Source organism: Corynebacterium sp. 5QC2CO (assembly GCF_024580435.1).
Taxonomy (GTDB): domain Bacteria; phylum Actinomycetota; class Actinomycetes; order Mycobacteriales; family Mycobacteriaceae; genus Corynebacterium; species Corynebacterium jeikeium_D.
The window spans coordinates 114,148-171,060 of record NZ_JANIKI010000003.1 but is presented as its reverse complement, the minus strand read 5'-3'; the positions used below and the strand labels follow the sequence as shown (position 1 = coordinate 171,060).

General features: G+C 59.1%; 54 protein-coding genes, 2 tRNA genes and 1 pseudogene (2 of these 57 cut by a window edge). 30 read left to right on the top strand and 27 right to left on the bottom strand.

What is annotated here, in order from left to right:
* On the bottom strand, positions 1-342 hold the 5' end (the start) of the coding sequence (locus NQ014_RS04405; RefSeq protein WP_257073913.1) for a GuaB1 family IMP dehydrogenase-related protein. The gene continues 1,092 nt to the left of window position 1, outside the view; only the first 342 of its 1,434 coding nucleotides appear in the window; its start codon is at positions 340-342; its stop codon lies off the left edge, out of view.
* Positions 343-494: 152 nt separating this feature from the next.
* Here NQ014_RS04405 and NQ014_RS04400 point away from each other — a divergent pair, with 152 nt between their 5' ends.
* The 5 genes from NQ014_RS04400 to NQ014_RS04380 all read left to right on the top strand — a co-directional run bounded on the left by NQ014_RS04400 (position 495) and on the right by NQ014_RS04380 (position 5,860).
* Positions 495-1,745 (top strand): glutaminase, encoded by a 1,251-nt coding sequence (locus NQ014_RS04400; protein ID WP_257073912.1) that lies wholly within the window; start codon positions 495-497, stop codon positions 1,743-1,745.
* A 98-nt stretch (positions 1,746-1,843) separates the two neighbouring features.
* A complete protein-coding gene (locus NQ014_RS04395) occupies positions 1,844-2,716 on the top strand; it encodes a patatin family protein (RefSeq protein WP_257073911.1) in 873 nt (290 codons plus the stop codon).
* Between the two features lie 295 nt (positions 2,717-3,011).
* Entirely contained in the window at positions 3,012-3,536 is a 525-nt protein-coding gene (locus NQ014_RS04390; RefSeq protein WP_257073910.1) for a CBS domain-containing protein, read from the top strand.
* Positions 3,537-3,587: 51 nt separating this feature from the next.
* Positions 3,588-4,829: an MFS transporter gene (locus NQ014_RS04385; RefSeq protein WP_373467705.1), complete on the top strand. Its 1,242-nt coding sequence runs from the start codon at positions 3,588-3,590 to the stop codon at positions 4,827-4,829.
* A 146-nt stretch (positions 4,830-4,975) separates the two neighbouring features.
* On the top strand, positions 4,976-5,860 hold the full coding sequence (locus NQ014_RS04380; protein WP_257073908.1) for a hypothetical protein: 885 nt from the start codon (positions 4,976-4,978) through the stop codon (positions 5,858-5,860).
* Positions 5,861-5,958: 98 nt separating this feature from the next.
* Here the strand turns inward: NQ014_RS04380 and NQ014_RS04375 are convergent, their stop codons facing one another.
* The 4 genes from NQ014_RS04375 to ychF all read right to left on the bottom strand — a co-directional run bounded on the left by NQ014_RS04375 (position 5,959) and on the right by ychF (position 8,640).
* Positions 5,959-6,453, bottom strand: a complete 495-nt coding sequence (locus NQ014_RS04375; RefSeq protein ID WP_257073907.1) for a 2'-5' RNA ligase family protein — start codon at positions 6,451-6,453, stop codon at positions 5,959-5,961.
* A gap of 275 nt (positions 6,454-6,728) precedes the next feature.
* Positions 6,729-7,148 (bottom strand): VOC family protein, encoded by a 420-nt coding sequence (locus NQ014_RS04370; protein ID WP_257073906.1) that lies wholly within the window; start codon positions 7,146-7,148, stop codon positions 6,729-6,731.
* A 155-nt stretch (positions 7,149-7,303) separates the two neighbouring features.
* Positions 7,304-7,522: a putative quinol monooxygenase gene (locus NQ014_RS04365; protein ID WP_257073904.1), complete on the bottom strand. Its 219-nt coding sequence runs from the start codon at positions 7,520-7,522 to the stop codon at positions 7,304-7,306.
* A 38-nt stretch (positions 7,523-7,560) separates the two neighbouring features.
* Positions 7,561-8,640, bottom strand: coding sequence for a redox-regulated ATPase YchF (ychF, locus tag NQ014_RS04360; protein WP_038629114.1), 1,080 nt, complete (start codon positions 8,638-8,640; stop codon positions 7,561-7,563).
* Positions 8,641-8,734: 94 nt separating this feature from the next.
* On the opposite strand from ychF, the gene NQ014_RS04355 reads away from it, so the two are divergent.
* The 4 genes from NQ014_RS04355 (at position 8,735) to NQ014_RS04340 (ending at position 13,215) form a co-directional block, all read left to right on the top strand.
* A complete protein-coding gene (locus tag NQ014_RS04355; RefSeq protein ID WP_257073902.1) occupies positions 8,735-10,285 on the top strand; it encodes an AI-2E family transporter in 1,551 nt (516 codons plus the stop codon).
* A 146-nt stretch (positions 10,286-10,431) separates the two neighbouring features.
* Complete coding sequence (locus NQ014_RS04350) at positions 10,432-11,520, top strand: DUF6542 domain-containing protein (protein WP_257073983.1); 1,089 nt, start codon at positions 10,432-10,434, stop codon at positions 11,518-11,520.
* A 107-nt stretch (positions 11,521-11,627) separates the two neighbouring features.
* Positions 11,628-12,863 (top strand): exodeoxyribonuclease VII large subunit, encoded by a 1,236-nt coding sequence (xseA, locus tag NQ014_RS04345; protein WP_257073901.1) that lies wholly within the window; start codon positions 11,628-11,630, stop codon positions 12,861-12,863.
* Positions 12,864-12,924: 61 nt separating this feature from the next.
* On the top strand, positions 12,925-13,215 hold the full coding sequence (locus tag NQ014_RS04340) for an exodeoxyribonuclease VII small subunit (protein WP_005510689.1): 291 nt from the start codon (positions 12,925-12,927) through the stop codon (positions 13,213-13,215).
* 118 nt (positions 13,216-13,333) lie between these two features.
* Here the strand turns inward: NQ014_RS04340 and NQ014_RS04335 are convergent, their stop codons facing one another.
* Positions 13,334-13,963: a DUF4245 domain-containing protein gene (locus NQ014_RS04335; RefSeq protein ID WP_257073900.1), complete on the bottom strand. Its 630-nt coding sequence runs from the start codon at positions 13,961-13,963 to the stop codon at positions 13,334-13,336.
* Positions 13,964-14,333: 370 nt separating this feature from the next.
* Here NQ014_RS04335 and glpX point away from each other — a divergent pair, with 370 nt between their 5' ends.
* The 5 genes from glpX to NQ014_RS04310 all read left to right on the top strand — a co-directional run bounded on the left by glpX (position 14,334) and on the right by NQ014_RS04310 (position 20,211).
* Positions 14,334-15,359: a class II fructose-bisphosphatase gene (glpX, locus tag NQ014_RS04330; RefSeq protein WP_005510610.1), complete on the top strand. Its 1,026-nt coding sequence runs from the start codon at positions 14,334-14,336 to the stop codon at positions 15,357-15,359.
* A 161-nt stretch (positions 15,360-15,520) separates the two neighbouring features.
* Positions 15,521-16,921 (top strand): class II fumarate hydratase, encoded by a 1,401-nt coding sequence (locus NQ014_RS04325; protein WP_257073899.1) that lies wholly within the window; start codon positions 15,521-15,523, stop codon positions 16,919-16,921.
* A gap of 140 nt (positions 16,922-17,061) precedes the next feature.
* The gene (locus tag NQ014_RS04320; protein WP_257073898.1) at positions 17,062-17,835 is read left to right on the top strand and encodes a hypothetical protein; all 774 of its coding nucleotides are present in this window, start codon (positions 17,062-17,064) and stop codon (positions 17,833-17,835) included.
* A gap of 188 nt (positions 17,836-18,023) precedes the next feature.
* A complete protein-coding gene (locus tag NQ014_RS04315; RefSeq protein WP_257073897.1) occupies positions 18,024-18,623 on the top strand; it encodes a TetR/AcrR family transcriptional regulator in 600 nt (199 codons plus the stop codon).
* Positions 18,613-20,211 carry an MDR family MFS transporter gene (locus NQ014_RS04310; RefSeq protein WP_257073896.1) on the top strand — a complete coding sequence of 533 codons (1,599 nt, stop codon included), beginning with the start codon at positions 18,613-18,615 and terminating at the stop codon, positions 20,209-20,211. Before NQ014_RS04315 ends, NQ014_RS04310 begins: the two co-directional genes overlap by 11 nt.
* 18 nt (positions 20,212-20,229) lie before the next feature.
* On the opposite strand, the gene NQ014_RS04305 is transcribed toward NQ014_RS04310, so the two are convergent.
* Together NQ014_RS04305 and NQ014_RS04300 are read right to left on the bottom strand one after the other, a co-directional pair.
* Positions 20,230-20,862, bottom strand: coding sequence for a GNAT family N-acetyltransferase (locus NQ014_RS04305; protein WP_257073895.1), 633 nt, complete (start codon positions 20,860-20,862; stop codon positions 20,230-20,232).
* 63 nt (positions 20,863-20,925) lie between these two features.
* A complete protein-coding gene (locus NQ014_RS04300) occupies positions 20,926-21,687 on the bottom strand; it encodes a substrate-binding domain-containing protein (protein WP_257073894.1) in 762 nt (253 codons plus the stop codon).
* A 40-nt stretch (positions 21,688-21,727) separates the two neighbouring features.
* Between NQ014_RS04300 and NQ014_RS04295 the strand changes: the two genes are divergently transcribed.
* The 5 genes from NQ014_RS04295 (at position 21,728) to metS (ending at position 26,810) form a co-directional block, all read left to right on the top strand.
* A complete protein-coding gene (locus NQ014_RS04295; RefSeq protein ID WP_049189392.1) occupies positions 21,728-22,120 on the top strand; it encodes a DUF5997 family protein in 393 nt (130 codons plus the stop codon).
* Positions 22,121-22,163: 43 nt separating this feature from the next.
* Positions 22,164-22,937, top strand: a complete 774-nt coding sequence (locus NQ014_RS04290) for an alpha/beta hydrolase (protein WP_257073893.1) — start codon at positions 22,164-22,166, stop codon at positions 22,935-22,937.
* Between the two features lie 621 nt (positions 22,938-23,558).
* Positions 23,559-24,731 (top strand): acyl-CoA dehydrogenase family protein, encoded by a 1,173-nt coding sequence (locus NQ014_RS04285; protein ID WP_048759734.1) that lies wholly within the window; start codon positions 23,559-23,561, stop codon positions 24,729-24,731.
* A 295-nt stretch (positions 24,732-25,026) separates the two neighbouring features.
* Entirely contained in the window at positions 25,027-26,637 is a 1,611-nt protein-coding gene (locus NQ014_RS04280; protein WP_257073892.1) for a sodium-dependent transporter, read from the top strand.
* A 5-nt stretch (positions 26,638-26,642) separates the two neighbouring features.
* Positions 26,643-26,810: a methionine/alanine import NSS transporter subunit MetS gene (gene metS, locus NQ014_RS04275; protein WP_048733989.1), complete on the top strand. Its 168-nt coding sequence runs from the start codon at positions 26,643-26,645 to the stop codon at positions 26,808-26,810.
* A 42-nt stretch (positions 26,811-26,852) separates the two neighbouring features.
* Here the strand turns inward: metS and NQ014_RS04270 are convergent, their stop codons facing one another.
* Positions 26,853-27,611 (bottom strand): enoyl-CoA hydratase-related protein, encoded by a 759-nt coding sequence (locus NQ014_RS04270; RefSeq protein ID WP_257073890.1) that lies wholly within the window; start codon positions 27,609-27,611, stop codon positions 26,853-26,855.
* A gap of 80 nt (positions 27,612-27,691) precedes the next feature.
* On the opposite strand from NQ014_RS04270, the gene NQ014_RS04265 reads away from it, so the two are divergent.
* Complete coding sequence (locus tag NQ014_RS04265) at positions 27,692-28,216, top strand: GNAT family N-acetyltransferase (RefSeq protein WP_257073889.1); 525 nt, start codon at positions 27,692-27,694, stop codon at positions 28,214-28,216.
* Here the strand turns inward: NQ014_RS04265 and NQ014_RS04260 are convergent, their stop codons facing one another.
* Positions 28,217-28,954: an anaerobic ribonucleoside-triphosphate reductase activating protein gene (locus NQ014_RS04260; protein ID WP_257073888.1), complete on the bottom strand. Its 738-nt coding sequence runs from the start codon at positions 28,952-28,954 to the stop codon at positions 28,217-28,219.
* Positions 28,947-30,730 (bottom strand): annotated as a pseudogene (locus tag NQ014_RS04255) (ribonucleoside triphosphate reductase). Before NQ014_RS04255 ends, NQ014_RS04260 begins: the two are co-directional and overlap by 8 nt.
* A 245-nt stretch (positions 30,731-30,975) precedes the next feature.
* On the opposite strand from NQ014_RS04255, the gene NQ014_RS04250 reads away from it, so the two are divergent.
* Positions 30,976-32,193 carry an HNH endonuclease signature motif containing protein gene (locus tag NQ014_RS04250; protein WP_257073887.1) on the top strand — a complete coding sequence of 406 codons (1,218 nt, stop codon included), beginning with the start codon at positions 30,976-30,978 and terminating at the stop codon, positions 32,191-32,193.
* A gap of 71 nt (positions 32,194-32,264) precedes the next feature.
* Here NQ014_RS04250 and glyA read toward each other — a convergent pair whose 3' ends face one another.
* A complete protein-coding gene (gene glyA / locus NQ014_RS04245) occupies positions 32,265-33,566 on the bottom strand; it encodes a serine hydroxymethyltransferase (protein ID WP_257073885.1) in 1,302 nt (433 codons plus the stop codon).
* A 149-nt stretch (positions 33,567-33,715) separates the two neighbouring features.
* Here glyA and coaA point away from each other — a divergent pair, with 149 nt between their 5' ends.
* Complete coding sequence (gene coaA, locus NQ014_RS04240) at positions 33,716-34,651, top strand: type I pantothenate kinase (protein ID WP_042388837.1); 936 nt, start codon at positions 33,716-33,718, stop codon at positions 34,649-34,651.
* Positions 34,652-34,681: 30 nt separating this feature from the next.
* Here the strand turns inward: coaA and NQ014_RS04235 are convergent, their stop codons facing one another.
* The 4 genes from NQ014_RS04235 to mca all read right to left on the bottom strand — a co-directional run bounded on the left by NQ014_RS04235 (position 34,682) and on the right by mca (position 38,078).
* Positions 34,682-35,467 carry an isoprenyl transferase gene (locus NQ014_RS04235; RefSeq protein WP_016423188.1) on the bottom strand — a complete coding sequence of 262 codons (786 nt, stop codon included), beginning with the start codon at positions 35,465-35,467 and terminating at the stop codon, positions 34,682-34,684.
* Between the two features lie 38 nt (positions 35,468-35,505).
* Complete coding sequence (locus NQ014_RS04230) at positions 35,506-36,597, bottom strand: 3-deoxy-7-phosphoheptulonate synthase (protein ID WP_257073883.1); 1,092 nt, start codon at positions 36,595-36,597, stop codon at positions 35,506-35,508.
* 314 nt (positions 36,598-36,911) lie between these two features.
* Complete coding sequence (locus NQ014_RS04225) at positions 36,912-37,196, bottom strand: hypothetical protein (RefSeq protein ID WP_048733974.1); 285 nt, start codon at positions 37,194-37,196, stop codon at positions 36,912-36,914.
* Positions 37,197-37,223: 27 nt separating this feature from the next.
* A complete protein-coding gene (gene mca / locus NQ014_RS04220) occupies positions 37,224-38,078 on the bottom strand; it encodes a mycothiol conjugate amidase Mca (RefSeq protein ID WP_049190700.1) in 855 nt (284 codons plus the stop codon).
* Positions 38,079-38,338: 260 nt separating this feature from the next.
* Here mca and NQ014_RS04215 point away from each other — a divergent pair, with 260 nt between their 5' ends.
* Positions 38,339-38,806 (top strand): DUF4307 domain-containing protein, encoded by a 468-nt coding sequence (locus NQ014_RS04215; protein ID WP_070767188.1) that lies wholly within the window; start codon positions 38,339-38,341, stop codon positions 38,804-38,806.
* A gap of 174 nt (positions 38,807-38,980) precedes the next feature.
* Positions 38,981-39,493, top strand: coding sequence for a transcription elongation factor GreA (gene greA / locus NQ014_RS04210; RefSeq protein WP_016423193.1), 513 nt, complete (start codon positions 38,981-38,983; stop codon positions 39,491-39,493).
* Positions 39,494-39,518: 25 nt separating this feature from the next.
* Here greA and NQ014_RS04205 read toward each other — a convergent pair whose 3' ends face one another.
* A complete protein-coding gene (locus tag NQ014_RS04205; RefSeq protein ID WP_257073880.1) occupies positions 39,519-40,403 on the bottom strand; it encodes an alpha/beta fold hydrolase in 885 nt (294 codons plus the stop codon).
* Positions 40,404-40,534: 131 nt separating this feature from the next.
* The gene (locus NQ014_RS04200; RefSeq protein WP_048733966.1) at positions 40,535-41,362 is read right to left on the bottom strand and encodes a Bax inhibitor-1/YccA family protein; all 828 of its coding nucleotides are present in this window, start codon (positions 41,360-41,362) and stop codon (positions 40,535-40,537) included.
* Between the two features lie 235 nt (positions 41,363-41,597).
* Between NQ014_RS04200 and NQ014_RS04195 the strand changes: the two genes are divergently transcribed.
* Entirely contained in the window at positions 41,598-41,930 is a 333-nt protein-coding gene (locus NQ014_RS04195; RefSeq protein WP_070600926.1) for a hypothetical protein, read from the top strand.
* A gap of 71 nt (positions 41,931-42,001) precedes the next feature.
* Positions 42,002-43,585: a succinic semialdehyde dehydrogenase gene (locus NQ014_RS04190; protein ID WP_257073879.1), complete on the top strand. Its 1,584-nt coding sequence runs from the start codon at positions 42,002-42,004 to the stop codon at positions 43,583-43,585.
* 62 nt (positions 43,586-43,647) lie between these two features.
* On the opposite strand, the gene NQ014_RS04185 is transcribed toward NQ014_RS04190, so the two are convergent.
* From NQ014_RS04185 to NQ014_RS04145, 9 genes are all read right to left on the bottom strand, one after another.
* Positions 43,648-43,724 (bottom strand) — tRNA-Leu (locus NQ014_RS04185).
* Positions 43,725-43,736: 12 nt separating this feature from the next.
* Positions 43,737-44,726, bottom strand: coding sequence for a Ppx/GppA phosphatase family protein (locus tag NQ014_RS04180; RefSeq protein ID WP_257073878.1), 990 nt, complete (start codon positions 44,724-44,726; stop codon positions 43,737-43,739).
* The gene (locus NQ014_RS04175) at positions 44,727-45,263 is read right to left on the bottom strand and encodes a DUF501 domain-containing protein (RefSeq protein WP_049182367.1); all 537 of its coding nucleotides are present in this window, start codon (positions 45,261-45,263) and stop codon (positions 44,727-44,729) included.
* A gap of 139 nt (positions 45,264-45,402) precedes the next feature.
* Positions 45,403-45,939, bottom strand: coding sequence for a septum formation initiator family protein (locus NQ014_RS04170; protein WP_048733957.1), 537 nt, complete (start codon positions 45,937-45,939; stop codon positions 45,403-45,405).
* Between the two features lie 112 nt (positions 45,940-46,051).
* Positions 46,052-47,326: a phosphopyruvate hydratase gene (gene eno, locus NQ014_RS04165; RefSeq protein WP_257073877.1), complete on the bottom strand. Its 1,275-nt coding sequence runs from the start codon at positions 47,324-47,326 to the stop codon at positions 46,052-46,054.
* A gap of 85 nt (positions 47,327-47,411) precedes the next feature.
* Entirely contained in the window at positions 47,412-48,272 is an 861-nt protein-coding gene (locus NQ014_RS04160) for a lytic transglycosylase domain-containing protein (protein ID WP_257073876.1), read from the bottom strand.
* 71 nt (positions 48,273-48,343) lie between these two features.
* Positions 48,344-49,384 (bottom strand): MazG nucleotide pyrophosphohydrolase domain-containing protein, encoded by a 1,041-nt coding sequence (locus NQ014_RS04155; protein WP_257073874.1) that lies wholly within the window; start codon positions 49,382-49,384, stop codon positions 48,344-48,346.
* Positions 49,385-49,391: 7 nt separating this feature from the next.
* Positions 49,392-53,018, bottom strand: a complete 3,627-nt coding sequence (mfd, locus tag NQ014_RS04150) for a transcription-repair coupling factor (RefSeq protein WP_257073872.1) — start codon at positions 53,016-53,018, stop codon at positions 49,392-49,394.
* Between the two features lie 44 nt (positions 53,019-53,062).
* Positions 53,063-53,755 carry a TetR/AcrR family transcriptional regulator gene (locus NQ014_RS04145; protein WP_101687444.1) on the bottom strand — a complete coding sequence of 231 codons (693 nt, stop codon included), beginning with the start codon at positions 53,753-53,755 and terminating at the stop codon, positions 53,063-53,065.
* A 99-nt stretch (positions 53,756-53,854) separates the two neighbouring features.
* Between NQ014_RS04145 and NQ014_RS04140 the strand changes: the two genes are divergently transcribed.
* The 4 genes from NQ014_RS04140 to NQ014_RS04125 all read left to right on the top strand — a co-directional run.
* Positions 53,855-53,925: transfer RNA gene (locus tag NQ014_RS04140), tRNA-Gln, on the top strand.
* Between the two features lie 87 nt (positions 53,926-54,012).
* Positions 54,013-55,503 (top strand): bifunctional UDP-N-acetylglucosamine diphosphorylase/glucosamine-1-phosphate N-acetyltransferase GlmU, encoded by a 1,491-nt coding sequence (glmU, locus tag NQ014_RS04135; RefSeq protein WP_049172238.1) that lies wholly within the window; start codon positions 54,013-54,015, stop codon positions 55,501-55,503.
* Between the two features lie 7 nt (positions 55,504-55,510).
* Entirely contained in the window at positions 55,511-56,488 is a 978-nt protein-coding gene (locus NQ014_RS04130; protein ID WP_016423206.1) for a ribose-phosphate diphosphokinase, read from the top strand.
* Between the two features lie 250 nt (positions 56,489-56,738).
* Positions 56,739-56,913: the 5' end (the start) of a 50S ribosomal protein L25/general stress protein Ctc gene (locus tag NQ014_RS04125; RefSeq protein ID WP_038626221.1), read on the top strand. The gene runs 467 nt beyond the window's last position; only the first 175 of its 642 coding nucleotides appear in the window; the start codon lies at positions 56,739-56,741; its stop codon lies off the right edge, out of view.

The window sequence follows — 56,913 nt, the reverse complement described above, 5'->3', positions numbered from 1 at the left end:
AAGATGGCGCGCATACCCCGCGGTGTGATGAGGCTTGACGACGATCGGAGTGTCGAAAACCAGCCCAGCGGACTTGACCTTGCGGATGGTCTCAGCGGCAATGTCAGCTGGGACGTCCTGCGGCAGGATGGCAATTCCGCCTCGGCGAGCGGTGGTTTCGGCCATCCGGCGCCCGGAGATGGCCGTCATATTGGAGACCACAATCGGAATGGTTGTGCCGGTGCCATCATTAGTGGACAAATCGACGCCCATACGAGAGCCGACGGATGACTTCGACGGCACCATGAAGACATCGCTGTAGGTCAATTCGTAGGGCGCGGACTGATTGTTGAGGAATTTCACACACCCCAGGATATGCCGATTTTTCCGGCGCGCACGGTGAGAGTGCACAGAGGTGAGTATCAGTGACCGCCCTCGCCTGGTGTAGGTTCGAACGGGACTCCACTGACTCAACCGGGATTTTTCAACCCAGAAAAGATGCTTAGCAAAATCTGATGAAAACGCCGATCAGAGATTACCTGTCCGAAATCGTCGAATCCGTCCGCCCCGATGAGTCTGGCGAGGTAGCGGACTATATTCCCACCCTTGCCCAAGCTAATCCCGACCGCCTGGCACTTGCCATGACCACCGTGTCAGGTCGCACCTACACCGCGGGCGACACCGATGCTGAATTCACCATTCAGTCGATGTCCAAGCCCTTCACTTATGCCGCAGCCCTCACCGAGCACGGCACAGACAAAATCGACAGCATCGTGGGCACTGAACCTTCCGGTGAGGCATTCAACGAGCTGTCGCTGGAGCAGGGCACGCACCGACCAAAGAATCCGATGATTAATGTCGGCGCACTGGCCATCAACCAGTTCGTATGCCAGCCAGGTGCCAACTGGAAGGCTCGCACGACGCACATGGTGGAGCTTCTATCAACTTTGGCTGGCCGCAAGCTCCGCGTTGACTACGACGCCTATGAAAGCGAAATGGACACTGCCCATCGAAACATGTCCATCGCACATATGCTGGCAGCTTACGGCTTCATCGAAACCACGCCCCACGATGCTGTCCGCGGCTACACCGCACAGTGCTCCGTGCTGGTCAACACCCGCGATGTCGCCATGATGACCGCAGTGTTGGCCAACGGCGGCGTTAACCCGGTCACCAATCAGACTGTGCTCGGCCGCGCGGTTGTTCGCAGAGTCTTGTCCGTGATGGCTATTGCCGGCATGTATGACGAGGCCGGTGAATGGTTTACCGAGGTCGGGATTCCCGCCAAGAGCGGTGTCGCCGGCGGCTTGCTGGGCGCGCTGCCTGGACAGGCGGGACTCGCAGCCTTTTCGCCGCGATTGAATGACCACGGCAATAGCGTCCGCAGCATTGCCATTTTCCGGAAGCTCTCCGAAGATTTGGGTCTTCATCTCATGGATGCCGATGCGATTGGTTCGCGTGCGCTGCGCGGTACGCGCGTCAGCAATGGCCGCTCGATCATCGAGATTCAGGGCCCCGTCAACTTCACTGCGGCAGAGATTATTCTCAACAGGCTGGCTACTTCCACACCGTCGGAAAGCGAAGTTGTCTTCGACGTCAGCCGCGTTGGCGTTGTCAACCCGGTGGGGCGCACGTTGATTCTGGAAGCGATGCGACGTCTGAGCCACGAGGGCAAGGAGATCTTGTTCTACGACCCGGAGGGCGTACTGCCGAACCCAGATATGGGCGAGGGGCTGCTGCCGGTCATCCTCCAAGATGCGCCGTAAACTACGCTAACCGAAATCCAATATGGTGACGTTCGGGTAGTCTTGAACGATCGTAACGCCCGAAAGACAGCAGCGCGAGAAGAACCGGAGGGATGTAAATGCAGGTCAGCGATGTAGCATTAGTCTTCGAGGGTGGAGGGACTCGCAATAGTTACACAGCACCTTTCGTCGAGCGGCTACTTCGCGAGGACATCGATGTCGGCTGGGTCGGTGGGGTAAGCGCCGGTGCCTCTCACGTAGTCAATTACCTTTCCCGGGATATCCAGCGCTCTATAAATAGCTTCACTGACTTCATTGCACAGCCGGCCAGCAGCGGCTGGCGCCCAATGTTGCGCGGACGCGGCTATTTCGATGCCGAGTACATCTATGAAGACGCGGGGCTTCCCGACGGCGCCATGCCCCTGGATTACGAGACTTTTAAGAACAATCCAACTCCTTATCGGATCTCTGCTGTCCGAGCGGATACGGGCGAGACCATCAACTGGGGGCCAGACGATATCCCAGATTTGCCCACGCTGATGAAATACACTCGCGCCAGCTCGACGATTCCGGGTGTCATGCGTATGCCCTATATTGATGGCGTTCCGTTCGTCGACGGTGCACTGGGATCATCAGGGGGCATCCCAATCGATGCCGCCGAAGCAGATGGCTTTAAGAAGTTCCTCATCGTTCTATCTCGCCCGAAGGGATTCCGCCGCACCGTCCCTAAGCGCCCACAGCTACTGCGCCAGATTTTCCGCAGTAATCCGATGGTGGCTGAGCTACTTATCACTAGACACGAGCGCTACAACGCTTCTCTCGATTGGGCTGCAGAGCTTGAACGAAAAGGGCAAGCATATGTTTTCTATGCCAATAACATGAGCATCACAAAGGCGGAGCGGAGGCGGTCGAAGCTGCTGCACAACTACGAGCTCGGCCGGGCGCAAGCCGATACCGAATGGCCAGCAATTCGAGAGTTCATGGGCTTATAACTTCCGCCACCTCTAGGAAGCCTTTCGTTCATTCCTCTTTACTGTGTACGTAACCTTGTGTTAACCTTTGTGTAGCGAACAACCTCGTTAGGTAAGGCTCCTATATCCACATAGGCCACTGCCCTGCACTTTATCGAGAGTTTCGAAAGACTCTCGAAGCAAGGGTCCATCTCAAGTGGCCACCTTTAGTTACGGCATTACATTGCCAACACTCTTAGGCGGGGAGCCATAATTTTTCAATCAACAGAAATTCCCTCCTAGCAAAGGAGCCGGGATACCTGGAAAAGGATCCACAATGACACAGACACAGAACACCATCGCCAACTTCTTCAAGCCGAAGTCGTCAATCAGCCCATACAGTCTCCTGCCAGACACCGTAAGCATGCACATGACGGATTCTTACATTGCGCTGCCGGAGGACATCACTGTCGGTGAGGCACTGAGCACCTACGCAGCCGAATTTGCTGGTCTCGATGACGATACCTGTGTCTTTCTCGTCGACGATGAAGGCTACCTGACCAGCGATATTACGCTGAAGGCACTCCGTGAGTACGCCGACCGCGATGCTTACATGAACACCGTCGGCACCCCGGTGAAGGTCTTCGTCAAGCCCGAGGATCCAGCTGCAATCAGGGCTCGCCAGCTTATTGACGGGCGCCTCAGCGAGCTGCCCGTCGTCCGCAGCGGCAAGCTGGTAGGTGTCCTCACCGACCGCATCTCTGAGCGCATTCTTGGCAGGACAAAGGCAGCTAAGAAGTCAAAGAAGTCCAAGGGATTCTTCTCGCCGATTACCGCGTTTTTCGGCGCCGCCAATAACTAGGGCGACTAACTTGGGTAGACGACCCGAGTAACTCAATAGGCCAGCTAGCGTTTGTTAGCTGGCCTATTGTTGTTACCACACTGTTCTATCCCCACAGATGAGAGCCCCCAGGAGGAAACCGTGATACGAGACTGGATTCGGGTAGCCCTGGGTATGTTCGCGGTTGCGTTTGGAGCCAACCTCTTTGCTCCACTCCTGCCCGCGTATCGAATAACCGATGCTCTCAACCAGTCCCAGGTCACCTTTCTCTTCGCCATCTACGTCGCAGGGCTCATCCCCGCGCTACTCATCTGCGGCCCACTTTCCGACCGGCTCGGCCGCCGCGCCATCATCCGGCCCGCACTCATAACCTCTGCCGTTGGCTCAGCCGTCCTGCTCACCGGCGTCTGGTTCCACTTCCCATCACTTTTGGTAGGACGTCTTATCGTTGGCATTTCGATGGGCATGGTGATGGCCGCCGGCGCCTCGTGGATCAAAGAGATTGCGCCCGTCGCACCTCAAATTTCCGCCCGGCGCGCAACCGTTGCGCTCTCCGCCGGATTCTCCCTCGGTCCCCTGGCTTCCGGGTTGGTCGCGGAGTTTGCTCCCCGCCCAGACGTCATCCCCTACCTCGTTCATCTCGCACTGCTGCTTTGTATCGCACCACTGACATGGAACGCTTCCGGAGGACTGCCAACCGCAGCGCACAGCGACGCCCCGCAACGGTTCTTCTCCTCCGCCACCCTTAGCCCGAGATTCCTGTGGGCAGTCGCGGCTTGGGCACCGTGGGTCTTCGGTGCCGCGTGCACGTCCTTCGTCGTCCTGCCGACAATCGCCGAATCCCGCTACCCCATCGCCTTCGCAGGACTCATCGCCTGCATCACGATGGGCACCGGTGTTCTGGTGCAACCACTGGTCACTCGCATCAGTTCCAGCAGCTTTATCCCGCCAGCTATTTTCGGACTTGGCTTAACGACGGTCGGAATGCTGCTCAGCCTTATCGTCGCACTCACCCAAAACGTGTGGAGCGTATTCCCCGCTGCCCTGGCGCTTGGTGCTGCATACGGCGTGATGATGGTCTCCGGCCTCCGAGAAGTGCAAATTATCGCACCACCTGCTGAACTGGGTGCTGCCACTGCCATCTACTATTCGCTGACCTATGTTGGCTTCTTCGCTCCTTTTGTTATTTCTTTCGCGGCACCGAAATTCGGGTTCGTGCCCGTTTTCGTCTTCGGTGCGATTATTGCGCTGGTATCCACGTATCCCGTGGCAAAGGTTGCACAGTCTGCAGTGAGGCCCGACGGAGCGTCGTAAAGCAGACGCGACTGAAATTCTTGATTGTGGGAAGCGTGCCGAGGCGAGCTCTTGTATTCTTTCTTTCACAAAAGCTTGCCTACGGCTTAGGACGTCTGGGCAGGTTGCATAGGTTGTTGAAATTCAGCTCGATGGAATGAGGAATCATGAAGCAGCACAGCTCTGGAATGTGGAAGAAAATTGCGACAACCGTCGTCGCAGGTTGTACAAGCGCCGCCCTGCTCACCGCATGCGGCTCGGGGGAAGAAAGCAGCAATGCCGGTGGCGAGGCAGACAAAGAGTCGACCAGCAAGATGACGAAGGCAGATGGGTCAGCTCCTGCTGCAGCCGAAGATCAGCTCCTGCTCACAAATGAAGTTCAAGGGGCAGACTTCTCCGGAAACAAAATCACCGGGTTCAAAGATGCCATGGAGATGTTTTCGGAAGACTCAATGAAGTTTGAACCGGCCGAATGCGCCACTTTCACCAACTCAACTGAGGAATTGGAGAATGCTGCCGGCGCTTACACAGACATTAAGGAAGAGAACGTCACTGTTAGCGTCTCAGTATTGAAGAACCCTGAGGCGTACCAGAAGTACGAAGACAGCCTCGAAAAGTGCTCCGACGTGACGGCTACGATGGATGCTTCCGACATTCTGAAAGACTCCATGGAAGGTCAGGAGATTTCTCCTGAGATGCAGGACATGTTTAATAACATGGACATGACGACCACAATGATACTGCACCGGGAAAAGTGGGAGCCGGATCTTTCCATCAAACCAGCTGAATTCACTGCACACGAGACCAGTGCGAACATCAACGCCGCTGGCACGGATACTACGGCCACCAGCTACGACATTGTCGGCATCGTCAATGGCGTAATGGTAATGGTGTCCGCCGCCCCGACTCCGGATGTACCAGCTGGCAATATGGAAAACACGACGGATCCCATGCAGATTCCAGAGGCAACTCCAGAGTCTAAGGAAGCGGCAAAGAAGCGCGCCTTGGAGGTCTTCGATGCCCAGGCAAAGAAGATTATGGACGCCGCTTAGTTTTTCTTCTTAGACTACTGTTTTCTGAAACCACAGTTTTTGCGAAATAGCGGGACGCAATCGCTGAGGCACAGCAGCACACAAGTACTGGAGTCTCCCTAAAACTCCGTTAATTCCTGCACTTTGGGACTCCAGAACGCAGCTCGTGGCGCGTTGAGAGTTTTAAAGTGCGGGTTCGTTATTTCGTCAAGTGCTCGCACGTAGTCCGGCACAATATCCCGTGGAATTCTCAGGCCCATGGTCAGGTGCGGAATCCAACGGGAGCCACGCCCGTCAGGATTGAGACGGCTGATTTCGCGGGAGGCCTCTTCCAGCTCGTCGCTGGTTTCCAGCAACCAGGCAACAGTCTGCTTACTCTTGGTGCCGAAGATAACCGTTCCCACTCTGCGAAATTCCGCCGGCATTAGCGGTGGGAGAATCTCGGCTGCTCGTTGGGCTACCTTCGGTCTCATAGTCGGCGCAAAAGTCACAGTGATGTGGGGCTTTTGATTCTGCTGCGGGAATCCACGCTCTGCCAGTTGCGCAAAGATCTCTTTTACTTGCGCCTCTTGCTCAGGCAGAAGGTACATCAGGATGTTGTCGGGTGACACCATGCGCTTTTGAGCTCCTCAACAATCTGTTAGAACTGCTAGACGTTGAACCTAAGCTCCACGACATTCCAGGGCTAGGTTCCCATGCCGACTCTCATCCGGACGCACGGTCCTCTCCATCGAGGTCAGACCGGGGCGGGTGAAAACGCGTAGCACTTAGACCGGAAACGCAATGGAAGTGGAAGTTTGGGTAGGTGGCGGCGGAAACTGTTCCGCAGTTGAAAACTCGGTAATGCTATTCGCCGTTTCCACGCTAGACGCTCGGTCTTCCCCTGAGGCTACCTTCCGTCGCCAGTTGTGATGTTCCATGCCAGCCCGAATCGATCTTCTACGACACCGAAGTGTGCGCCCCAAGGTGCCTGTGCGAACAGCATGGTGACCTTTCCGCCGTCGCGCTTGAGCTTCTCGATGAGTTGCTCTCCTTCTTCCACCGAATCCACCTCTGCGGTGAAGCCGAAGACTCCACGGTCAAGAACATCGGTCTTATTTTGCAGGTCGTCGCCTCCGCCAAACGTGAACGAGCCAGTCAGGGTGCCGTGCGCAACCGCGTCGCGCGGCGGGTTGAATGGGAACTGTGCACCGCGGTCGAGTTGCTCGCCGTAGGTGATGATGTCAAGTTCGCCGCCAAAGACCTCGTGGTAGAACTCGAGCGCCTCTCGGGCGTTGCCTGGAAAGGAAACATAGAGCGATGTCTTCATGAGCGCCAGTATAGATGGGCACAATTCCGTCGGGAAGCCTTCGGCACCTCCTTAAACTAGCCGGAGGGAGCTTGTCAGCGGTAGCCGACGATCTTTCCCTCCACTGGCCCTGTGATGATGTAGTCACGTTGAATATGCGCTGTTGCCTGACCCCACTAGCTCGCTTTAACCCGCGCTTGGTGCGAATCGAACGATGCTTGATCAGTGAACTGTTCTGACACATTCCATACGAGCGGGTCGTCAGATTGAGTGACCTCGAAGCGCAGACACCCGGGTTCATCACGAGAGAGCTTTACGTGTTTTTGGAGGAACCGTTCAACGATCGAAACATCAGTGAGGTCCTTGCAAATCAGGGTGCCATTGAGCTCAATCATGCTCATAGAACACCTTCGCCAACAGTCAGACGCGGCGCTTAAACATTAAACTTAAACTCCACCACGTCACCGTCGTGCATGATGTAGTCCTTGCCCTCCTGGCGGACCTTGCCCTTGGCCTTCGCTTCAGCGATTGAGCCGGCCTCAACCAAGTCATTGAAGGACACAATTTCAGCCTTAATGAAGCCACGCTCGAAATCAGTGTGAATCACGCCGGCAGCCTGCGGGGCCGTAGCACCCTTCGGAATGGTCCAGGCGCGAGACTCCTTCGGGCCAGCGGTCAGGTAAGTCTGCAGACCAAGAGTGCGGAAACCAGCGCGAGCAAGCGAATGCAGACCCGGCTCGGTCTGGCCAATTTCAGCCAGGAGCTCATTGCGGGATTCCTCATCCAGCTCCAGAAGGTCCGACTCAGCCTTGGCGTCGAGGAACACACAGTCCGCCGGTTCCACAGCAGCGGCCAGATCCGCGCGGCGGTCCTCGTCGGCAAGCACTTCCTCATCAGCGTTGAAGACGTAGAGGAACGGCTTTGCGGTGAGCAAGTGCAGCTCGCGCAGAGCGGAGAGCTTCACGTCATCGGAAGCTGCGAAGAGAGTGCGTCCCTCTTCCAGCACAGCGAGAGCCTGCTTGACGGCTTCAACCTCACCGACCTTTTCCTTATCCTTCTTGGCTTCCTTTTCCAGACGCGGCAGCGCCTTCTCAATAGTCTGGATATCAGCCAGAATCAGCTCGGTTTCAATCACACCGATGTCAGAGGCCGGGTCAACCTTGCCGTCGACATGCACGACATCATCATCATTGAAGACACGGACGACCTGACAGATCGCGTCAGCCTCGCGGATGTTGGCGAGGAACTTGTTACCTAGACCTTCGCCCTCCGATGCACCCTTGACGATGCCGGCGATGTCCACAAACGACACTGTAGCCGGAAGAATACGCTCAGAGCCGTAAATTTCGGCGAGCTTATTCAAACGGGGATCGGGAAGCTCCACAACGCCGACGTTCGGCTCGATGGTGGCGAACGGATAATTCGCAGCCAGCACATCGTTGCGCGTCAAGGCGTTAAACAGGGTTGACTTTCCGACATTGGGCAGACCGACGATTCCAAGTGTAAGACTCACATTGCCCATCTTACGGGCTCGGAGAGACAGATTTGAACTCGCCCTAACTTCGTGAAGTTGCCCCCTATCCCCTCCGAACCCCCATAATGAATACGTGAGCAATAAACCCAATGAAGGCGAAGAGTGGACTGCGCAGTCCGAAAAAGACGCTATCGATCACGTAATGGGATCGGAGCCTCTGCGTATAGAACAGTCTCTGTCTATCCCCTCCGATGCCCATAAGTCAGCGGCAACGCAGCCGGATTTGCCGGAAGATGCTGAAAACCTCGATGAGCTTATGAGCGAAAACGACGCCGAATCCATCGACCGCGCCGACGTCATTGGCGAGGGCGCCCGGTGGTTCGCAGGTTGGTGCCTGCGTTTCCTCATCACCGCAGCGGCGCTGTACGTCAGCGCTATGATTCTGGGAAAGATTTGGGCTGGCGTTCTGCCGATTCTGTTGGCTTTGATCGTCTCCACGGTGCTGGCTCCGCCCGCCGTGTTCCTGATGAAGCACCGCTGGCCCCGCGCACTCTCCGCACTGACGGTCATCCTAGGCGCGCTGGCAGTGTTTGGCGGTGTTGTCGCGCTACTCGCGCCAACTGTGCAGTCGCAGTTCCCCGAATTGCGTCGCCAGTTCACAGATGGCATTCAAGAAGTCCAGAACATCATTCAGGCCCCGCCATTTAACGTCAAGGATGAACAAATCCTCGACGCTCTGGACCAGGGTTCCCAATGGCTCCAGGAGCGCTCCGGCGATATCGCCAACACGGTCTTCCAGGGAATTTCAGTGGTCTCATCGGTCGCCGTGACCATGATGGCCATGCTGGTGCTGACATTCTTCTTCATCAAGGACGGCCAGGACTTCCTGCCCTGGCTCCGCCGCCTGACCGGACGTCGCCTCGGCTGGCACCTCACAGAGGTTCTCACCCGCTCCTGGAACACGCTGTCGGGTTACATCCGCACGCAAGCTATCGTTTCGCTTATCGACGCAGTCTTCATCGGTGCCGGTCTTGCGATTTTGAACGTGCCGCTGGCAATGGTTCTGGCCGTGGTGACTTTCTTCGCTGGCTTCATTCCTATTGTCGGTGCGTTCACCGCCGGCTTCATTGCGGTGGTTGTCGCACTTGTTGCCAACGGCCTGACCACAGCAATCTTTGTCTTGCTCATCATCATTGCCGTCCAGCAGATTGAGGGCAATATTCTCTCCCCGATTCTGCAGTCCAAGGCTATGGACCTGCACGCCGCAATCGTCCTGCTGGTTGTCCTACTCGGTGGCGGTATCTTCGGCATCATCGGCGCCTTCCTGGCGGTGCCGGTCACTGCAGTCGTCGCGGTCTGGTTCCGCTACCTCGGCGACCTCACGGATTTGCGTACGGGCGACAAGACCGCAAAGGACATTGAGTTCGCTACGGATGCCGGATCAATCTCCGGCATCCAGATTGAAGCTGCCGGCCGTGCGATGCGCGACCGACTGGCTTCGTTCCGCCTGGGCAGTGATGACTCCGACAGTTCCGCAGAGAGCGCTGTGAAGGCAGATGCTCGAACCGCCGGTAAGGTTTCCCCCGATGCTGGTCCGACCAAGCAGGAAGAGGGAACGATGACCAAGGCCTTCCACAAGGTCACTGAAGTCGTCTCCGGGCCTTTCTCTAAGAAAAACAAGTAGGGCGAGATTCCAAGACACGGGCAGGCTCTTATACCGGGCTTGCCCGTTTTTATCACTAATAACCGGTAGGATACGCATTCGTGTCGAACAGATCAGCAATAACCCGTAAAGGCAGTGGGAACAAACCTCTGCTTCCACGCGTGCCAATGTTTGTGCCGCCGTTGCTGATGCTTCTGGCCGGCGTTATTGGTTTGCTCTTTTCTGTTCCCAACGGTTCGCTTGGCAAGCCCTACTTCATTGCTTTTGCCGTGGCAGCCGTGGCCGGAACACTGTTGGTGGTTCCTCGCGGTCTGGTAGTTACCGTCGCTCAAATCCCCATTTTGTTCGCGCTTGTCACCTTTTTCACAGCGTGGTTTACCGGTTCTTTCGCCGATCCCGAAAATGGTGGCGCGACCGCGACGACCTCTAAACGCGCTCGCCTGGTGACCTCGGCATATCCCATCATCCAGCAGTTCCCGTGGCTGCTGATCTTGATGATCATCTGTGTCATCATCGCAGTATGGCGTTACCTCGAAATCACCCGCACCCAGGAGAAATCCCTCAACACCCAGCGCAAGGCCGCTAAACAGCGCCAGCACCGTGACGAAGCCGCTGTCGAATCCAGCTCTCAGGTGCGCCGTCGTCTCGCCGAATCTGATCGCCGCGTAGCTTCTCGCTCTCAGGAACGCCCTGCTTCACGACGTCCCGCTGCGGACATTATCCGAGATGCCGAAGCTCGCCGCCAGGCGCGCCAGCAGGCTGCACGCTCCCGGCAGGAGACTTCTCGTTCTGGTGCCCGACCGGCAGCGAGCGCCAGCTCGGCATCGCGCAACGCCGAGCAACTGCGTGAGCGACCAGTTGACCGCTCTGGGGAGCGCGCCCAGCAGCGCTCGAATTTCGCACAGCGGGCCCAGCAGCCAACATCCCGTTGGCAGTCTCGCCCGCATCCGGGACAGGCGCAGTTCACTCAGGATTCCACTTCGTCAAACTCGACCAGACAGCAGCCTCGTCGTCCGATTGAACGGCCAAACGCACCGCAGCGGCCAACGCAGGAGTTTCCCCGTCGTCAAGCGGCAGGAACGGCACGGATGTGGGGAGAACAGTCTTCGCCGGAGTCTCGGTCCGAAAAGTCTCAACAGAGCCCCGCACGCCCGGGGAGCAACCACCGCCGCACCGAGGAGTGGCCACCGCGACAGCAGCGCCCTCGCCAGGAGCGCATAACCGGGCGCGATACCAGGTCTCGTTACCGCAAGTAGCTCGGGCTTGCACTTTTACCGTCACAGTTGCCCACAGGCAGATTTAGCCTGTGGGCAACGTGCGTTTATTAGCAGGGCGATCCGCCCCATCGTGTAAGTGTTGATGTATGTCGAAATTGGAAACGTCGGCCGAGAAACCGGTTCAGGTTCGACGCCTGAACCAGTTAGTCAAGGACTACATTGAGCGCCTTGGACAGATTTGGGTAGAGGGGGAAATCGCCCAGGTCAACTCCAAGCCGAGCTGGAAGCTCTCCTACATCACTCTGCGTGACACCTCCGCGGAGTTTTCGGTGTCGGTGACTTGTTCTACGGCGGCTCTGCGCAATAATCCGTTGCGCAACGGCGACCGCGTAGTGGTTTTGGGCAAGCCTGCGTTTTATGCCGGGCGGGGGCAGTTTTCCCTGTGGGCTACGGAGTGGAGACCCGTGGGGTTGGGGCAACTATTGGCGCGGCTGGAACAGCTGCGCCAGGCGCTAGCGGCGGAAGGCCTTTTTGATCCACGGCTGAAACGCCCTCTGCCCTACCTCCCCAACAAGATCGGGTTGATTACTGGTCGCGGTTCGGCGGCTGAACGCGATGTGCTTTCGGTCGCGGGTGCCCGCTGGCCCGAGGTGGATTTCCGGGTAATCAACACAATTGTGCAGGGAGCCAAGGCTGTTCCGGAGATCATTGAGGCGCTGGCACAGCTCGACGCCGACCCGGAGGTCGATGTCATCATCGCCGCCCGTGGCGGTGGAAGTGTCGAAGATTTGCTGCCTTTTTCAGATGAGGCGCTGATTCGTGCGGTGAGTAAGGCGACGACACCGGTGGTTTCTGCAATCGGGCACGAGCCGGATACTCCGCTGTTGGATTACGTCGCTGATTTACGTGCTGCCACACCGACGGATGCAGCCAAGAAAACAGTGCCCGATGCTGCTGAGGAACGCCGCCTCATTGCACAGCTGCGTGAGCGCTCCTCGGCATCTCTGCGGCGATGGGTTGACCGTGAAGTAGCGACTCTGCGGGATTTGACGTCGCGGCCGGTACTGCGCGATCCGCTCACTCCCATCCGCGTGCGTGAAGAGTTTGTCACGGCGCAAGTGGATCGGCTGCGTTTTCTCATCCACCGCAGTCTGGAACGCGAGGAAGCAGTGGTATCGGGATTGCGAGGCAAGGTTTCAGCACTTGGCCCCTCTGCCACACTCGCTCGCGGCTATGCCATCGTGCAGGCACAGTCGGCTACTCAGCCGGAACCACAGATTGTGACCTCTATTGCAGATGCTCCGATGGGTTCCCAACTGCGAATTCGCGTCAGTGACGGCTCCATCTCTGCAGCGACGCTAGCTACGAAGCCGGCGAATTAGTAAGCAATGACTTTTCCAACCTTGAAGCTTTAACTACTAGATGTGAAGGACGTATTCGCTAATGAATGACAATGTTTTCGGCGCGGGTCAGGCTCCCTCTTCGGAGGAACAGGTACCGGTAGAGAACCTGAGCTACGAGCAGGCTCGAGATGCGCTGGTCGAGACCGTCAAGCTCCTAGAACTCGGACAGATGAGCCTGGATGAATCCCTGGCGCTGTGGGAGCGAGGCGAGGCGCTGGCCCGCCGCTGCGAGGAGCATTTGGCTGGCGCCCGGGCAAAGGTTGAAGCTGCCTTGGCCAGCAAGAATCAGGATGTCTCGGCTTCTGCCGAGAATGTGGGCGATGAGGACTAAAAAGAGACGAGAAACGATCGTCAGTTCATATCGTTTCTCGTCTTCTGGCTGATAGCTGAGTTCAGCTATTTTATAGCCCTAGTTGGGATTACCAAACCAGGTGAGTGCTCTACTCGGCTTACTTTGCTGGTGCGGACGGCGCCTCGGACGCAGTCTGCTGCGGCTGTGACAAATCCGGCATTGTCGCGTCCGGATCGATTGGCTCGGCCTTCTGCAAAGCCGCCGCCAATTGTGTGAACTCCTCGTCGTTGGCAGTGCCCTCGATAATTGCGCGGGAGTCACGGAGGTCCCCAACCCATACGCGACGCACGTTGTCCTCAGCCGGAACATACTTAGTCCAGGTTGTACCTTCCACGTCAGTGGTACCGTCGCGGAGACGGTTCTTACCGTCATCCGGCAGCTGGCCAGCTTCCGCATCTGTCTGCGTGACCTGGACGAATGCTCCGCTAGCGGTGACATACCCAATAATGGTCGTCTGTTTCCCCGCCGCCATACCCGCGCGGGTCGAGTTTGAAGTCCAGCCCTCAGGCACCTTCGGCAGGCGAACTGGATAATCCACGCGCCGAGCCTCCATGTTCACGAATGGAGCGGCATCAACCTCGTGCACCGGACCGTTTTCCGGCTTCCCGGGGTTAAAACTGCACAGGCCGGTAAAGCCGATGGTGACAGCTACCGCAAGGAACATCACCACGAGGGTGAGAATCATGTCTCGACTGTCCTGCAAAATCCTAGGTTTCTCATTCGCCACGCGCTCAAGTATGCCAAAGGCCCCGCAACGAACCTAGTCATCTGTTGCATCCAGATAGCCATGGCTGGCAATAGTCGATGACGGACGCTATCGACGTCGTCAAGCGAACCGACGCCAGAACAAACTTTTGATACCCGTGTGATGTGGGGGTTTAGCCCTGAAGCTCCCCCCACTTTGGCACTGCGTCCACCCCTGAACATAAAAAAGGTGGAACACTAGTAACAGATGCAATGGCGCTAAAACGGATGCGCCAAACATCGTTTAATAGAAATTGTTGCAGCGCTAAACCCAGTTTCCTGGCGTGGCGTCTCCCAGCACATTCTCAAACCTCAAAAGAGTTTCTAAAAAACGACGGAAGGGCCAGAATTCAATGAACGCCTCGAATCCTGAAGCACCAGATCGCAACCTTGCGATGGAGCTCGTCCGAGTTACTGAGTCCGCTGCACTGGCAGCTGGTCAGTGGGTCGGTCGTGGTCAGAAGGAAAAGGGCGACGGCGCTGCCGTCGATGCCATGCGCCAGCTCATCAACACCGTGGCTATGAACGGTGTCGTTGTTATTGGCGAGGGCGAAAAGGACGAAGCTCCGATGCTGTTCAACGGCGAGAAGGTCGGCAACGGCCAAGGCCCTGCCGTCGACATTGCAGTTGACCCGATTGACGGCACGACACTGATGGCAGAGGGGCGCCCGAACTCCATCGCTGTTCTTGCTGCTGCAGACCGCGGTTCCATGTACGACCCGTCAGCAGTGTTCTACATGGATAAGATTGCCGTTGGCCCGGAAGCTGCCGGCAAGATTGACATTGAAGCTCCGGTTGAGCACAACATCAAGGTCGTCGCTAAGGCAAAGGGGCTGCGCCCGGAAGATGTCACTGTTGTCGTACTGGATCGCCCGCGCCACGCTGACATGATTCGCGATATCCGCGAAGCTGGCGCCAAGGTCCGTCTGATTGGCGATGGCGACGTGGCAGGTGCTGTTGCCGCAGCTCAGAACACGAACTCCGTTGATATCATGATGGGCGTCGGTGGCACCCCAGAAGGTGTCATCACTGCATGCGCTATGAAGTGTATGGGCGGCGAAATCCAGGGCAAACTGCATCCGCGCGATGAGGCTGAGATTAAGAAGGCTCTCGACGCTGGACACGACCTTTCTCGTGTTCTGACCACCGATGACCTGGTCGCATCCGACAACTGCTACTTCGTTGCCACTGGTGTCACCAACGGTGACATGCTGCGCGGTGTCGCTTACCGCGGTAACGGTGCATGGACCCGTTCCCTGGTTATGCGCTCCAAATCTGGCACCATTCGCCGCATCGAGGCTTTCCACTCCCTGGAGAAGCTGCGCAAGTACGCCAGCATCGACTACGGCAAGGGCGAGATGCCTGACATCGATCTGTAAGTAACTACCCCTTTAGTGGTGCCCTCAGGGCACCACTTTTTTATCAATCTGATTCATACTTGAAGGCGAATGCGCTACTGGTGTGAGTTGCATGCCTAACCGTATGTGACAACAGTCGCTTGTCGCGCGCACTCAAGTTCCCTAGATGAAAGAGGCAACGAATGACAGAGCAGCAGTTCCGCATCGAGCATGACACCATGGGCGAGGTCAAGGTTCCGGTTGACGCCCTGTGGCGCGCACAGACTCAGCGTGCAGTTGAGAACTTCCCTATCTCCGGCCGCCCGCTGGAGTCCGAGCAGATTCGCGCTATGGGTCTGCTGAAGGCTGCTTGCGCCATTGTTAACAAGGACCGCGGTCTGCTGTCTGCAGAGCAGGCAGACGCAATCGTCGCTGCTGCCAAGGAGATCGCTGACGGCAAGCACGATGACCAGTTCCCGATCGATGTTTTCCAGACTGGTTCGGGTACGTCCTCCAACATGAACACCAACGAAGTCATTGCGTCCATCGCAAAGGCCAACGGCGTTGAGGTTCACCCGAACGACCACGTCAACATGGGCCAGTCCTCGAACGACACATTCCCGACTGCAACTCACGTCGCCGCCACTGAGGCCGCTGTCAAGGACCTCATCCCGGGCCTGAAGGTTCTGCAGGAGTCCCTGGCCAAGAAGGCCAAGGAATGGGAGACCGTTGTTAAGTCCGGCCGCACTCACCTGATGGACGCTGTCCCGGTGACCCTGGGTCAGGAGTTCTCCGGTTACGCTCGCCAGATTGAGGCTGGCATTGAGCGCATCGAGGCCACCCTGCCGCGTCTGGGCGAGCTGCCAATTGGTGGTACCGCTGTCGGTACCGGCCTAAACACCCCGGCTGACTTCGGCGCCAAGGTCACCGAGCAGCTCATTGAGCTCACCGGTGTCAAGGAGCTCAAGGAAGCGCAGAACCACTTCGAGGCTCAGGCTAACCGCGACGGTCTGGTTGAGTTCTCCGGCGCTATGCGCTCGGTTGCTGTCTCCCTGAACAAGATTGCAAACGACATTCGCTGGATGGGCTCCGGCCCGCTGACCGGTCTCGCTGAGATCCACCTGCCGGACCTGCAGCCGGGTTCCTCCATCATGCCGGGCAAGGTCAACCCGGTTCTGTGTGAAACCGCTACCCAGGTCGCAGCACAGGTCATGGGTAACGACGCCGCTGTCGCCTTCGCTGGCGCAAACGGTGCGTTCGAGCTGAACGTCTTCATCCCGGTCATGGCACGTAACGTCCTGGAGTCCTCTAAGCTGCTGGCCAACACCGCTCGCGTCTTCGCTGAGAAGCTGGTTGACGGCATCGAGCCGAACGTCGAGCGTATGAAGACTCTGGCTGAGTCCTCCCCGTCGATCGTCACCCCGCTGAACTCCGCTATCGGCTACGAGAACGCAGCTAAGGTCGCTAAGACTGCTCTCAAGGAAGGTAAGACCATCCGTCAGACTGTTATCGACATGGGCTTTGTCGACGGCGAGAAGCTGACCGAGGAAGAGCTGGACAAGCGCCTGAACGTCCTCGACATGGCAAACACCGACCGCGACTAATCGCAGGTTTTCTGCCACGCTAGCCGTGGCTAGATAAAACTAGTCCCCTGCCAGTCGGTTGCCGCTTTTACGGCAACTTTCTGGGAGGGGATTTTTCATGTCCACTTGACGAATCCGCACTTTGCCTTACCGTGGCAGACATGAGCACCCGCCTGCGAACCTTTGACAAAATCTTCCATCACACCGTCAATTTTCCGCGCGCTCGCGTCGCCGAGTGGTTCGCACGGCCCGGCGCGGTCACGCGTCTCACTCCAGGGCTGATTCCGATGTCACCGAAGTCTGAGGCGTCGTCGCTTGTCGACGGCACCACGGTGTTCTCCCTGCCCATAGGCGGCAGATGGGTTGCACAGCATCAAGGCGCAGAATTCGAGCCGGGGAAACAGTTTGTAGATGTCGTAACCAACCAGCCCTTTGCTGCGCTTACTGGTTGGCGTCACACTCATCGCCTGGAAGATGCCATCAGTCTTACGGGGGCAGGTCAGGCAACAGCGCTGGTAGATACCGTTTTTACAAAGGTGCCAGTACCGGGACTTCGGTCAATGTTTTCTTATCGCGCTACCAAGGTTGCCGGTGATCTTGATGCCGTCGATAAGCTCTCTTCCTATCTTGGGTATTCTCCGAAGCCGCTGACGGTGGCGATGACGGGTGCGTCGGGGACCGTCGGCACGCAGTTGCGTGCGCTGCTGATGACCGCGGGCCACACGGTTGTGTCGTTGGTGCGCCGACCGGAGCAGACGCGGCCGGCGGGTGAGAACGGCGATGGTGATGGTGGGGCGCGGTTGTGGGATACTGCCCAGCCTGCGCCTGACTTGCTCGATGGTGTCGATGCGGTGGTGTTGGCAAAGGTCGGCCATGAGTTCCGTTTCACTTCACTGCAGCCTGCGCTCGAGCACGAGCTTGTGAAAGAGCACTAGCGAGGGACTAGGGCAAGACTGAACTGGTCTACTTTACCCAGAAAATCCCAGGTTGATACATCAACTTGCACATGATTGCACAGGGTGTAAACTTTCACTCCGTGCAAGAACAAAGCAATGGTCAACATTCCAGGGAGCGTCCTGAATGCGGGCTACGCGAACTAAAACGGTTCAAAACGCACTGTAATTTGGCGGATGCCGCCACTGCGCTGGTACTCGACCGCGGATATGACAATGTCAATATCGAAGACATCTGCGAGCGAGCCGGCACTAGTAGACGAACATTCTTCAATTATTTCGATTCCAAGGATCAGTCCATTTTCGGCAACGGCATTATGTCGTTCGATGCCGAGGATGAAGAGCAATTCGTCTCTCAGAAACACGAAGACCCGATTGCTAACATGCTCGATCACATTGAGGCCGAAAAGCGCAACAAGCTTCGCAGGTATCAGGCTCTGGGAGCTACTGACGAGTTTCGTCGCATGCTGCGTGACCGCATCCAGGAAATCCTGCGTAACGAGCCGAAACTGTCCACGGTGGTTATCTCCAACTTTGGAAACTCCATGCGCCGAGTTCGCTCCGCTTTTGAGCGCTATTTCGAAATAGATCCGAACTCGCGCAGCCACCCGGAGCTTCCACTGGAGGCCGAGGTATCACTGTCGGTTGGATTTGTTCGCGAATGTGTCCTTTATTCATCCGTTCACCTGGACGAATTCAATACAGATACACCGCTTCACGACGCTGCACACGCCGTTACAAATTTTAGGAGGAGGATTAGTGACCGCTAGTAACACCACTGTCCAAAGCGAAACCAACACTACGGTTTCTGACAACGAATCACACTTGGGCATCATCTTCTTCGCGCTCATTCTCACTATGCTGATGAGCTCGCTGGGGCAGATGATTTTCTCCACCGCGCTGCCGACCATCGTCGGCGAGCTCGGCGGTGTCGACCACATGTCGTGGGTCATTTCTGCGTTCCTGTTGGCACAGACTGTGGCAATGCCGATTGTCGGCAAGCTCGGTGACATGATTGGCCGCAAGGGCCTGTTCATGATGGGCATTGTCCTGTTTATGGTGGGCTCCGTCATCGGCGCCATCACCCACTCGATGGGCCTTCTCATTGCTGCCCGTGCCTTCCAGGGATTTGCTGGCGGTACGTTGATGGTCTCCTCTCAGTCCATTCTGGCTGAGGTTATCCCTGCACGTCAGCGCGGTAAGTTTATGGGCATCATGGGCGCTGTGTTTGGCCTGAGCTCCGTGCTCGGCCCGGTGCTGGGCGGTTGGTTTACCGATGGCCCGGGCTGGCGCTGGGGTCTGTGGATCAACGTCCCGATGGGCTTGATTGCACTGGTCGCTGCCGCTGCCTTCTTGAAGCTGCCGCGCCGCAAGAGCGAGGGCAACTTCGACTACATCGGCACGATGTTCCTCACCGCTGCTGCCTCCACGCTAATTCTCACCACAACCTGGGGTGGCACGCAGTATGCGTGGACGTCGGGCACCATCATTTCGCTGGTCATTGCTTCGGCAATTTCGTGGACGCTGTTCTTCTTCACTGAAACCCGCGTCTCCAACCCGCTAATCCCAATGCACCTGTTCCACAGCCGGAACTTCGTGCTGACGACCTCCTCCGGTCTGATTCTCGGTATCGCGATGTTCGGCACGATGGCTTACATCCCGACTTACCTGCAGATGGTGCACTCGATGTCGCCAACTGCGGCCGGTTTGATGATGACTCCGATGATGGTCGGTATGCTGCTGACCTCAATTGGTGTGGGCCAGGTTATTTCGCGCACCGGTAAGTACCGCTTCTACCCGTTCATCGGTCTGATGATTATGGCTGTGTCGCTGTACTTGCTGTCCACCCTGGAGCCTTCTACGCCGCTGTGGCAGCTCGGTATTTACCTGTTCATCATGGGCTTTGGTCTGGGTACCGGTATGCAGGTTCTGGTTCTGATTGTTCAGAACTCGTTCCCGGTGGCAATGGTCGGTACTGCTACAGCAGCTAACAACTTCTTCCGCCAGATTGGTGGCGCGGTGGGCTCCTCCATCGTGGGCTCGATCTTCATCCACCGCATGAAGGACTTGGCCGGCGAGCGTGTCCCGGCTGCCATCGAGCAGATTAAGGCCGCCTCCCCCGAGGCTGCCGCGGAGTTCGCAAAGCAAATGGAACCGGAGGGCTTTTCCTCCAAGTCCATCGGTTCCCTGACTCCGCAGGTATTGGATAGTTTGCCGGCGCCAATCCACGAAGCGCTGATTTCCAGCTACAACGATGGATTGACACCGATCTTCTTGTACTTGACGCCAGTTATTGTCCTGGCGGCAATCATTGTGTTCTTCGTCCGTGAGGATCCGTTGAAGGAGACCGTCGAGTAAAACCTCGACAGCCTCCTACTACGCCCCCACCTGGCCGTCGGCGCGGTCAAGCTTTTCCAGAATCGGACGGTTCGGCTCGCCGGCGGCCTCTGCTTCTTCCTGGACGCGCTTCAGCGCACGCTCCTCCGGCTTTTCCAGCAGTTTTTCCAGAATAATGACATCACGCCACTGCCCCGCCATCGGGCCGTAGGTCATCTTGGCCATGTGATGGTAGATGCCCACTTCTCGGAAGCCAAGCTTTCGATGCAACTTTAGCGATCCCACATTCTCCGGGAAAACCCACGAGTGAATCGACCAGCAGCCGCGCTCCGTGGCATCGTCGATAAGCTTTTGCAGCATCGTCGCTGCCAGCCCCATCCCCTGGCCGTCCGGGTGGACGTAGATGGAGTCTTCGATGACACCGTTGAAGATCGGACGCTTAGACACTGGCGCGGCTGAGGCCCATGCCAAAATCTTGTCTGGATTCTCCGCATCGACTGCGACATAACACAGGTCAACGCGCTTTAGAGCGATAAATTCGTCCCATTCGGGTGCCGAATGTTCCCACGATGCATGTCCTGTATCAAGGCCAATCTCGTAGATCTCTTGGATCTGTGGATAGTCCTCTTCACGCATCATTCGGATCGTGAAATCGCGCTTCTTTTCTGCCATACTTACAGTGTCGCTAATTTTTCGGTGCGCGTCGAACGAAACCGTAAAAATATTTTAAAAAAATCACTTTCTCTTGCGCGGCCGCCCGCCAGCCGCACGTCCACCGCGCCCGCCACGACCCTTCGCAGTGGGTTTTGCATGCTTTACGACGCCACTTGCGGCCCTGCGACGGGCTTGCTTGGCCAGCGTCTTTTCTCGGGCCGACAACTTCTTCGGGTGCTCGTCAGACTTCCTGCGCCCCAGCTGCGTGCGTGTCGATCCCTCCCGACGCCCCTGCACAATGCCGACGAACTCCTGCCGGAGCTCGTCGTCCTCTGATTTCGGCCACACCAACCAAATAGCTGTCCGGGACAGCGGATCTGTGGCACCTTCCTCGGCCACCAAGTTCGATGAGGCCACCGCCTTCTTCGATAGCGCCTTCAAAATCGTGCGAGGCCCCACTACGACACCTGCACCAGTGGCTGCGACAGGCAGCATCTGTCGCAGCTCGTCCGCATCCACGGAGGTCAGCAGCACAGTTTCGTCCGCCAACAGCTCCTCCGGCACGGACTCTGTGAGCGAGAATACGTGTTCTTTTTCGTAGGCCACGCCCCAGGCTTCGTCGTAAAGCCTGATGCGATGGAGCGACTCGGGCAGCGAGCTTTCAGACTCTAACCGAACCAGCGCCATGTCAGCGGCACCGCCTACCAGGTCGGACATCGGATCGTCGGCGGCGTGGGTGCGCAGTGTTGCCGGAATCCGATCTCTAAAGCGGCGAAACCACTTCTCGGGACTGGTGCCGGTGGCGAACACGATGCGCAGGACGGCTGGTTCAGGGGTTGACATACTCCGCAAGGTTACTCGAATGGGTGCTAGCGTTGAACCCATGAAACCCCTAACCGCAGCCAAGAAACTTGGCATTTTCCTCCCGGCAACACCCGAGGAATTTCGCACTGGTGAGATTTCGCACGCACAGTTTGCGGAACTGCAGTCCAATCCGCCGGAGTGGCTCGCTGAGCTACGCCGCAACGGACCGCACCCGCGCCCGGAAGTTGCCCGCAAGCTGGGCATTACTATCACGGCGTTGAAGAAGAATGACATGGACAAGCCGCTGACAACGGCGGAGATTAAGGATTTGCTCGAGCAGATGCCGGAGTGGCTGGAGGCCGCTCGTGAGTCCATGGCGAAGCAGCGCGTGGAAGCCGCTGAGGCAGAGTCCAAGAAGGACGACGGCCCCGGTCGGGCTGCCGCTGAAGCTGCTCGCAACGCCGAGAAATAGCAGACACAGCCGACACAGCTGACGTCTTCAAGGAGGTTTTCCCGTGGCCATCGACTACACCGCACATGCAATCAACCACAGGGGCAACGGTACGGTTGTCCTGATCGGCTCGCTGGGCACCACACAGGAGATGTGGGAGCCGCAGGTAGCCGCTTTGATCGAAAAGTACCAGGTCATCACGCCAGATGTCCGCGGCCACGGCGAATCCCCCATCCCCGAGGGCGAGTGGGACATGAGTCACCTGGCCGCCGACATCATCGAGGTCCTCGACGAGGAGGATGTTGACCGCGCACATTTTGTGGGACTATCTCTCGGCGGCGCCATCGCCCAGACCGTCGCACTAGAACACGCCGACCGTGTGGCCAGCCTGACGCTGTCGTCGACGGCGCCGAAGTTCGGCACCCCCGAGGCCTGGCAGGAAAAGGCCCAGCTCGTGCGCGACAAGGGCACGGTCGCGCTCGCCGATACTGTCGTCCGCAACTGGTTTACCGATAAGTGCTTCGACACCACACCCGAACTCCCAGCCCGCTTCCGCGACATGATCGCAGATTGCCCCGATGACGGCTACATCGGTGCCTGCGGCGCACTGTCCCGCTTCGATACCCGCGAGCGCCTCGCCGAGATCACCGCTCCGACGCTGGTTATCGCCGGCAAGCAGGACACCTCTACGTCTCTCGACGTCGTCACTTCGCTTCACGACGGCATCGCGGGCTCGACCATGGTCGTCATTTCGCCGGCCAAGCACCTGCTTAACCAGGAGACCCCGGAGTACTACAATTCTGCCCTGCTGGCGCACATTGATGGGATTGCCGACTAGCGCCTAATCGCAGCAATAAAAAATAAAAAATGACGCGACCTGCTCGCTGTCCATTCCACAGGGACGGCGCACGGGTCGCGTCATTTTTTCGAGTGCAATTGGAGGTTGCTATGACTGCAGTGGAAGAAGCTCGGATAATCAAGCGAACCGGTCTCCACCTGATGCTCATACTAACGACCACCAGCACTAATGGGAATAAGAAAACGAGAATGTTTCGTTAATCACCCCCATGACGGCCATCTCAAACGCTTACACTCTCCGCCCCAAAGCCCCAGCAGTCCGACTAGCGGACATGACAAAAATAGCCATTCACCTGGCTCTGTAGGTTAGCATTACCTAACATTGTCGGCTGTCAGTGATTGCCCGAATTCAATAGCACCCCCAACCGCAACGGGGGTAGTTTTCCGGGAAGACTGGGCGCAATGGCCGTCGTCAAGCAAATTCACGTCACCAATCGGGAAAAAACTTTTAAAAAAACAAGTGTCTCTCATCACACTCGTGCATAATGGGGTACAACAGTCATAGTCACTATGACGATGAACCGAGGCCATCGCGTTTATCTGCAGCGTATGAAAAGGCCTTAAGACAAAATTTCCACGACAATATTTCTAGGAGCATGTCATGAAGGACTTTCTGCCCCGTACTCACTTCGAAGAAGAGCACAACATGTTCCGCGACATGGTTCGCGGCTTCGTCGAGAAGGAAATCACCCCGAACGTAGAGCGCTGGCACAAGGAAGGTCAGCCGGACCGTGAGGTCTTCAAGAAGGCCGGCGAGCTGGGCCTGATCGGCATGTCTACCCCGGAGGCATACGGCGGCGGCGGAGAGATGGACTTCCGCTACAACCAGGTCCTGAACGAGGAGCTCTCCAACGCTGACTGTGGTTCCATCGTCGTTTCCTTCGGCGTTCTCAACGACCTGGTCGCTCCGTACCTGGCCAAGTTCGGTAACGAAGAGCAGAAGCAGAAGTACCTGGCTTCCATGAACGCCGGCGACACCATCGGCTGCCTCGCCATGACCGAGCCGGGCGCAGGTTCCGACCTGGCAGGTATGCGCACCTTCGCCAAGAAGGACGGCGACCACTACGTCCTCAACGGCACCAAGATCTTCATCTCCAACGGTATGATGGCCGACTTCGCTCTCGTCGCAGCTATCACCGACCCATCCAAGGGCCGCGCTGGCGTCTCCATGTTCATCGTCGACGCCGACCTCGAGGGCTTCACCAAGGCTGGCCCGCTGCAGAAGGTCGGCCTGAAGGCTCAGGACACTGCTGAGCTTAACTTCGACAACGTCCGCGTTCCGGCTGAGAACCTGCTCGGCGAAGAGGGCGCTGCCTTCGGCTACCTGCGCACCAACCTCGCTCACGAGCGCCTGACCCTGGCTTGCGGCTCTGTCGCAACTTCCCGCCGCGCCTGGACCCTGGCTTACAAGTACGCCCAGGAGCGCGAGGCATTCGGTCGCCCGATCATCCAGCACCAGGTCCACGGCCACTACCTGGCTGACATCGCCACCCGCGTCACCGCCCTGCAGGCTTTCGTTGACCAGGCCGTTATGGCCCACAACGCTGGCCAGCTGGACGAGACCGGTGCTTCCATGGCCAAGTACTGGACCACCGAGGAGCAGCAGGACATCGTTACCCGCTGCCTGCAGATGTTCGGTGGTTACGGCTTCATGCTCGAGTACCCGATCTCCACTCACTACCTCGACTCCAAGGTCCAGACCATTTACGGTGGCACCAACGAGATCATGAAGGAGATCATCTTCCGTCGTATCGCCAAGGGCGGCGCAGAGTAAATCGCGCACGTCGGCCTAGCTGATTCGACACAAACCCCGTCAGGTTTTCCTGGCGGGGTTTGTGCATACCTCAAAGTGGGTGGCTGGTGATTATTTACGAGGCTTGATTGGAGCTCCCCTCCCCTGTGCCACGCCCCTCACCAAAAACATTACCCCCGACAAAACCGAAACTATACAATGAGATACCCATCTCATATACTAAGATTCTGTTAGGTAATGGTGATGCACGTCACCAATTTCCCTTTAGGCCACGCGGGCGCGTGAGCCGGAGATGAAGGATCGGAGTTCCAGAGGTATGAGCACAACCAACTCGACCGCTACCCCTCAGCGAAGGGAGGTGTTTTCCACCCGAGCAGCCTTCATTTTCGCCGCCATCGGCTCGGCAGTCGGGCTCGGAAACATCTGGCGTTTCCCCTATGTCGCGTATGACTCCGGCGGTGGCGCCTTCCTTATCCCCTACCTGGTCGCACTTCTGACCGCAGGTATCCCACTGCTCTTCCTCGACTTCGCCATCGGCCACCGCTTCCGCGGGTCCGCACCGAAGTCGATGCGTCGCATCAAGCCCTGGGCTGAGCCAATCGGCTGGATCCAGGTCGGTATCGCCTTCTTCATTACCGTCTACTACGCCGTTATTATCGCGTGGTCCTTCATCTACGCCTGGAAGTCCATCCGCAAGAGCTGGGGCCCAGACGCCGAGACCCACTTCATGAAGGACTTCCTCCAAGTCGACACCGAGAGCGTCTTCTCACTGGACTTCGTCCCCTCGATTTCCATCGTCCTGCTCATTGTCTGGGTACTCGTCATCGGCATTCTGGCCGCTGGTGTGGACAAGGGCATCGGTAAGGTCTCGATTGTCTTCATCCCACTGTTGACGATCCTCTTCGTCGCAGTGGTCATCTACTCCCTGACTCTCGACGGCGCTGCACAGGGCCTGGACGCATTCTTCACTCCAGACTGGTCCGCACTCACTGACTCCAGCGTATGGATTGCCGCCTACGGCCAGATCTTCTTCTCCCTGTCCGTGGCCTTCGGCATTATGCTGACCTACGCCTCCTACCTGAAGCCACGCACGAACCTCACCGGCTCCGGCCTGGTCACCGCGTTCGCAAACTCCTCCTTCGAGGTTCTCGCCGGTATCGGTGTCTTCGCCACCCTCGGCTTCATGGCAACGCAGTCGAGTCAGGCCGTTGACGAGGTTGCAACCTCCGGTATTGGTCTTGCCTTCATCGCCTTCCCGACGGTCATCTCTGAGATGCCAAAGCTCGTCGGCTCCGTCTTCGGCCTGTTGTTCTTCCTCTCCCTGGCAATCGCCGGTGTGACCTCCCTGATGTCGCTGCTCGAGGTCGTCGTCTCCGCAGTCAAGGACAAGCTGAACCTCGGCCGCGTCCAGGCCACCCTCACCGTCGGTGGCGCCATGGCCGTCATTTCGCTGCTGGCCTTCCCGACCACCTCAGGTCTGGTAACCCTCGACATCGTCGATAAGTTCACCAATAACGTCGGTATCGTCCTGGTTGCACTGCTGACCATCATCGCAATCGACTGGATCCTGCGCCGCACCAACGAGTTCGCCATGCACCTCAACGCCGTGTCCTCGTTCAAGGTCGGCACCATGTGGCAGATCTTCGTCGGAAACATCACGCCGGTCATTCTCGCCGTCATCCTGTTCCAGGAGCTCATTGGACTTTTCCAGGAAAACTACGAAGGCTACTCCGACACCCAAATCGACATCTTTGGTTGGGGCGTCATCGGCGTGATTCTCATCGGTGCTCTGATTATGGCCATCCTGCCTTGGCGCGGCCAACACCGTCTCGATGGCCCTCCGGGCTCGGACTTCGGTGTGACGCCAGACTTCAAGCGGTCCTCACACCTGCCACGCAAGCACACTCCGGAAACCAAGGAGGTTTAAGCCAAATGTCCGGTATCGCAATTGTCATGATGGCACTGTTCATCATCGTCATCTGGGGCGGTCTGGCGGTCTCGCTGGTCAGCCTATCCAAGCACCCTGACGAGGTATCCGGTGAGCTGGGAGATCACCCAGAACTCACCAGCGAAGTACTAGGAGCGCAGGAAGAGCAGTAGTTCTTCACTACTACCTCTCCCCTGCCACTCCAGGTATCTGATTTACTCACCTACGAAACGCGGTGGTCGCTTCTCCAAGAAAGCGGCCACCGCTTCCTTATGGTCGGCCGAGACCGCCAAACGAGCCTGCGCGTCCGCCTCCGCCGCAGCAGCAGACAAGGTATCCCGGCGCAGCAGAGCCTTAATCTCCTTCAGCGCGGCCGTCGGCCCCGCCGCAAACTGGGCAGCCAACTCGCGTGCCCGAGTCGCTGGATTATCCACCACTTCAGTGACCAGGCCGAGGCTCAGGGCTTCGTCGGCAAGCACCTTCTTATCGAAGAACAACAGCTCACGCGCCTTCGAGTCGCTGACCATGCGCGGCAGCAGTGCCGACATGCCACAGTCCGTGGCCAGGCCAATCGACGGGAACGCCGCCTTGAACGACGCCTTCGGACCCGCGATACGGAAATCACAGTGCAGCGCCAGCGACCAGCCGGCACCCGCCGCAGCACCTTCGATAGCGGCAATAACCGGAACGTTAATCGCGGTCAGCTCCGCGACCATCGGGTTGTACTCCTCGACAACCTTGCCCATGCCGGCGCCGGACTGCAGGTCAGAAATGTGCTCCTTCAAGTCCTGGCCCGTACAAAACGCCTTCGGCCCGCCGAGCAGGATAACAGCGCGCACATCCGGCTCCTGCGCACGCTTAAAAGCGGCTTTTAGCTCCAAGCGGAGATTCTTATCCAGGGAGTTATAGGCATCCGGTCGATCGATGGTGATGGCTAGAATGCCGTCGGAAAAGTCTTGAGTAACGTTGCTCATAACCTTGCAGGTTATCGCAATCTCCCCCGCCCCGGACGCACTTTTGCACCAAATCATCCGCCGCGAGTAACAAGGGACACATGACACTTCCACGCCCCGCCACGCCTGACGACGTCCACGAGATCGTCGACCTCATCAAAGACCTGGCGGCCTACGAAAAAGAACCCGATGCCGTCCGACTGACCCCCGAGCGCCTGCGCGAACAGCTCTTCGGGGACAACCCTGCGATTTTCTGCCACGTCGTCGACTCCACATCCGGAAATTTGGACGACGGCGCCGGTGGCGGTGGCGGTGATGGTGGCAGCCCGCGCCTCGACGGCATTGCCCTGTGGTTCCTCAACTACTCCACCTGGGAAGGCACCCACGGCATCTACCTCGAAGACCTCTACGTCCGCCCCGAGGCACGCGGCACGGGCAAGGGCAAAGCACTGCTGCAGAACCTCGCGCGAATTGCCGTGGAGCGAGGCTACTCACGTGTCGAGTGGTGCGTCCTGAAGTGGAACCAACCCTCCATCGACTTCTACCGCTCCCTCGGTGCCTTCCCCATGGACGAATGGCACACCTTCCGCCTCACCGGCGAGGCACTGAACACCTTCGGCGCCTAACTACCGCACCGCCACATCCGGAAAATTTCGCCGCGCCGTCGCAATCGCATCCGATATCGCCACGGCACGCTCATGCTTGACGACGTCCGCTGCGCCACAAAAATCCGCCGCAGTACCTTGGCCCCGACTGCGCTGTAGCACCCAATTATCCACCCCAGCGTCGGCCAGTTGGTCCGCTAGCTTTGGGAGCGTGCGCAGCTGTTCCGGGCAGTCGAAGACCGTGGTGCGCACCTCGAAATCGCAACCCGCTGCTTGCAACAACTCCAGGCTGCGCCAAGCGCGTCCGGCTGCTCGCTCGGCCGCCGCAAAGCTACTCGCGCCGATAGCCTGCCCATAGGCAGCCGGCTGAGGTGCGGCCTTGATATCCAGCCCCACCCAATCAACAAGCTGCCGATCAAGAATGCGCGCTAGCAGCGCAGGATACATCCCATTGGTATGCAGACCGACGGCAAAGCCCAGTTCACGAACCTGCCGAATGGCGGCCGGCAATCCGCGCTGCCGAGTTGGCTCGCCGCCGCTGAACACGAAGCCGTCGAGAAGCCCGCGCCTGCGGCGCGCGAGCCCCGTGACTTCCTCCCACGGCACTTTTTCGCTGTCAGCGGTGGTGCCGCGGAGGCCGGGGTTGTGGCAGTACGGGCAATTCCATGAGCAGCCTTTCGTGAACACGGTGGCGACAAGGCGGCCCGGCCAGTCGACCATGGAAAACGGGGTCAGCCCGGCGATAGTGATGTCAGGCATGGCTGACCGGCGCGGTGAATGTGGTGCGTTGGAAGTATTCGCCCTTCTTGCCGATGTTGAAACTGCTCACCGGCCGGAAATACCCCATGACACGCGTCCACACCTCCGCATCATTTCCGCAGTTTGGGCACTGGAAATGCTCTCCAGCGAGGTAGCCGTGCGTGGGGCAGATGGAGAATGTCGGGGTCACCGTGAGATACGGCAACCGATGGGTTTCCAGCGCGCGGCGAACCAGGGCTTTGCAGGAGGCGCCGTCGGCAAGCGATGCCCCGAGGTAGAGATGCATAACCGTGCCGCCGGTGTAGAGCGTCTGCAGCTCGTCCTGGGCGTCGAGTGCTTCGAAGGGATCGTCGGTGAGATCCACTGGCAGTTGCGTGGAATTGGTGTAGTACGGATTGTCCTTCGTGCCGGCCTGCAGGATGTCGGGGAAGGCGGCGCGGTCGGTTTTGGCGAATCGATAGGTCGCGCCCTCCGCGGGCGTGGCCTCGAGGTTGTACATATGCCCCGTGGCCTCCTGGATTTTCACCAGGCGAGCGCGAATATGCTCGAGCACGCGGCGCGCCATGGCCTCGCCGTCCATCGAGGCCAAGTCCGTGGCATCGTTAGTGAGGTTGCGCACCATCTCGTTGCCGCCATTGACACCGATGGTGGAGAAATGATTGTCAAAGGAAGCCAGCCAGTGCTTCGAGTATGGGTAAAGGCCCAGCTCCATGAACTTATCGACCGCCGCCCGACGGCGCTCCAAAGTATCCGCAGCCACATCGATGAGGTGGTCCAGTTCGGTAATAAGGCCCTCCCAGTCGCCCTTGTGGAGGTAGCCCAACCGAGCCAGATTGATGGTCACTACACCAATGGATCCTGTTTGCTCGGCCGAACCAAAGAGGCCATTGCCACGCTCTCGCGCAGGTCCAGCTGCAGGCGGCAGCACATCGAGCGAATTTGGCCAGGATTCAAGTCAGAGTTAATGAAATTTTGAAAATACGGCAGGCCGTACTTGGCGGTCATCGCGAAGATGTCGTCGGCAAGCGTGCTCTCCCACGCGAAGTCTTCGGTGATGTTGTACGTCGGAATCGGGAACGTGAAGACGCGCCCGTCGACGTCGCCGGCACTCATGACATCGATGAACGCGCAGTTGATCAGCTCCATTTCGGCGGCAAGCTCGCCGTATGTGAAGTCGCAGACCTCGTCGCCAATGAGCGGATACTGCTCGGCGAGATCTGCCGGGCACGTGATGTCGAAGGTGAGGTTGGTAAAGGGCGTCTGCGAGCCCCATCTGCTGGATGCGTTAAGCGAGAAGACCATCTCCTGCAGGCATTGCCGCACGTCGTCGTAGCTCATGTGGTCCAGGCGCACAAATGGCGCCATGTAGGTGTCGAAGGAGCTGAACGCCTGCGCGCCGGCCCACTCGTTTTGCAGGGTTCCCAGGAAGTTGACGATTTGCCCGCATGCCGACGACATGTGCTTCGGCGGCGCGGAGTTCACGGCATTCGGGACACCGGAAAAGCCCTCTTCCAGCAGTTGGCGCAGCGACCAGCCCGCGCAGTAGCCACCGAGAACATCCAGGTCATGGATGTGGATTGCTCCCTGCTTATGGGCTGCGGCCGCCTTATCCGAGAAAACTTCGGAGAGCCAGTAGTTGGCAATGACTTTGCCAGCGACGTTGAGGACGAGGCCGCCGTAGGAGAAGTCCTGGTTGGCGTTGGCGTTGACGCGCCAGTCACTGCGATCCAGGTATTCATTAACGCATCCAATTGGGTCAATAGCAATACCATTCATAATTGCCGACCCTACCGGGTTAATTACATGGAAGTAAGTCCACGGGCGCGTGATACTAGTCACCAGCTGACACAAGATGCATTGTTTACATAAACGCAAAACACTATATGCAGCGCCTTTGCCGATCCGCGCCGCTAATTGCCGCTACCTGTTGTGGTTGTGGAAAACTGTCAAACCCACCGAGTTATCCACAGGGACGTCGTTTAGCCGCCCCTCCCCTACATCCGGACTTTTACAGTCAAAGCATGACAGTTCTCGGGATCATCGCTTCCCTCGCCTCGCGTGGGATGGACACGCTGGCAGAGCTCCACGCCGCCCGTCCCGACGGTCACGACGCCACCTCCCACCTGGCAGCTACCCTCGGCCTTGACCCGGCGCGCCTCCGGCTTTTGCTCCGTGTGGCCGCCCACTATCTACAGCCTGCTGACACCGAGGAAAACACCAAAGCCCGCGAAGATGCCACCGCTCTGGCCCGCCAACTCGGGCTTAGCCTGGACACCTGCGTGCTTATCGACAAGCGCAGCCGCCAAGCCAACAACGCAGAACTCCACGACAACCTGCGGCTCACATTCGTCGCTGCCGCCGAGCGCCTCGGCTTCGAAGAACTCGATCTCTACATGAGGGAAACCCTCACTGAACTCAACACCGAAGATGAACCACCCCAGCACCTGCGCGCCCGGTTTTCCCGGAAGGTAGACATCCGGGGAATGAAGCACTTCCACATCTCCGGCCCCTCCGACATGCTCGACAATCTCCTGTCGCCGCTTACCATCCGCGCCGCAGAAATCCGGAAGTCCCATCCGGAGTTTTCCCACGACCGCTGCGTCGGCCAAGCGCTTGCCGAGCGTCTCGAGTATGCCGGTGCCGCAACACCCGTCGACAAGCTCGATGAAATGCGCTACCAACCCGCCATCATCATCACCGCACAAGACCTCATCGACTACAGCCCGCGCTTCGCCGCCACCACCAACGGCTCCGCGCTCGCCCCCGACGTCTTCCTCAACGCCCTACTCGCCGACACCGGATGGGCCGTGCTTTACGACGAACACAGCGCCATTACGGACTTATTTCCCATCGGCAACCCTCGTCTGGCGACCGAGACTCAGCGCATCGCGATGCTCATCGACAACCCCGTCTGCGCCTGGCCAGGCTGTGAACGCCCCGCCTATAGCGGACAAGCGCACCACCTAGTCGCCCATAAACACGGCGGCACAACCACGCTGGACAACCTCACCATGGTCTGCAGGGAACACAACGGGCTCAACGACGACGACCGGGAAGGACGCAACGGCCACCTTGAACGCATCCCCACATCCGGACATATTCGATGGCGCCCGCCAGACAAAACACGACCACCGCTGTTCAGCAACTCATTTGTGACATCGATGTCCGGGAGGTCCTACGCCGGATACCGGGCGGGCACGACGAAACAGCTTGGGCCGGAGCCACCACCTCCGGACTAAAACCCGGATGTACGGGAAAACCCGTCCTAGCGCACTGCTAGAACGGGTACTTGCGCTGCAAAAACACAGAATTAGATGAGGTTCCAGTCCTCGATGCCGTCGTAAAGCGGGAATTCCTGAGCGACCTTGGAAACACGAGCACGCAGGGAGTCAACATCCGCATTCTTGCCGGCGGCGAGAGCAGTACCGATGACATCGGCGACCTCGGTGAACGCCTTCTCGTCGAGACCACGGGTGGCCAGCGCCGGAGTACCAATACGAAGTCCGGATGTAACCATCGGAGGACGCGGGTCAAACGGAACGGCATTACGGTTGACGGTGATGCCAACAGCGTGGAGCAAATCCTCGGCTTCCTGGCCGTTCATCTCAGAATTGCGCAGATCCGCCAGAACCAGGTGGACATCGGTGCCGCCAGTGAGAACATCGACACCAGCCTCGGCGCAGTCGGAAGCGGTGAGACGCTCAGCCAGAATGCGGGCACCGGCGAGAGTGCGCTGCTGGCGCTCCTTGAACTCCTCGGTACCAGCAATCTTCAGCGCCACGGCCTTGCCGGCGATAGCGTGCATCAGCGGACCACCCTGCTGCCCCGGGAAAACAGCGGAGTTCAGCTTCTTGGCGTACTCCTGCTTGGCCAAAATCATGCCCGAACGTGGACCACCAAGGGTCTTGTGGACGGTGGTCGACACAACGTCAGAATGCGGAACCGGCGACGGGTGCAGACCGGCGGCAACCAGACCTGCGAAGTGCGCCATGTCCGTCCACAGCTTCGCGCCGACCTCATCGGCGATGGAGCGGAATGCTTCGAAGTCGAGGTGGCGCGGGTACGCCGACCAACCTGCGATGAGAACATCCGGCTTTTCTGCGAGCGCCTGCTCACGCACCTTGTCCATATCGATCCGCATGGTGTCCTTATCCACACCGTACGCGGCGACGTGGTAGAGCTTGCCTGAGAAGTTCAGCTTCATGCCGTGGGTCAGGTGACCGCCGTGTGCCAGGTCGAGACCCATAATCTTGTCGCCGGCGTTGATCAGCGCATGCAGAACGGCAGCGTTGGCCTGCGCGCCTGCGTGCGGCTGAACGTTAGCGAACTCAGCGCCGAAGAGCTCCTTGGCGCGGTTGCGTGCCATGTCCTCGACGACGTCGACGTATTCGCAGCCGCCGTAGTAACGACGACCCGGGTAGCCTTCGGCGTACTTGTTGGTCAGAACCGAGCCCTGAGCTTGCAGCACTGCACGTGGAACAAAGTTCTCACTAGCAATCATTTCGAGCATGTCACGCTGACGAGAGAGCTCCCCTGCCATTGCCTCTGCGAGGTCGGGATCGAGTTCACGCAGCGATTGGTAGCGGACATCGTTATTGTTAGACCCGGTCATGAGTAGGTTTTCGACCTTTCAATGAAACTTCAATGCCACAGGCCATGCTAGCCCTTTATGGGGCAAACCACGAAAGCAACACCATTCAGGTATGCCCCCTTTGTTGTTCCGTTTTCCGGTTTTAGGCCCCCCTTGGCACAATTGGAAGTATGACGCGCGCAACATCCCCCAGCCCGTACGTCGAGTTCAAACGCGAGCAGTGGCGCGAAATGCGCAAGAATATGCCTCTGGTGCTGACGGAAGAGGAAGCTGAACGACTTTCCGGTATCGGTGAAAACATCGACCTGGACGAAGTCGCCGAGGTCTATCTTCCGCTTTCTCGTCTGATTCACATGCGTGTGGCGGCGCATCGGGAGCTGAACGCCGTAACGTCGAACTTCCTTGGGGAAAATCCTTCGAAGGGGGCGTCGGTGCCGTTTATTATCGGCGTCGCGGGTTCGGTGGCGGTCGGCAAGTCAACGACGGCGCGTTTGCTGCAGGTGCTGCTCGAGCGCTGGGAGACTAATCCGCGGGTGGACTTGGTTACTACTGATGGCTTCCTCTACCCTTCTGAGGAATTGAATCGCCGTGGGATTATGCAGCGCAAGGGGTATCCGGAGTCGTATGATCAGCGTGCGTTGATGCGGTTTGTCACCGCGGTGAAGTCGGGGGCGCGGCATGTGAAGGCGCCGGTGTATTCGCACACGCTCTATGACCGGGTGCCGGATGAGTTCGTCGATGTTGACCGTCCGGACATTCTCATTCTCGAGGGGCTCAACGTTTTGCAGACGGGCCCGACGCTGATGATTTCCGATCTTTTCGATTTCAGTGTCTACGTCGATGCCCCGCGCGCGGACATCGAGCGTTGGTACATCAGCCGTTTCCTCCGTCTCCGCCAGACAGCGTTTCGCGCTCCGGGCGCGCACTTCGCGGATTACGCCACGCTTGACGACGAAGCTGCGGCCGAGGTGGCCCGACGCATTTGGCAGCAGGTGAACTTGCCTAACCTTACGGAAAATATTCTGCCCACTCGAGTGCGGGCCTCGTTGGTTCTGACGAAGTCTCGGGACCACAAAGTTTCGAGGGTCCGGATGCGCAAACTCTAACATCCGGAAATTTTTCCGGATGTAGGGAGGTTATTTGCCGAAGCGGCGTGAGCGCTGCGAAAAGTCTCGAAGTGCGCGGAGGAAGTCGATGCGGCGGAATTCGGGCCAGTAGGTATCGGTGAACCAAATCTCGGAGTAGGCGGTTTGCCAGAGTAGGAAGCCGCTGAGCCGCTGTTCTCCGGAAGTGCGGATGACTAGATCGGGGTCCGGTTGTCCGGATGTGTAGAGGCGGCGAGAAATAGCGTCGGTGGTGATGCGCTCCTCAAGCTCGGAAGCATCGATTCCCTCGGCAACTGATTCCCGGATGATTCTGCGTACTGCATCGACGATTTCCTGCCGGCCGCCGTAGCCAACGGCGATGTTGACCTGGATGCCGGTGTTGTTCGCGGTGACTTCTTCGTCGTGGCGCAGCCGGGCGGTCATTCTTTCCGGAAGGAGCTCGAGGTGGCCGACCATGCGCAGGCGCACGTCATTAGGCGATTGTGCCAATTCGTCGACGACGTCAGCGATGATGTCGAACAGTAACTCCAGCTCTTCGGGGTCTCGCCCGAGGTTTTCGGTGGAGAGCAGGTAGATGGTGACCAGCTCGATTTCCTGCTCGGCACACCAGCCGACGAATTCTGCGATTTTGCGGGAGCCGACGCGGTGGCCGTGGCTGACGTCGGTGAATCCAGCCTCCCTCGCCCAGCGGCGATTGCCATCGGCCATGATGGCAACGTGCTTGGGGCGAGGTTTTCCTTCTAGCTCTTGGGCTAGTTTGCGCTCGTAGAGCGGATAGGCAATGCGCCGGAGTGAGGACGGCTGGTTTTCTTTCACATATGTAACCCTACCCAATGGGCACGGCCACTTTGTGCTTAGTCGCGTGCCTGCCGACGCTTCCGGACTTCTGCCGCAAGCGTACGCAGCAGCCGGTCGGTGGTTTCCCAATCCATGCACGCATCGGTGACGGACTTGCCGTAAACGAGGCCCTTACGACCATCGGTAATTTTTTGCGCACCGGCTTCGAGGAAGGACTCCATCATGATGCCGGTGATGCGCTCGTCGCCACCCCCGATGAGCTTGCCGAGCTCCTCAACGACCTCGGCCTGGCGCACCTCGGATTTTCCGGAATTGGCGTGGGAGGCATCCACCATAATGCTGACGGTTTGCTCGGCCTTTTTCAGGCGGGCTTCGGCGTCGTTAAGCGATGCCTCGTCCCAGTTCGGGCCGGAGGTGCCACCGCGGAGGATGAGGTGACAGTTGTGGTTGCCGGCGGTTTCGACGACGGCGGCGCGGCCCTGGTCGTTCATGCCGAAGAAGAAGTGCGGGTTTGCTGCGGAGACCAGCGAGTCCACGGCGACCTGGACGTTGCCGTCGGTGCCGTTTTTGAAGCCGATGGGCATGGAAAGTCCGGAAGCGAGCTGGCGGTGGACCTGCGATTCCGTGGTGCGCGCACCAATTGCACCCCAGGAGACGGCGTCGGCGATGTACTGCGGGCTGTTGGGTTCGAGGAATTCGGCGCCGGCGGGCAGTCCGGTGCGCAGGACTTCAATCAACACCTCGCGGGCCATGTGCAGGCCCTTGTTGATTTTGAAGGAGCTATCCAGGTCGGGGTCGTTGATGAGTCCCTTCCACCCGACGGTGGTGCGAGGCTTTTCGAAGTAGACACGCATGACGACCAGCAGGTCCTCGTCGAGCTCATCGGCGGTGGCCTTCAGGCGGCGGGCGTAGTCGATGGCGGCCTCGGGGTCGTGGATGGAGCACGGGCCGACAACGACCAGCAGGCGATCGTCCTCACGGGCGATGACGCGGGCGATGTCGAGTCGCGACTGCTCCACTTCGTTAACCAGGTTCGGGGTCAAAGGCTGTTTGGCCATGACCTCTTCTGGGGAGGGCAGGTCGTGGAAGGCTACGACGCGGCGGTTCGCGGTCGAGGCGGGGGCTTCGAGGGAAGTTGGAGGGGTCATCTGAGGTCTCTTTTCTCTGGGGGATTAGTTGCGCATTTTGGCTGTAGATACGACAAAAGGCAGCGCCCCTATTGGTGGGGCTGCTGCCTTTGGCTCCGGTTGGTGGCGACGTGACGATTAGCCGCCGGCTGTGACTATGTCGTCACTGCCTCCGGAGCCTTCGAAAAATAAAATCGCCACATACGCATGTGCTTGACTGTAGCGCACTGCTTAGAATCCCGCAATTCGAACTCCAAATCCCGCCACATGGGACACAATCGAGGGGCGCGCGCAACTACCCGTCGTCAAGCGGCGCGCACATGCCTTGACGCTAACTACTCCGCTTCACGACGCTGCTCTGCTGCAGCCATCGCTTTATCCACGGCCTCGGAATCGAAGGGATCCATACCGTGCGCCTCGGCGAACTTCCGGCGAGCGGCCATGCGCTTCGCGCGGCGCGAGAGGTCCCAGCCGAGAGCCAGGATGACGATGAGCAAAACGACAATGATGAGCAGGCCAATAGGAGAGGCCTTACCGAAGTCAGCACCCCGCGGACCAGTGGGGTTCTGCGCCAGGAAAATTGTCGTGCGAGCCGCCAAGGCATCGAAGCTTTCAATCATGAGTTCCAGCTTAGCGTTAATTCCGGACTATTCCGCGTCGGGGTCGATACCGGCGAAGAGATCGGTCTCTGGCAGCTCGGTCTGCACGCGAGTGCGGGCGAGTTCAAACTCTTCGGTCGGCCAAACGCGCTGCTGAATGTCTACCGGCACGGCGAAGAATGGCCCGTTCGGATCGATCTGCGTGGCGTGCGCCAGCAGCGCCTGATCCCGCTGCTGGAAGTAATCGCCGCACTCGACCTGCGTGGTCACGCGGGTCATGATGTCGCCGGGAGTCTTAGTCCAACGACGGAAGGACTCGGCCAGCGGGCTTTCCAAGCCGTTGTCACGGTAGTAGTTATCCAGCGCGATGAGGCGCGCCTTGATGAAACCGTGGGTGTAGTAGAGCTTGGAAATCTCCCATGGTTCACCGAGCTCGGGGTACTTATCCGTTCCGGACTCCAACCAGGCGCGCATGGACACGATATGGGTCATGATGTGGTCCGGGTGCGGGTAGCCACCGTTTTCGTCGTAAGTAATGACGACGTGCGGACGGAACTCGCGGATTGCCCGGATGAGAGGCTTGGTCGCATCCTCGACCGATTGGCGAGCAAACACACCATGCGACAGCACCGGCACCGGGTTGCCCGCAGGCAGACCGGAGTCGGTAAAGCCGAGCCACTCATGTTCAACACCGAGAATCTCAGCGGCTGCAGCCATTTCGTGGACGCGCACCGCGGCGATATTCTCCCGCACCTCCGGCCGATCCATCGCCGGGTTGAGAATGCTACCGGCCTCACCGCCGGTGCAGGTCACCACTTTGACGCGATGCCCTTCCGCCGCATATCGGGCCATTGTTGCGGCGCCCTTGCTCGATTCGTCATCAGGATGAGCGTGAATTGCCATCAGACGAAGTGCCAATTGAAGTCACTCCCGCTACTATCTCAGTCCGTTTTTCTGGCCGAGGCCGGAGCCCTTCGACCGCAACGACGCTACTACAGCACCGTTTCAATACCGCCCCACTATAGCGCTGCAGCATCACATGACCACGCAACATCGCTACTCGGTGGAACGACATAGCAGCAGGACACCGCGCCACACCAGAAAGATTGTTTAACTGTCAACATTTTACCACGTCGGCCAAGAACTCCGATAGGCTAAAAAGCATGGCTGAAAGTTCGGAGCGAAACACCCGAAATACCGCGGCGCCGAAGCGAGAGCGCGAGCGCTATGGGGATAATAATCGCACTCTCCCCGCGAAATTGGTTGTTATCGCTATTGTTGGCATGCTCGTCATCGCCGGCGCATACATCTTCGTTCAGATGAACCGCGTCTCCGCCCCGGATGTCTCTGCAACGCAAGCGGGCTGGAGCCGCACTCCAGGTAAGGAAGATGAGCAGTTCATCTTCACGCTGGACGTCACCCGCGAAAAGCCGGAGCTGGATAGCTACTGCATCATCTACGCGCTGAACTATGACGTGGCAGAGGTCGGTCGTCGCGACGTATTCATCCCGGGCGGCGGCCCCGCTACGGTGCGTATGGACGTCCCCATTGCCACCCGCGAGTTGGCCGTCGCAGGCGATGTCTACGGCTGCTCCACCGACATTCCAGAGTTCCTCGCACCTGCTAAGTAACCTCCTTTCGCAACCGAGGATTATGCGCTTCCACGGCACGTCGTAAAGCGTTCGCGACAACACTCCGACGCGCCTGTTATTGCCATGTGGCGTGACAGTGCTATCCTGTGACGCAGCCGACGGCCCCACGCGGGGCCGCTTTTGTATTAAATAGCCAAAAACACAGGAGGAACCATGACTGAGGCAAAGAACAATAGCCCATGGCTCACCCAGGAGTCCTACGACAAGCTCAAGGCCGAGCTTGAGGCGCTATATGAAAACCGCCCGGTCATCGCCGCCGAGATTAACGAGCGCCGCGAAGAGGGCGATTTGAAGGAAAACGCCGGCTACGATGCCGCCCGCGAGCAGCAGGGACAGGAAGAGGCACGCATCCGCTACCTCGAAGATCTGCTCCAGCGCGCCACTGTTGGCGAGATTCCGCAGGAGTCCGGTGTGGCTCTGGTCGGCACCGTGGTCCACGTCTACTACGACGGCGACGAGGACGACACCGAGACCTTCCTCATCGGTACCCGTGGCGCTGACTCTTCCAACCCGAACCTGGAGACCTACTCCACCGATTCCCCGCTGGGTAAGGCTCTGGTCGGCGCTAAGGAGGGCGAGACCCGCACTTACGCTTCCCCGAGCGGCGACGAAGTGTCCGTCACCGTAGTCAAGGCCGAGCCGTACAACCCGGAGATGGATGCCTAAGCGCTGAGGTTACTTACCTCCGGCGTTAGACCGCCTCAACCCAGGCGGCAACTTCGGGCCACAGTGCCCGATTCTTGGACCGATAAAAGCCCATATGGCCTATCGGTCCATTTTTTGTGCCCTCTCCCGCTTCAATATCGCGCTTTACGACGTCATACTGAACAGCCCGATCGGTCAATACGTCGACTGCTCGCCGGTTGGCCCAGAGATCGTCGGTGAATACGACCGACAGCAGCGGACCGGTGGCCTTACCGAAACGCTCGGCGAGATTGAACTCCGGATCATCGAAGAAGTACTGCTTCTTCCTGGACCACTTGCTCCACTGAGTCATCACACCAAGCGGAATTATCTTGCCTATCCCCAACGAATCGATAGGCACGTAGCCCATGAGTCGCGAACAAACCGGGGTGACGATATTGAAGATTGTCCAGACCTTCGCGCGCTCAGCTGCCGTCTTGACTGTCCGGGTGATGCCCGCGTGGCTGGCAATCATGGCCATGGCATCGACGGGCTCCTCCGCTTGCGTGGCCAGCATGCCATGAGCACCAACAGAGTGACCGATCGCGACATGTTTGGCGTTCGGAAACCTCTCCTTCAGCGCAGCAGTCGCCGCCGGCACATCGTAGAGAATCCAGTCGCTCATACGGATCGTGCGATCGCGCTTGGCGTTGGTGGCCGCCGACTCACCCGTTCCGCGGAAGTCGTAGATGAGGGCTGGCCAACCGTGTTCCGCGAGATAGATGGCAAACTTGCGGTAGAGATTCATATCCACACCGGTTGCCGGATGAAGAGCTATGGCTTTGGTGACCGAGGATTCGTCGGTAAACGGCAGTACCCACTGCCCCGCCAGGGTGACCCCGTCGGAACAGGTGATGCTTGCAGGCTCGATGCGATGCTTTGTATCAGGCATGGTTCAAAGATATGTCACCGCATGCCGGGTTTAATGCGAATCGAGAAATCAGTGCTTCAGATAAGAGCAAAGCGCCGGCAGCCCAATGACGGGCTGACCGGCGCTTGTGCGTTAGTTAGTTTTTCTAGCGCCTAGTCCCTGAAATAGGACAGCAGACGCAGAATCTCGGTGTAGAGCCAGACCAGGGTCACAGCCAGGCCGAGGGCGACACCCCAGGCGTACTGAGCCGGAGCGCCAGCGCGAACCAGGCGATCAGCCTGATCGAAGTCAATCAGGAAGCTGAAGGCTGCCAGGCCGATGCAGACCAGCGAGAAGATGATCGACAGCATGCCGCCGTCACGCAGCGGGAAGCCCAGGCCGAACAGGGAGAGCACCAGGTTGCCCAGCATGAGGACCAGGACACCGATCAGAGCCGCACTCATAAAACGAGTGAACTTCGGGGTCACGCGGATAGCGCCCGACTTGTAGACGAAGAGCATACCGATGAAGACACCCAGGGTGGCCAGCACGGCCTGCATAATCAGCGCACCAGCGGCAACGCCCTGAATTGGAGCGGTGAACATGAAGCTGATGCCACCGACGAAGAGGCCCTCGAAGGCCGCGTAAGTGAGGGTAACCGGCGCGGAGCCGTACTTCTTGCCGAAGGTGGAAACCAAAACAGTAATCAGACCACCGATGGCGCCGACAATGGTCAGAATCATGGCCAGGCTGGTGGAGACACTGACGGCAATGAAGAAGTTGACTGCAGCCAGAACGATGATGGTTGCCAGCGTGATGCCGGTCTTGGAAACGACATCGTCGACCGTCATCGGACGGTAGTCGGCGGCAACCTGCGACTGGTACGGGTTATCCCCGTAGCCAGCGCCCATCTGACCTTGGCCGTAGTGATGTGCGCCCGCCTGTCCGCGGGCGACGGTCTTAGTAAGTGAACTGAATGCAGGATTGCTGCTTTCGCGCACGTCGTCCTTCTTTCTTTTCTCAGTTTTTCTTACGTTTTGTATTCAGGCACACGCGCGTACGTTTGCCTACACTTTCTACAACGGGCGACGTAAAGGTATTGTTCCAAACCCTGAAAAACAGTTAGTATCAAGGTAATTCCTCGCCTGCTGGCGGTGATTTTGTAATCGCGGAAACACTCACAGTCGCCAGGCGTGGGCACCACTTGAGTGATTACGAAACAGGAGGTTGGTCAAGATGTCTGATGGCCTTGACTACGATCCGGATACCACTGGTGATTTCGACGAGACCACGCTCGATGGCTCAGAGGGACTCGATGGCGACTTCCTCACCGGTGACGGCGAGAATTATGTGATGGATCCACCGGACCGCTGGCGGGGCGCTTCTCCGCATGACACTCTCGGCAAGCGGTTGGCAGAGGAAAAGCCGGACATCGACGTCGACGACGATCTGGATGATGACCCAGAGATGCGCTACGGCGATGTCGACGGCCACGAACCGTTCGAGTTCGGCAACGATGGCCCGCGCGAACCGGACCGCAACCGTCGGATGGGCTGGACTACTTACTAAAGTTTTCTAAATTCTAGTAGTTTTGCCAAAATTACTATCTCGGAGCGTCGCTCAACAGTAGTATCTGTGCCATGACAGCATCTACTGCTACGACAAACCGAACTACCATCCGCAATCCGCTTAACGACGAGCTCGTTGCCCGCCTTCTTCAGCGCGTCACGGTAGCTGATAAGTCGAAGACCGCCACTATCTCGGCACCGTTTACCGGCCAGGAGCTGGCGCAGATTCCTGTCGGTACCCAGGCCGATGTCGACGAGGCCTTCAAGCGTGCCCGTGCGGCGCAGAAGAAGTGGGCCCGCATGGCACCGGAAAAGCGCGGCGAAGTGCTGCACCACTTCCACGACCTGCTCTTTACCCACTGCGACCAGGTGCTGGACCTGCTGCAGGCCGAGACCGGTAAAAACCGCGCCAGTGCCCACGAGGAGCTCGTTCACACCGCTATCACCGCCCGCTATTACGGCAATCAGGGCCCGAAACTGCTTGAGCCGAAGCGAGCACACGGCGCGGTCCCGGTACTTTCCAAGACCACCGTCTACCACCATCCAAAGGGCGTCGTCGGTGTTATTGCTCCGTGGAATTACCCACTGACCCTCGCGGTTTCCGACGCGCTGGCCGCACTGATGGCCGGTAACGCCATCGTGCTCAAGCCGGACAGCTCCACTCCGTTTACCGCTCTCTTCGCTGTCGATTTGCTCTACCGCGCTGGCCTTCCGGAGGATCTCTTCCAGGTCATTCCAGGTCCCGGTCGCGTTGTCGGCCAGGGCATTGTCGGTCAGTGTGACTTCCTGATGTTCACCGGCTCTTCCGAGACCGGCCGCTCGCTGGCGCAGCAGTGCGGCGAGCGCCTGATTAGCTTCTCCGCGGAGCTCGGCGGCAAGAACCCGCTGATTGTCGCTGAAGATGCCAACATCAACCGCGCGGTCGAGGGCGCGCGCATCGGCTGCTTCACCAACTCCGGTCACCTGTGTGTATCCATTGAGCGAATCTATGTCGTGGACTCCGTCTGGGACGAGTTCGTCCCGGCATTCACCGACCGCGTGAAGGCAATGTCCATCGGCGCTGGCTACGAGTGGGAAACCGAGATGGGCTGCCTGCAGTCGCAGGGCCAGTTCGACATCGTCAAGTCCATGGTCGACGAGGCCATCGAGGCCGGCGCCACCGTGCTGGCCGGTGGTCGTCCTCGCCCGGATCTGGGACCGCTGTTCTACGAGCCGACCGTGCTTACCGACGTCCCGGAGGGCGTCGCCCTGCTGACCGAAGAGGTATTCGGCCCGGTGGTAGTCCTCCAGCGCGTCTCGGATGTTCACGAGGCTATCGCCAAGTCCAACGATTCCCGTTATGGCCTCAACGCTTCGCTGTGGACCTCCCCGCGTCGCGCAAAGGAGCTGGCTCCACAGCTTGAGGCCGGTACCGTCAATGTCAACGATGGTTTTGCTGCGGCCTTCGCGTCTGTCGATGCCCCGATGGGCGGTTTCAAGGATTCGGGTGTGGGCCGTCGTCAAGCAGCGGGCGGCCTGCTGAAGTACACCGATGAGCAGACAGTGACCGTGCAGCGCCTTTCCCCGGTGTCGATGCCACAGATGCCGCGTGAGCTGTACTCGAAGGTGTTCAACACGGCACTTGTCCTCGGCAAGAAGTTCAACGTCCTGCCGTAATACGTGTGCAGCGCGCACAGATAGCAAAAGGCCAGGTCAGAAAACTCTCTGACCTGGCCTTTTGGTGCCCCCAGTGGGACTCGAACCCACACTGAAAGGATTTTAAGTCCTCTGCCTCTGCCAATTGGGCTATAGGGGCCCTTAAGAAAGATTAATGGGCGATATGGGTGTCTACCAAACTCGCCACAATTCCATCGAGGATATCCTTCTCGCTGATGTAGAAAAAGCGCTGCTCTTCCTGCGCTGCCTCGGAAAGCGGCAGCGCCTCAAACATGTCCATCAGACCGTCAACAATGATGGAACCGCCGGCGAAGACATCCGCGCGCTTCGGGTGCATGACCGGATTGGCAGCGAGCGATTCCACATCGGTCTCGACGACGGATGCTGTCAGCGCACGCAACGCCGCAAAGCGCAGCTGCGACAGGTGGATTGCCTCCGGGTCGTAGGTTTCTAGCCCCTGTGCCAGCGCCGACAGCGTGGTGAAGGTCCCGGCGCAGCCGACGATGGTGCGAGCCTTGTCGACAGGCACCTTCGCGACAATCTCGTCGGCCAGCTCCGCAACATACGAACGCGCCTCCTGGACCTGTTCCGCCGTCGGTGGCGAGGCCTGCAGGAACCGTTCGGTCAAGCGCACACTGCCCATAGCCACGGAATCAGAACCGGCTACCGTACCATCGTGGTCACCGACAATAACCTCGGTGGAGCCACCGCCGACGTCAATGACGCAATACGGACCGAGCTCGGGCTCCAAGTCATCTACCGCCCCGCGGAAGGACAGCGCGGCTTCCTCGTCGCCGGAAATGACCTCGGCCTCTGCACCCCACGGAGCGAGAATCTCGCGGGTCATGGCGAAGAAATCGTCGCGGTTGCTTGCGTCGCGTGTCGCCGATGTCGCCACCATTCGGACTGCTTGCACTTTTTCGACCTGCATAAGCTCCGCATACTTCGTCAGAGCCTCCCGCACGCGCTCCAGCGCCTCTGGAGCCAGCATGCCAGTGGCATCCACGCCCTGGCCAAGGCGGACGATTTCCATCAGTCGGTGCAGTTCTGTGATTTCGAGAACTCCATCGACAACCTCGACCCGGCTGATAAGCAGGCGAAGCGAATTAGTGCCGCAGTCGACGGCAGCGAGCGTCGTCATTTATCCCTCCACCCCCGGATACGCAATACCGAGCTCGGCAATCGTGGGCCAATCTGCGGGAATCGCGGTGCCGCGCAGTTTCTCGTTCTCCGCCGCCAGCGCCACCGACTCAGTACCCAGTCGGAAGTGATCCGGCCCCTTGGCCAGCGCGTAGGCAATAAGAACGTGGAGGCACTTCACGCGCGTCGGCATTCCGCCACCGGAGAAGTCCGTGCCTAGGTCTTCCATCTCATTGCGCTCTGCCAGAAACGCCTCGTGCGCGCGCTGGTAATCGGCGGCGAGCTCTTCGTCGCTTTCCAGACGCGCGGTCATTTCCTTCATCACGCCAGTCGTCTCCAACCGGGAGGCCTCCGCGGTGAGTCGCGGATCAGTTAGGTAAAAGAGCGTGGGAAACGGAGTGCCATCGTCCAAGCGCGGCTTCGTCTTGACCACACCAGGAGTGCCGTCGGGGCTGCGGTAAGAGATGTCCACTACCCCCCGCGGTTCACGTCCGAGCTGTTCCGCTATCACTTCCAAATCTGCGGTATCCACAGACATCGGTCACACTCCTTTTGCTTCCGTTTTTACTGACACATAATCTCACAGTCGCCTTACAAGCGCGTTGCTTCGCTTTACGACGGCACACTCCGCCGCGCATGCAACCTCACCGAGAGGCCCCAGGTAGCCCTACGGAGGTTTAGGACTCCGGTACCGTCGGCAAGCTCTCTGGCCTCGTTGCCTGGTCGCGCCCCGGATTAGGGCGAGTCTCTTCGGGTTCGGGCGGGATGGAAATGGAATCCCACAGCGTCTCGTACCACTTCTTGGCCTGGTGCTGCGGAATTTCCTCCGGCTGCGTCACAGGCTGTTCGCCCACGGCCGGATCGAGGATACGGAATGGGGTCTCCCCCGGCTCTACCAGCCCCAGGCGCAGACGTGCCTGCTCCTTAACATAGGCAGGGTTGGAGTACAGCTCCTTTTCATCCTCTAACTGCTTAATTCGCTGTTCCATGCGAGCAATATTGTCCTGCGTTGCGGCGACATCCGCCTGCTGTTGTGCAAAAGTCCGCAGCGGAATTGCGAGAACAGATACTAAGAAAAGCACCAGCAGACCAATGCCGATCTTCTGTGCTGTGCTCAGCGAGCGCATTCCCGATGCGATTGCCGCTGCCGAACGCTGCCCCGCCCCTGCAGGGCGCGACTGTGTTCCGCGGCGAGATCGGTCCGATGCACTCATGCTCCACACTCTACCCGACCGCCAGCCGATGAAATAACAAAAACCCGCCCACAACCACGTGCGTGGTGCGGACGGGCAGTGCTAGACGCAGCTTTCGCAGCGCGTCAACTCTTTACTTAAAACGCGGGAAAGCGCTGCGGCCAGCGTAGACAGCAGCGTCACCCAGATACTCCTCGATGCGCAGCAGCTGGTTGTACTTAGCAACGCGCTCGGAGCGAGCCGGAGCACCGGTCTTGATCTGGCCACAGTTCAGGCCGACGGCCAGGTCAGCGATGGTGGTGTCCTCAGTCTCACCGGAGCGGTGGGACATCATGGACTTGTAGCCGGCGTTGTGAGCCATTGCGACGGCCTCGAAGGTCTCGGACAGGGTACCAATCTGGTTGACCTTGACCAGCAGAGCATTAGCGGCCTTCTTCTCAATGCCCTCTGCCAGACGCTTCGGGTTGGTGACGAAGAAGTCGTCGCCGACGATCTGGACCTTGTCACCAAGCTGAGCGGTCAGGGTGGTGTAGCCCTCCCAGTCATCTTCCTGCAGCGGATCCTCGATGGAGACGATGGCGTAGTTCTCAACCAGGTCAGCGTAGACAGCTGCCATCTCCTCAGCGGTGTGCTCGCCGCCCTCGAAGTGGTACTTGCCGTCCTTGAAGAACTCGGAAGAAGCAACGTCGAGAGCCAGAGCGACATCGTCGCCCAGCTTGTAGCCTGCAGCCTCAATTGCCTCAACAATCAGGTCAAGAGCAGCCTTAGTGGACTCAACCGACGGAGCGAAGCCGCCCTCATCGCCGAGGCCAGTGGACAGACCCTTGTCCTTAATGACCTTCTTGAGTGCGTGGTAGACCTCAGCGCCGACGCGCAGTGCTTCCTTGAAGGTCGGGGCGCCAATCGGAGCAATCATGAACTCCTGGACGTCAACGCCGGAGTCAGCGTGTGCGCCACCGTTGAGGATGTTCATCATCGGAACCGGCAGAACGTGACCGTTCGGGCCGCCGACGTAGCGGAACAAATCCAGGCCAGCGGACTCAGCAGCAGCCTTGGCAACAGCCATGGACACACCGAGAATGGCGTTAGCACCCAGGCGGGACTTGTTGTCGGTGCCGTCCAGCTCAATCATGGTCTTGTCAACCAGACGCTGGTCCTCAGCCTCGAGGCCAATAATTGCGTCCTCAATCTCCTCGAGCACAGCGCGGACAGCCTTCTCGACACCCTTGCCCAGGTAACGGTCTCCGCCATCGCGGAGCTCGTGTGCCTCATGAACGCCGGTGGAGGCACCGGACGGAACCGCAGCGCGGCCCACAGCGCCGTCTTCCAACAGCACCTCAACCTCAACGGTCGGGTTACCACGGGAGTCCAGAATTTCGCGTGCGTTCAACTCGATGATTGCAGCCATAGGTCACCTTTCCGCCGGAACCGTTCCGGCACATGACTCCAATTGTGGCACGGTTTGCCAACCTTCGCCTTAAATCCTTTTCACCCTATGCGGGCTGATTCAGCGCATAGTTCGCCGCAGCGTCCCGAACATCGCGAAGATACTGCTCAGACTGGTTATACGAGCGAATTGCAGATGCCCACCCTTCCGGGGTGGCGAGGTCGCGTTCCCCACTGCAGAGCATCCGTGCCGTGGTCGCAGTTGCGTCGTCGATGTTGTTGGGGTCGGCGACACCATCACCAGAGGCATCCATCGCAAAGCGATGCCAGGTCTCAGGAATAAACTGCATCGGCCCCACAGCGCGGTCATACTCTGTGTCACCGTCGAGTTCGCCGTTGTCAGTATCAAGAACCTCAGCAAACCCGCTCGTACCGTCCAGCGGCGGACCGATAATCGTCGGACTCACTACCCCATCGGCGCCGATATGCGCCGGCTTGAGCCAATTGCCCGAGTACGTGCCGTGATTAGTCTCCACCTTGCCCAGTCCCGCAAGCGTGTTCCACTCCAGGTGGCAGTTCGGGAACTGTTCGGCTGCAATCACATATGCGTTGCCGTAGGCGCGGAGAGCGTCCTCAGAAATACCAGTCTTCGGAGAGATCTGCTGTGCCCACTGTCGAAGCTGTTCCGAGGTGCGCCCGGGCGCGTTGACATCAATCATCGGCGGTGGCTCAGCCGCGGCAGGCGGCACACTGTCCGGAATCGGCTTCTTGGTCAACGACGGGATAACGGGTCCAGTGAACATCGCCAACGCCCCAACCGTGCCAATGATAATCAGCACCGCCAGGGAGGTTAGACCGAGGCAGCCACATCCTCGCGAGGACTTCTTTTTCCCCTTACTGCGGCCACGCGACTTCGCCCCGCGGGGTGCGGGGTGCGCGTATTCATCAAAGGGAGAATTAGAAGGCATGGGGAATTACTCTACGGGGTAAACCGTAAAAATCACTCAAACTCGAGGACAGAAATCACTTTTGCTGGAAACTAGCTGTCGCTTTCCGACGGGCCGAGGTCCTCAGCCTCTTCGTTATCTTCGCTGCCCGCTGCCCACTGCTCAGCACTGCCGGCCTGCTGATTCTCCATCTGAGCCAGCACAGCCAGGAATGCGCGTGAAGCCTGTCGGGTCCGCTCTTCAGCACCGGACTCAGTCTCCAGCCCCGGGGTCGGGACCAGAATCTCCACTGGAATGTCTGCATCGGACAGTCCCAGCGCACGTGCGCGGCGGATGGCTTCCTCAGCCAAAGTCAGAGCTGGCAGCTGTGTGGCCGGGTTCGAGCGCGGACGTCCGCGGCCGTAAGCCCACAGTCGCTCCTGTTCTTCCTCCGACACCATCTCTCCCTCGGTCACACTGCCGTCGAAAAGATACGGCTGGCGAGCACGCATCTTCAAAATGAAGTCGGTCGCCACATCATCGAAGTCGAAGTCCTCGGCGATTTCGGCGTGGAAGAGAACCTGCAGCAGCAGATCCGACAGCTCGCTAGGAATGTCACCGCCCTCGTTGACTGCGTCGACAAACTCGTAGGTCTCTTCAATGAGATACGGCAGCAGGCTCTTGTGCGTCTGGCGAGCTTCCCACTGCCCCGTGCGCCGTGCTGCCGCCATGATGTCCACGGCCTCGACGACGTGGGGCAGACGAGCTGCGGCAAGCTGTTCCTGCGGAGTCAGCGGTTCTGCAACAGGCTCTGCCCCTGGCTCTGCAACCGGTTCTGGCTCAGGTTCTTTCACCGAGTCCTGCTGGGGAGCCGCCGCAACCTGAGCTGCCGGAGCTGCTGGGTCCGGCGCATCATCCAGCTCGACCGAGTAGACCTTCTCGCCCGCATCGAGGCGATCGAGTACCTCGTCGTTTTCCATATCGGTGGTGACCAGAATCTCCGCCTGGGACACCGAGTGCCCACCGGCGTCGGCGATTGCCCAGCGCACACGGATCGGGACTTCTTCGGTGTAGCTGACTTCACCGGTCAGCAGGCTAGCGGCTTCCAGCGGAATCGCTGTTGGAAAGCGGCTATCGAGCTTGATGATAGTCATACGGTTTCTAGTCCTTTCCCATGTGCGAGATATCCATACGTGGAATTCCCGCCATCGATGTCAAGAAGTCTGCTACCCACTGCACCAATGCAATATCGCGGACAGGTTTTGCCCGCAACCCTCGCCCTTCCTTCGGCATTCCGACGGAAACCGTGCGCGTTGCCGCACGATAGGTCGCCTGTGGATACAGGCGCTTGAGACGCACCTGCTTGGAGTCAGCAAGCTCCATAGGGGTTATTCTAATGTGCGCACCCATGGCTTGAACTTCATGCACGCCGAATTCCCGGCAAATAATTCGAAGTCGTGAAATAACCGCCAGTCTCTCCACCTCAATGGGTGGGGTTCCGTAACGGTCAACGAGCTCTTCGAGCACTACGTCGATATCGTCCAGCGCACTGGCAGCAGCAAATTTGCGGTACGCCTCTAGACGCAGACGTTCCGACGACACATATTCGGCCGGAATATTCGCATCGACCGGCAAATCGATCCGAACCTCCTTCGGTTCGTTATCGGAAGCATCCGGAGTTTCACCATCGGCCACTGCCTTCAGTGCGGCCACGGCCTCGCCAACCAGTCGGACGTACATGTCGAAGCCGACGCCGGCAATGTGACCGGACTGCTCCGCACCGAGGATATTTCCGGCGCCACGCATTTCCAGGTCCTTCATGGCCACAGCCATGCCGGCACCCAAGTCATTGTTCTGCGCGATCGTGGACAGACGGTCGTAGGAAGTCTCCGTCAGCGTCTGATTTTCCGGGTAGAGGAAGTAGGCATAGGCGCGCTCACGGGAACGGCCCACGCGACCACGCAGCTGGTGCAGCTGGGAAAGACCCATATGGTGGGCGTTTTCCACAATCAACGTATTGGCGTTGGCAATATCCAGGCCGGTTTCCACGATGGTGGTACACACCAGCACGTCGTACTCGCGCTGCCAGAAGCCATCGACTGTTCGCTCCAGCTGCTCCTCCCCCATCTGACCGTGGGCCACTACCACGCGGGCCTCTGGCACCAAATTGCGGATATTCTGCGCGACCTTGTCAATGGTTTCCACCTTATTATGCAGGTAGAACACCTGGCCGTCGCGAAGCAGCTCTCGCCTGATAGCAGCGGCGACCTGCTTGTCGGACTGCGCGCCGACGTATGTCAGCACCGGGTGGCGGTCCTGCGGCGGGGTGAGAATCTGACTCATCTCGCGGATGCCGGCAATTGACATTTCGAGCGTTCGCGGAATTGGCGTTGCGGACATGGTGAGCACGTCGACGTGGTGCCGTAGCGCCTTAATGTGTTCCTTATGTTCGACACCGAAACGCTGCTCCTCGTCAACGATGACCAGGCCGAGCTCTTTCCACTGCACGCCGGTCTGCAGGAGACGGTGCGTGCCGATAACAATGTCGACCGTCCCGTTCTTCAGCCCTTCGAGGACCCCCTTGGAGTCCTTCGGCGAAGTGAAGCGGGACAGTCCGCGGATGGTGACTGGGAAGCCCTCCATACGCTGGGTGAAAGTGGTCAAGTGCTGCTGTGCCAGAAGCGTGGTCGGCACCAACACTGCCACCTGACGGCCATCTTGAACTGCCTTAAAGGCAGCACGCAGTGCCACCTCGGTCTTGCCGTAGCCGACATCGCCGATGAGCACGCGATCCATCGGCACCGGCTTTTCCATGTCGGACTTGATTTCGTCGATGGCCTGCAGCTGGTCCTCAGTCTCGGTGAAGGGGAAGTTATCCTCCATCTCCTGCTGCCATGGCGTATCCGGCGCGAACGCGTGGCCCGGCGCGGCTTGGCGCTCGGCGTAGAGCTTGACCAGCTCTTCCGCAATCTCGCGGACAGCGCCACGGGCCTTGCGCTTGGTGGACTTCCAGTCCGAGCCGCCCATCTTCGACAGCGCGGGCTTTTCGCCGCCGACATAGCGCGACAGCAAATCCAGGCTCTCCATCGGCACGTAGAGCTGGTCCGAGGGACCTCCGCGCTTGCTCGGTGCGTACTCGAGCACCACGTACTCGCGGCGTGCCTGATCCTCGCCCGTGCCGATGGTGCGCTCAGTGAGCTTCACAAACCGACCGATGCCATGCGTGTCGTGCACGACATAGTCGCCGGCCTTCAGCGCCAGCGGATCCACGCGACCACGGCGCTTCGCCGGCTTGCGGCGCCCACCAAGCGCGCCTTCCGCGATGCGGTTACCTGTGATGTCCTGCTCGGTAATCAGAGTCAGCGCGCCACCGGGGATCCGCGGGAACACCAGGCCACCGTGCAAAACACCCTGGTAGACGGTAATTCTTCCGGACTCGGGATATTCCGGGCCCGCCGCCATGCGCGTCGCAATTCCGGCTTCCCTAAACTTTTCCGCTTGCCGACGCGCCCCCGCGGGCGTCGCCGCCACGTACGCCACACGCTCCCCCGCGACCGTGGCATCGCGCAGCTGCTTCATCAGGTGACCAATTTCCTTTAAGTCGCCGCGTGGCGCGGGCCCAGGCTCAAAGGTCAGTGGCAGCACATCATCTTCGGTGACTCCCGCCTCCAACATGCCGGGCGGGGAAATATGCCACGAAGTGGGCATCGGGATAGAGGCCAAGCTGCGGTACGCGCTGGGCTCCAACCCATCGGTGGCAATTGGCGCCGAGCCGCCCATCGCAGCAGTTTCCCACGCTGCGGCCATAAACTCCTCGCCTGCACTGATAAGGTCCTGTGCGCGAGAGCGAATGCGCTCCGGCCCGCACATGAGCACATGAGTTTTCTCCGGCATGACCTCAGTGAGCATCTTCATCGGATGCTGACTAATCAGTGGGATCAGCGATTCCATGCCCTCCACCCACTGGCCATCGCCGATGCGGGTGAGCATTTCTTGGACCTGGCCAGAGCGCGTGGTGGCGAGTTTCTCCGCGGCGGCCTTCACGTCGTCGTCGATAAGCAGTGCACGACACGGGAAGATATCCAGCTGGTCGACCTCTACCTCAGAGATCGTGCGCTGGTCGGCGACGGAAAAGGCGCGCAGGTCGGTGACCTCGTCACCCCAGAGCTCGATACGTACCGGCAGCTCTTCGGTCGCAGGGAAAACATCGACGATGCCGCCACGCACGGCAAATTGGCCACGCCTGCCGACCATGTCCACATGCGAATAGCCGTGATGCACCAACCGCTCAACTAGGTTCTCGCAGTCCTGGTCCAGCTGAACGTGAATGGGGGCACCGGTTTCAGCCTCGAGGTCGTCCACAATCGGCTGCACCAACGAGCGCACCGCCGCAATCAGAACGTCGACTTTGCCCCGGCGAACGTCGTAAAGCGCCTTACGACGCTGCGCCACAGTATCCACGGCCGGCGAAAGCTTCTCATGCGGGAGCGTCTCCCACGAGGGGAACATAGCTACACGGTCGCCGATCATAGACTTGACCTCGGCAGTCAGGTCCTCCGCCTCACGGCCGGTAGCCGTGACGACCAGCACCGGAACCTTCGTAGACATGGCGTAAATAAGGTGCGAACGCACCGCGTCAGCACCCGTGAGCGCCAGCTCGTCTTCGCCGATGCGCCCGAGCACGCCGACAAATTGAGGATCCGTGACAACGAGGCTTTCCAGCCCCGACAGCGGGTTCGGCAGCATGCTGGGTGTGGCTTTCGCCGAGGAAGACGCAGAAGTTGGCATAGCCCCAATATAACCATGCACCCCGGATCCACCCTGCGCGCTGGTTAGCCGTTCTCCGCCACCTGCATCGGGTCTGCTGCAGCACCTGCGCCGAACTTCGCGCCCTCCGCGGCCGCTGGCACATCAGCGGAGCCATGCAGAGTCGGAGAACCCTCCATGCCGGCCAGCCCGTTCCAACACAGGTTCACGATGTGCGCCGCCACTGTCTCCTTATCCGGACTGCGCTTCTCCATCCACCAGCGAGCGGTCTGCGAAACCATACCGACCATGCAGTTTCCGTAGAGCACCGACATGGCCGGGTCGAAGCCGGCGCGTTTGAAAGCCTCGGCAAGGATAGGCGTAATCGACTCAGTGGCATTATTCAGCAGCGTCTCATAGCCACCCGCCACGCCGGGGTCGCGAGAAATAATGGAGAATCCCTCCGGGTTTTCCTCCACATAAGTCAGCAGTGCCAACACCGCCTGTTCGATGCGGTAACGCGAGCGTCCCAGGGACAACGCTTCCCTAATCGTGGCCTCCAGGGTCTTCATCTCCTGGTCGACGACTGCCTGGTAGAGCCGCTCTTTGGTACCGAAATGCTCGTAGACAACCGGCTTTGATACCCCAGCTGCGGCAGCGATCTCCTCCATTGAGGCGGCATCAAGCCCCTTGGCGGCAAAGATTCCACGGCTGACTTCTGTCAGCTGAGCTTTGCGCTGTGGACCGGTCATACGTCGTCTCGGAGAATTGGAGGCCATGCTTTTAGATTAGTGGCTAAAGTCTTGCTATCGTATATCGCAGGCGCAAGCGAGTTGGCTGAGTCGAATCAGCCATGCAATTTTTCGCATTTGCCCCATTCTCCCATGGTGTAATGGCAACACTCCGGTTTTTGGTACCGGCATTCTAGGTTCGAGTCCTGGTGGGAGAGCAAGCGGGGGGCCGGCCCCTTAATTAAGAAGTGACTTTTCGCCCCGCCGTGACCGTGATGCACCCTGACCGAGGAGTAGCAAGTTTCATGTCGAACGGTTCGGCCACCGCTGTGGTCATTCTCGCCGCGGGTCAAGGCACCCGAATGAAATCCGATACGCCGAAAATGCTGCACGCTATCGGCGGTCGTACCATGTTGGAGCACGCGCTCTATGCCGCCAAGGGCATTAATCCGGATGAGATTGCTGTTGTCGTTGGCCACCAGCGCGAAAAGGTAATCGACGCCATCGGGACTTGGGCCTCGGACACCGAGCACTCCAACGGTGTCGTCATTGCCCACCAGGACGAGCAAAACGGTACCGGCCACGCTGTTCAGTGCGCACTGGAGCACCCCGAGCTGCAGAACTTCGATGGCACCATCCTGGTGACCACTTCCGATGTTCCGCTGCTGGATTCCGAAGCGCTCCAGGCGCTGCTCGAAGAGCACAACCGCAAGCCACGCGCTGCCGTGACTGTGCTGACCTCCACTGCTGACAACCCGCACGGCTACGGCCGCATCGTTCGCAACGCCGACGGCGAAGTTCTGCGCATCGTGGAGGAAAAGGACGCCTCCGACGAGGAACGCGAGATCACCGAGGTCAACTCCGGTGTCTACGCATTCGACGCCGAGACCCTGGCAAACGCTCTCAAGCAGCTGGACACCAACAATGCCCAGGGCGAGCTCTACCTCACCGATGTCATCGGCATCGCCCGTGAGGCCGACCGCTCAGTACGCGGTCACCGCCTCGCCGACGCCACCGTCGTCGCCGGTGTCAATGACCGCGTCCAGCTGGCTACCCTTGGCCGCGAGCTCAACCGTCGCACCTGCGAGGCAGCTATGCGCGGGGGCGCCACTATCGTCGACCCGGACACCACGTGGATTGACGTTGAGGTGGAAATCGGCCGCGACGTCACGATTCTGCCGGGCACGCAGCTGCACGGCAAGACCGTGATTGGCGACGGGGCCACCGTGGGACCGGACACGACACTGACCAACATGGTCGTCGGCAAGCGCGCCAGCGTCGTACGTACACACGGTTCCGATTCGGAGATCGGCGAGGATGCGACGGTCGGACCGTTCACCTACATTCGCCCGAACACCAAACTCGGTGTCGGCGCGAAGCTCGGCGGCTTCGTAGAAGCGAAGAACGCGCAGATTGGAAACGGTTCGAAGGTTCCGCACCTGACCTACGTCGGCGATGCGGAGATTGGCGAGCACTCCAACATTGGTGCCTCCAGCGTGTTCGTGAACTACGACGGCGTCAACAAGCACCGCACCGTTATCGGCTCGCATGTTCGCACCGGCTCCGACACCATGTTCATCGCTCCGGTGACCGTGGGTGATGGTGCGTACTCAGGTGCAGGTACTGTTATTAAGGACGACGTTCCTCCGGGAGCATTGGCGGTCAGTGGTGGCCGTCAGCGCAACATCGAGGGATGGGTCGAGCGGAAGCGTCCAGGTACCGCTGCTGCTGAGGCAGCGCAGGCGGCGCAGGTAGCTGACAACGCTGACAACAACAAGGAAGACCAGGAAGGCTAGACGGCAGATGACCGGCCAGTGGATCGATAACCAAAAGAACCTCATGCTCTTCTCCGGAAGGGCACACCCGGAATTGGGCGAGGCAGTTGCCAAGGAGCTCGGCACAGAGCTGACTCCGATGACCGCTCGTGATTTTGCCAACGGTGAAATCTTCGTGCGCTACGAGGAATCCGTCCGCGGTTCCGATGCCTTCGTACTGCAGGCGCACCCGGCACCGCTGAACAAGTGGCTCATCGAGCAGCTGATTATGATTGACGCGCTCAAGCGCGGTTCGGCCAAGCGCATCACCGCTATCCTGCCGTTCTTCCCATACGCCCGCCAGGACAAGAAGCACCGTGGCCGTGAGCCGATTTCCGCTCGCCTGGTCGCTGACCTGCTCAAGACCGCAGGCGCTGACCGCATCGTCTCCGTGGACCTCCACACCGACCAGATTCAGGGCTTCTTCGACGGCCCGGTCGATCACATGCATGCCATGCCGATTCTGTCGGAGTACATCAAGAAGAACTACTCCCTGGACAACCTGGTCGTGGTCTCCCCTGACGCCGGCCGTGTGAAGGTTTCCGAGAAGTGGGCGAACACCCTGGGCGACGCCCCGCTGGCCTTCATTCACAAGACCCGTTCCGTCGATGTCGCGAACCAGGTTGTCGCCAACCGCGTGGTCGGCGAGGTCTCCGGTAAGACCTGTCTGCTCATCGACGACATGATTGACACCGGCGGCACCATCGCCGGCGCTGTCAAGGTGCTGCGTGAGGCAGGCGCTGAGGATGTCATCATCGCTACCACGCACGGCGTCTTCTCCGACCCAGCTCGCGAGCGCCTGTCGAAGTGCGGTGCCCGCGAGGTCATCACCACGGATACCCTGCCGCAGTCCACCGAGGGCTGGGACAACCTGACCGTCCTGCCAATCGCACCGCTGCTGGCTAAGACGATCCACGAGATCTTTGAAAACGGTTCCGTCACCACTCTCTTCGAGGGCCAGGCATAAGCTCTTTCCGCTTGCCGACGGACACCCCGCCGCGACCAGCAACCTAGTTTTGCTGGTGGTGGCGGGGTTTGCTGTTTGACCTGTTAGTCCACTACAATTTCTCCGGTAAGTCTCGGCGAGGGCGGCCACAGTAGGTGGTTGCCGTTATCGACGCGACGCTCGCAGCCCAACTTTTGCGCCCACGGTGGCATGGATGCGGCACGTGCTCGACTCGACGACTCAATATCGAATCGTTTAGGAGTCCATTTTCATGGCAAAGCCCAACATCATCAAGATTGATGCTCGTAACCGCACCGAGTTCGGCAAGGGTGCCGCTCGCCGTGCCCGCGTTGCTGGCGACATCCCTGTTGTCATCTACGGCGCTGACCTGGATGCCCCGAAGCACATCCTCGTTGACACTCTGGATTTCCACGCTGTCATCCGTA

What these genes read in the sequence shown, in the direction of transcription:
- NQ014_RS04400 (WP_257073912.1), top strand. Translation starts at nt 495, where the DNA reads ATGAAAACGCCGATCAGAGATTACCTGTCCGAAATCGTCGAATCCGTC.
- NQ014_RS04395 (WP_257073911.1), top strand. Translation starts at nt 1,844, where the DNA reads ATGCAGGTCAGCGATGTAGCATTAGTCTTCGAGGGTGGAGGGACTCGC.
- NQ014_RS04390 (WP_257073910.1), top strand. Translation starts at nt 3,012, where the DNA reads ATGACACAGACACAGAACACCATCGCCAACTTCTTCAAGCCGAAGTCG.
- NQ014_RS04380 (WP_257073908.1), top strand. Translation starts at nt 4,976, where the DNA reads ATGAAGCAGCACAGCTCTGGAATGTGGAAGAAAATTGCGACAACCGTC.
- NQ014_RS04375 (WP_257073907.1), bottom strand. Translation starts at nt 6,453, where the DNA reads ATGGTGTCACCCGACAACATCCTGATGTACCTTCTGCCTGAGCAAGAG.
- NQ014_RS04370 (WP_257073906.1), bottom strand. Translation starts at nt 7,148, where the DNA reads ATGAAGACATCGCTCTATGTTTCCTTTCCAGGCAACGCCCGAGAGGCG.
- NQ014_RS04365 (WP_257073904.1), bottom strand. Translation starts at nt 7,522, where the DNA reads ATGATTGAGCTCAATGGCACCCTGATTTGCAAGGACCTCACTGATGTT.
- NQ014_RS04350 (WP_257073983.1), top strand. Translation starts at nt 10,432, where the DNA reads ATGTTTGTGCCGCCGTTGCTGATGCTTCTGGCCGGCGTTATTGGTTTG.
- xseA (WP_257073901.1), top strand. Translation starts at nt 11,628, where the DNA reads ATGTCGAAATTGGAAACGTCGGCCGAGAAACCGGTTCAGGTTCGACGC.
- NQ014_RS04340 (WP_005510689.1), top strand. Translation starts at nt 12,925, where the DNA reads ATGAATGACAATGTTTTCGGCGCGGGTCAGGCTCCCTCTTCGGAGGAA.
- glpX (WP_005510610.1), top strand. Translation starts at nt 14,334, where the DNA reads ATGAACGCCTCGAATCCTGAAGCACCAGATCGCAACCTTGCGATGGAG.
- NQ014_RS04325 (WP_257073899.1), top strand. Translation starts at nt 15,521, where the DNA reads ATGACAGAGCAGCAGTTCCGCATCGAGCATGACACCATGGGCGAGGTC.
- NQ014_RS04320 (WP_257073898.1), top strand. Translation starts at nt 17,062, where the DNA reads ATGAGCACCCGCCTGCGAACCTTTGACAAAATCTTCCATCACACCGTC.
- NQ014_RS04305 (WP_257073895.1), bottom strand. Translation starts at nt 20,862, where the DNA reads ATGGCAGAAAAGAAGCGCGATTTCACGATCCGAATGATGCGTGAAGAG.
- NQ014_RS04300 (WP_257073894.1), bottom strand. Translation starts at nt 21,687, where the DNA reads ATGTCAACCCCTGAACCAGCCGTCCTGCGCATCGTGTTCGCCACCGGC.
- NQ014_RS04295 (WP_049189392.1), top strand. Translation starts at nt 21,728, where the DNA reads ATGAAACCCCTAACCGCAGCCAAGAAACTTGGCATTTTCCTCCCGGCA.
- NQ014_RS04285 (WP_048759734.1), top strand. Translation starts at nt 23,559, where the DNA reads ATGAAGGACTTTCTGCCCCGTACTCACTTCGAAGAAGAGCACAACATG.
- NQ014_RS04280 (WP_257073892.1), top strand. Translation starts at nt 25,027, where the DNA reads ATGAGCACAACCAACTCGACCGCTACCCCTCAGCGAAGGGAGGTGTTT.
- metS (WP_048733989.1), top strand. Translation starts at nt 26,643, where the DNA reads ATGTCCGGTATCGCAATTGTCATGATGGCACTGTTCATCATCGTCATC.
- NQ014_RS04270 (WP_257073890.1), bottom strand. Translation starts at nt 27,611, where the DNA reads ATGAGCAACGTTACTCAAGACTTTTCCGACGGCATTCTAGCCATCACC.
- NQ014_RS04265 (WP_257073889.1), top strand. Translation starts at nt 27,692, where the DNA reads ATGACACTTCCACGCCCCGCCACGCCTGACGACGTCCACGAGATCGTC.
- NQ014_RS04260 (WP_257073888.1), bottom strand. Translation starts at nt 28,954, where the DNA reads ATGCCTGACATCACTATCGCCGGGCTGACCCCGTTTTCCATGGTCGAC.
- NQ014_RS04250 (WP_257073887.1), top strand. Translation starts at nt 30,976, where the DNA reads ATGACAGTTCTCGGGATCATCGCTTCCCTCGCCTCGCGTGGGATGGAC.
- glyA (WP_257073885.1), bottom strand. Translation starts at nt 33,566, where the DNA reads ATGACCGGGTCTAACAATAACGATGTCCGCTACCAATCGCTGCGTGAA.
- coaA (WP_042388837.1), top strand. Translation starts at nt 33,716, where the DNA reads ATGACGCGCGCAACATCCCCCAGCCCGTACGTCGAGTTCAAACGCGAG.
- NQ014_RS04230 (WP_257073883.1), bottom strand. Translation starts at nt 36,597, where the DNA reads ATGACCCCTCCAACTTCCCTCGAAGCCCCCGCCTCGACCGCGAACCGC.
- NQ014_RS04225 (WP_048733974.1), bottom strand. Translation starts at nt 37,196, where the DNA reads ATGATTGAAAGCTTCGATGCCTTGGCGGCTCGCACGACAATTTTCCTG.
- mca (WP_049190700.1), bottom strand. Translation starts at nt 38,078, where the DNA reads ATGGCAATTCACGCTCATCCTGATGACGAATCGAGCAAGGGCGCCGCA.
- NQ014_RS04215 (WP_070767188.1), top strand. Translation starts at nt 38,339, where the DNA reads ATGGCTGAAAGTTCGGAGCGAAACACCCGAAATACCGCGGCGCCGAAG.
- greA (WP_016423193.1), top strand. Translation starts at nt 38,981, where the DNA reads ATGACTGAGGCAAAGAACAATAGCCCATGGCTCACCCAGGAGTCCTAC.
- NQ014_RS04205 (WP_257073880.1), bottom strand. Translation starts at nt 40,403, where the DNA reads ATGCCTGATACAAAGCATCGCATCGAGCCTGCAAGCATCACCTGTTCC.
- NQ014_RS04195 (WP_070600926.1), top strand. Translation starts at nt 41,598, where the DNA reads ATGTCTGATGGCCTTGACTACGATCCGGATACCACTGGTGATTTCGAC.
- NQ014_RS04190 (WP_257073879.1), top strand. Translation starts at nt 42,002, where the DNA reads ATGACAGCATCTACTGCTACGACAAACCGAACTACCATCCGCAATCCG.
- NQ014_RS04180 (WP_257073878.1), bottom strand. Translation starts at nt 44,726, where the DNA reads ATGACGACGCTCGCTGCCGTCGACTGCGGCACTAATTCGCTTCGCCTG.
- NQ014_RS04175 (WP_049182367.1), bottom strand. Translation starts at nt 45,263, where the DNA reads ATGTCTGTGGATACCGCAGATTTGGAAGTGATAGCGGAACAGCTCGGA.
- NQ014_RS04170 (WP_048733957.1), bottom strand. Translation starts at nt 45,939, where the DNA reads ATGAGTGCATCGGACCGATCTCGCCGCGGAACACAGTCGCGCCCTGCA.
- eno (WP_257073877.1), bottom strand. Translation starts at nt 47,326, where the DNA reads ATGGCTGCAATCATCGAGTTGAACGCACGCGAAATTCTGGACTCCCGT.
- NQ014_RS04160 (WP_257073876.1), bottom strand. Translation starts at nt 48,272, where the DNA reads ATGCCTTCTAATTCTCCCTTTGATGAATACGCGCACCCCGCACCCCGC.
- NQ014_RS04155 (WP_257073874.1), bottom strand. Translation starts at nt 49,384, where the DNA reads ATGACTATCATCAAGCTCGATAGCCGCTTTCCAACAGCGATTCCGCTG.
- mfd (WP_257073872.1), bottom strand. Translation starts at nt 53,018, where the DNA reads ATGCCAACTTCTGCGTCTTCCTCGGCGAAAGCCACACCCAGCATGCTG.
- NQ014_RS04145 (WP_101687444.1), bottom strand. Translation starts at nt 53,755, where the DNA reads ATGGCCTCCAATTCTCCGAGACGACGTATGACCGGTCCACAGCGCAAA.
- glmU (WP_049172238.1), top strand. Translation starts at nt 54,013, where the DNA reads ATGTCGAACGGTTCGGCCACCGCTGTGGTCATTCTCGCCGCGGGTCAA.
- NQ014_RS04130 (WP_016423206.1), top strand. Translation starts at nt 55,511, where the DNA reads ATGACCGGCCAGTGGATCGATAACCAAAAGAACCTCATGCTCTTCTCC.